We start from the raw sequence: 56,474 nt of genomic DNA, 5'->3' as shown, positions 1-56,474 counted from the left end.
CCCGGTCGACCTCCCGCTGAACGTCAGCGGCAACTCCGTCAACGTGGTCGGCATCGGGAACCCCGTCCACGGCAACACGTCCGTCAACGTGGAGAAGCCCACCCCCGGCAAGCCCGTCCAGCCGCCCGTCGTCGAGAAGCCGGTCACCCCGGTCACGCCGGTCACTCCCGTCGCGCCGGTCGTCCCGGTCACCGAGGCCAAGCCGCCGCGGCACACCGAGGCGCTCGCCCACACCGGGGCCGACGGCGCCGGGTACCTGCTGCCCGTGGGCGGAGCGGCGCTGCTCGGCGGTGTCCTCCTCTACCGCCGCTTCCGGCTCAACTAGCCTCCCTCCGTGCCGCGGTGCGCCACCCGTCCAGGATGGCGTCGATCCGCGGAGCCAGCCGGGCGCGGGCCGCGAAGCGGGGGACACCCGCCATCAGCAGGGCGTCGTACTCGGTGTCGGTGTGCCGCACCGCCGCCCGCACCGCCACCGAGACGGCCGCCTCGTCCAGGGCCCGCCCCGCCGCGGTGCGGCCCACCCGGCCGCTGCCGCGCACCGAGGCGTGGGTGGCGATCGCCACGGCCCGGTCGGCCGGACAGCCGGGGAACAGCCGGACGATCTCCGCGGCGAAGGCTGCCGTGAACCGGACGTCCTCCGCCGCACGCCGCAGCCGGTCGCGCTCCCGGCGCCGCGCCCGCGCCTCGGAGTCCGCGAGACAGGCGCGTTCCGCAGCGGCCAGGGCGGCGTCCTCGACGAGGAGCCCGAGGCGCTCGTACCGGCGCCGCCGCCTGTGGAAGCGCACCACGACGGCCGAGAGCGAACTGGCCTCGCGGGAGCGGCGGGTGAGCGCGGCGTCCCCGCGCGGAAGATAGACGAGATGCCCCAGATCCGCACAGTCCAGACACCGGGGCACGCCGGCCTCGCGGACCAGGTGCCGGAGGGGGCCCCGCCGGCACTCCGCACAGTGGATCTGCTTCGCAGACTCGAACACGAGCAGGCTCATACAGGTGTGATACCGCCCTGCGCCCCTCATATCACCTGGTGGAGAAGGGCGGTTGAGGTTTCACCGACCCTTCCGGGATCGGCCTGATCGCTCCTACGGTGGGCCCTGGACCGCTGACCACGGGGGTCGGTCCACCGAGGAGGCACACATGGGCGTACGGCGGACGACGACGGCACTGGCGCCGGTGACCGGCTTCGGCATGAGCACCGGAAAGGCATGCGTCACCACGATCCCGGCGGGCCACGAGATCACCATCCCGCCGGGCGGCTGCACCGGCTGGCACTACCACCGGATGCGGCTCGAAGCCGTCGTCCTGTCGGGCACCCTGACCCGGGTCCTGCACGACCTCACCGTCGAGGTGCACCGGCCCGGAACCGCCTTCGTGGAACCCGCCGGCATCGGCCACATACACCTGGGCCACAACCTCGGCACCGAGCCGGTCGTGCTCCACGTGACCCCCCGGCTGCCCGAGGGGACCGCCTTCTCCATACCCACGCCGGCGCCCTCCGGTGTCACACCGGAGGTCTGCCGGCAGCACCCCCACTGAGCCGCCGCCCGAGCGGGCCGGCCGCGCTCACACCAGGCGGCGTATCTCCCCGCGGACCCGGTAGAAGCCCCCGGACGCCGCGTGCAGGCCGTCGACCACGTACCGCGCGCCGACCTCCCTGATCCCCCGCGGGAACTGCACGTTCCAGGAGGACTCGAAGCCGCTCGACACCACCTGCACCCGCATCCGGCCGCCCTGCTGGACGCACTCCACCACCACACCGCCCGCCGGCTCCGAGGCCACCGCGGCCATCGAGACGGTCGCCACCGCCGACGCCGAGGCGGCCGGGGTGAACACCGGCAGCGCCGCCGCCGACTTCACATCCATCGGCGCGGGCACCGAACCCTGCTGGGCCGCCGCGATCGCCTGCTCGCTCGCGTCCACGCAGACCAGGGAGCCGTCCGTGGTGACGAGGTACAGCCGCCCGTCCAAATACTGCATCGACAGGGCCGAGCCGCCGCCCGTCCCCAGCTTCCACAGCCGGTTGCCGTCCGCGTCGAAGCAGTAGACCGAGGAGGAGGAGTCGCCCGCGAAGACGTGCCGGCCGTCCGGCGAGGTCGCGCACGAATACACCGCCGCGTCGCACCGGTAGGTGGCCTCCGTCGCCCCCGAGGCCTTCGACAGCCGCTGCACGGTGTTGCGGACCGTGCCCGCGTACACCGAGTGCTCCTCCTGCCAGCCGAACAGGACACCACCCGGCGTGGCGCTGTGCCACAACTGCCCCGTGCCGTCGGCCGCGTAGGCCGTCACACCGGCGCTGTGCCCGTGGTAGACCGCCCGCTCGTCGGCCCGGACCATCCACGCACCGGTGCCCGACGACTTCCGCGACCACTGGTGCTCGTCCTCGTGGTCGATGACGGTCAGGCCGCCGTTCGCGTCGGAGACGTTCAGCACGCCCTCGTGGATGTCCAGCCAGTAGATGTCCACGTCCGCCGCGATGCCGTAGGCACCGAAGGGGACCTTCGAGGACAGGTCGTACACCGTGCCGTCGTCACAGCCCGCGTATATCCAGAACTCGTCCGCCACCAGGCACTTCACCCCGTCGGGCAGCGAGTAGCGGGCCAGCACCTCACCGCCGTGGCTCAGCGTGTACACGTCGCCGGCCTGGTTGCCGACCCAGCAGCGGTCCTCGTCGACGTGGATCCCGAAGGCCGCGGAACCGGTACGGAAACGCCACAGCACCGGGGCGACGGCACGCGCCGTCGAAGGGGCCGACGTCACCTGGCGGCGCGTCACCGCCCGGGCGGCGCGCTGCCCCTGCACGGCCGGGGCGTACCCCTTGCGGACCTTCTCGCCGATCTTCTTCGCGGCGGCCGCCCGGGCCTTCTCGGCCGTCGGGAACGAGGAGTTCTGCAACTGGCCCGGCGCGCCGATGCGCCCGTAGCGCACGGACACGGCCGTGCCGTCCACGGTCACCTCGTAGAACTTGTGCGCGCCCCCGCCGTCCTGCGACAGCTCCAGGTACGTCGTCTCCCGAGCCATGACAGACCCCTCCCCGAACACCGGTCCACCGGCGTCGTTTCCGCGGTGATCCCTCGTGAAAAAGCTACGGGCGACCACTGACAATGGGCCGGTGCAGTGGGAAGCGATCACATGGCAGCGGATGGCCGAGCGGCTCGCCGGCCACCTCGACGACCCGGGCAACGCCCCCGGACTGGACGGCCGGCAGCGCGTGGGCATCGACGGAGCGCCCGCGGCGGACACCGCGGCCCTCGCCGGGCGGCTCGCGGAGGAGCTGCGGCTGCGCGGACGCCGCGTCCTGGTGGTGCCGACTAGCGGGTTCCTGCGGCCCGCCTCCCTGCGCTACGAGTTCGGCCGGCAGGACGTGGACGCGTACCTGGACGGCTGGTACGACACCGCCGCGCTCTGGCGGGAGGTGTTCGGGCCGACCGACCCCGGGGGGACGGGGCGGGTGCTGCCGGACCTGTGGGATCCGGTGACCGACCGGGCGACGCGCAGCCCCTACGTCGAACTCCCGGCCGGCGGTGTGCTGCTGGTGCACGGGCCGCTGCTGCTGGGGCGGTGGTTCCCCTTCGACCTGAGCGTCCACGTGCGGCTGTCGCCGGGGGCGCTGGCGCGGCGGACCGAGGAGTCCGAGCGGTGGACGGGGGCGGCGTTCGCCCGGTACGAGGCCGAGGTGGATCCGGCGTCCGCCGCCGATGCGGTGGTGCGGGCCGATGATCCCCGGCACCCCGCCTGGACGGGCATCCGGGAGCGGTGACCCCGCGGGGCGGCGGGGCGGGGTGGCGGGCTCCGCCCGGCCCGGCGCCCTGCGTGGGCGGGGCGCCGGCCCGGACCCCGCGCCTCAATCGCCGGCGGGGCTGGTTCGGGCTCTGCCCGGGCCGGGCCCCGGGTGGGTGGGGCTGTGCCGCGGGCCCGCGCCTCAAGCTTCCGGCTGCCGCTGGGCTGGGTTCGGGGGCTGCCCCGGCCAGGGCCCCGAGCGCCGGTGAGGTGCGGTTCGGGCTCTGCCCGGGCCGGCGCCCTGGGTGGGTGGGGCGCTGCCCCGGGCCCCGTGCCTCAAGCTCCCCGGGTGGGGCTGGTTCGGGCGCTGGTCGGGCCCGGGCCTCAGGGGCGGGGTGTCAGGGGCGGCCGCCCGGGCGGGTTATGGCTCGGGCTGCCGCGCGGCAGCCCGCGCGGGCCGCGTCCGGCGGGGCCGCGCCCTCCAGGCGGGCCGCCAGGAAGGCGCCCGTGAAGGCGTCGCCCGCCCCCGTGGAGTCCACCACCGCCTCGGCCGGGTCCGCGGCCGCCACCTCGGCCGTGATCCGGCCCCGTTCGGCCACGAGCGCTCCCGCCGGGCCCAAGGTCACCACCACCAGCGGCACCCGCCTGCTCAGCGCCGTCGCCGCACGGGCTACGCCGGCCCCCTCCGGCAGTCCGGCCAGCAGCCGGGCCTCGTCCTCGTTCGGCAGCAGCACCCCCGCCCCCGCCACGGCCTCCAGGAAACGCTGCGGGCCCAGCGCCGCCAGGAACCCCGCCGACGCGGGGTCCACGCTCACCGGCACCCCCCGGGTCCGCGCGGCCCGCAGCGCGACCATGGCCAGCTCCCGGCTGCTGTCGGCGAAGAACAGATAACCCGACAGGTGGAGGTGCCCCGCCCCGTCCAGCAGGGACGGGGCCCAGTCGGCCGGGCACAGCCGCAGCGAGGCACCGCTGTCGGTCAGGAAGGTCCGCTCCGCGTCCTTGCCGACCAGGGCCACCACCGTCCCGGTCGGCTCCTCCGGGTCGATCACCAGCCGCGGCCGCACCCCCGCGTCCACCAGGGCCCGCTCGTGCCACCGCGCGGATTCCGTGCCCACCCGCGCGAGGAGGCGTACCTCCGCGCTGCCCGTACGGGCGGCCCAGCACGCCGCGTTGGCCCCCGCGCCGCCCGGCAGGGTGCGGATGCGGGCGGCGGTGTCGGTCGCCGGGACCATCGGCTCGGGGTGCATCGCCACCACGTCCGTCACCACGTCCCCGACGACGAGCAGGGCTCCCGCAGCCGTCATGCGCGCGCCGCCCAGGCCCCGGCGATCCGGGCACCGAGCCGCACGTTGCCTCGTACCGCCGCCAGGTTCGCCTCCAGCGAGGCCCCGTCCGTCGCCCGTACCAGGAACCCCAGCAGGAACGGGGTCACCGCCTGGCCCGTGATCCCCTGCTCGCGGCAGACGGCGAGGGCCTCGGCCAGGACCCGGTCGTGCAGCTCCGGGTCCAGCTGCTCCGCGGCCGCCACCGGATTGGCCACCAGCAGCGCCGACTCGGTGCCACCCAGCGCGTCCTGAGCGGCCATCACCGCCGCGACCTCCTCGGGCCGGTGCACGGTCCAGTCCACCGGCTCGCCGGAATCGGCCAGGTAGAACCCGGGGAACCGCTCCGTGCCGTAGCCGAGCACCCCCACCCCCAGCGTCTCCAGCCGCTGCAGTGTCGCCGGTACGTCCAGGATCGACTTCACGCCCGCGCACACCACCGTGATCCGGGTCCGGGCCAGCAGGGACAGGTCCGCCGACTCGTCCTGCGTCTGCGCCCATTCGCGGTGCACGCCGCCCAGCCCGCCCGTCGCGAAGACCCGCAGGCCCGCCCTGGCCGCGAGGAAGGCCGTCGCGGACACCGTCGTCGCCCCGGTCGCGCCCGTCGCCAGCGCGGGCGCCAGGTCCCGGTGGCCGAGCTTGCGCACGCCGTCCCCGGCCGCGATCCGCTCCAGCTGGGTCTTGTCCAGGCCCGCGCGGGCCACGCCGTCCACGACCGCGACCGTCGCCGGAACCGCACCCTCCGAGCGGACCAGTTCCTCCAGTTCGAGGCCCACCTCCAGGTTGCGGGGGCGGGGCAGGCCGTGCGCGATGATCGTCGACTCCAGGGCCACCACCGGCCCGCCCCGCGCGAGCGCTTCGCGCACCTCTTCCGACAGGACCGGTACACCGGGCAGGGACGCAGTTGCTCTGTGCTGTGACATGTCCCCATCCATGGCACGGGATCGGCGCCTCCAAACGCACTCCCGCCCCACCCGTCACAAGCTGTCCGAGTAGCGTTCCTCCATGGACACGCGCGGTTTCTACGACGGACTCGCCGACCGCTACGACCTCATCTACGCGGACTGGGACGCGTCCGTCACCCGGCAGGGCCGGGCCCTCGACGCCCTCCTCACCGCCGCGCTGGGCCCGGCACCGCACACGGTCCTCGACAACGCCTGCGGCATCGGAACCCAGTCCCTGGGCCTGTCCGCACGGGGCCACCGGGTCACCGGGACCGATCTGAGCCCGCTCTCCGCGGCCCGCGCCGCGAGGGAGGCGGCCCGCCGCGGACTCCATCTGCCGGTCGCCGCCGCCGACATGCGGGCCCTGCCCTTCGCGGACGCCTCCTTCGACGCCGTCGTCTGCGCCGACAACGCGCTGCCCCACCTGCTGACCGCACAGGACGTGCGCGCCGCCCTGGCCGAAACCCGGCGGGTCCTGCGCCCCGGCGGACTGCTCCTGCTGTCCACCCGCCCCTACGCGGACCTGCTCCGGGCCCGCCCGCAGAGCGAGGCCCCGCACGTCCGCACGGGCCCCGACGGGCAGCGGACGATCACCTTCCAGCTGTGGCACTGGCACGCCGACGGCGAGCGCTACGACCTGGAGCTCTTCCAGCTTCTGCCGGCCGGCGACACCTGGACGCCCCGGACCTCGCGCGCCACCTACTGGGCGCTCCCGCAGGAGGTGACCGCGGAGTTCGCCCGCGAGGCGGGCCTGTGCGCCACCGCCTGGCACGCGCCGGCAGACACCGGCTTCCACCAGCCGGTCCTCTCCGCCAGGCGTCCCGGTCCGACTGGACAGGGTGACTCGTAGGCCGGTCCGTTCCTGGACGCTGTGGCCACCGCGCCGGGCGGACGGGCCGCACTAGGCTGGCGCGCCATGAGCACCAGTGATCACTCCGCCGCCCCCGCCCAAGCCTCTTTCGCCGTCACCGTCGCGGACGTGGAGCTGGAGCCCGACGACCTCGACCCCGCACAGATCGTCTCCGGCGATCCGGTCGTCACGGGCAAGGTCCTGTGGGAGTCGGCCGACGGCAAGCAGGTGCGCGGGATCTGGCAGATCACCCCGGGCGTGGTCACCGACGTCGAGGCGAACGAGCTGTTCGTCGTGGTCAGCGGGCGCGCCACGGTCGAGGTCGAGGGTGGAGACACCCTGGAACTCGGCCCCGGCTCGGCCTGCGTCCTGCGCGAGGGCGACAAGACGGTCTGGACCGTCCACGAGACGCTCCGCAAGGCCTACCACATCAGCTACTGACCCCCTTGGGGTCCGCGGGGTGGCGGCGCGCGGTGAACAGGGCGAGCGCCGCCATCGGCAGCAGCAGCGAGGCCCCCACGGCGTTGAGCCAGCCGTAGCCCGCCTGGGACATGATCACGCCGGAGACGGCCCCGCCCACGCCCGCGGCCGTGTTCATCGTCAGGTCGCTCAGGCCCTGTACGGCGGCCCGCGCGGGCTGCGGCACCGAGTCGGTCAGCAGGGCCGAACCGGACACCATCCCGGCGGACCAGCCGAGGCCGAGCAGGAAGAGGCCCAGGGCGCTCCGGCCGTGGCTGGGCCCGGCCGTCCCGGCGAGCAGGGCGGCGACCGACAGCAGCCCCGCGGCGAGGCCGATCACGGAGAGCCGTCCGAGCCGGTCCGCGAGCCAGCCCATGAGGGGGGAGAAGGCGAACATCCCCGCGATGTGACCGCTGATCACCAGCCCGACGAGTTCCAGCCCGGCGCCGTGGTGGCTCAGGTCCATCGGGGTCATGACCATGATCGAGACCATGGTGGTGTGGGAGACGGCGACGGTCAGGAGCGCCAGGCGGGCCCGGGGCGAGGCCTTCACGGCGGCGATTCCCGCACGGATCGAGTGGCCCCCGCGGGCCTGCTCCTCGGGCGCGGCGAGCGCACGCGCCGTCAGCAGGGGGTCCGGGCGCAGGAGTACGGCGATCAGCGCGCCGGTCAGCACGAAGACGACGGCGGCCCATACGAACGGGCCGGCCGTCTCGGGTATGGAGGTCCCCGCGAAGCTGCGGCTCGCCGGGGCGGACAGGTTGGGGCCGAGCACCGCACCGAGGGTGGACGCCCACACGACGACCGAGATGGCCCGGGCCCGGTGGTCCGGGGCGGCGAGGTCCGCGGCGGCGAACCGGGCCTGGAGGTTGGCGGAGGAGGCGGCGCCGAAGGCGGCCATGCCGAGCAGCAGCAGCGGGAAGCTCTTGATCGTGGCGGCGAGCACGACGAGGCCCGCCCCGACGGCGCCGATCGCGTACGCCAGGACCAGCCCGGGGCGCCGGCCGCGCGCGGTCATCAGGGCGGCGAGCGGCAGCGAGACCAGGGCGGTGCCGATCACCGAGGCGGTCGAGGCGAAGCCGGACAGCGCCTCGGTGCCGCTGACCTCGGTGGCCAGGACGGGGGCCAGGGCGATGCTGATCGGCACGCCGAGGCCGCCGAGCACCTGGCCGGCGATGAGCACCCGGGAGGTGCGCTTCTGGAGCCGTGCGAGGTCCGGGAGGGCGAGCGGCGGGGCGGGCCGGTCCGTGCCGGGCGAGGCGGTCACGCCGTACACCGCCCTCGCGGGCGCGGGGTGCGGGTCGCGAGGGACCCGGCGGACGCGGCGGGGCCGGGTGCGGCGGCAGCAGCAGTAGTCACCGCCGCAGTGTGCCACCCCTTACCGTCCGGCGGAACCGGGCCGGCACCGCGGGCCCGGCCCGCAGGTCACCGGGGTCGTGCCTGCGAGTCCGGCCCGCAGGTCACACCGGTCGCACCGGGCTCAGAACAGGGGCTGCGGGAGCACTCCCTCCAGGGCGAGGAGCTGCCGCTTGGTCTCCAGGCCGCCGCCGAACCCCCCGATGCCGCCGTCGTTCTCCACGACCCGGTGGCAGGGCACCACCAGCGGCAGCGGGTTCGACCCCATGGCGTTGCCCACGGCCTGGGCGGCGCCGGGCTGTCCGACGCGGGCCGCCAGCTCCCCGTAGCCGACGACCGCTCCGTAGGGCACGGAGCGGTCCAGCTCCTGGAGCACCTGCCGGTTGAAGCCCGAGCTGAGGCGCCAGTCCAGCGGCAGGTCGAAGCGCCGCAGCGAACCGGCGAAGTACGCCGCGAGCTGGCGCACCGGCTCGGCCAGCAGTTCCTCCGCGCCCGGTGCGGGCCGCCGGGCGTCGGCGCCGAGCCGGGAGACCAGCGGTCCTATCATCCGGTCGAGCCGGTCCGGCCCGGCATGGAACTCGACCCGGACCAGCCCCTCGGGGGTCGCGGCCAGGAGCAGGGGGCCGATGTCGCTGGCGACGACGGTCCATTCGAGGTGCGGCCCGCGGGGCCGCTCGGTGCTGTCCACGCCTCCACGGTACGGCGCACCGCCGACAGGCCCGGGCGCCCGAGCCCGTCGCCGCCCGCCCCGTCGCCGCCCGCCCCGTCGCCGCCCGCCCCGTCACCCCCCGACCCGTCGCCGCCCGGGCGCTCAGAAGCCGCCGACCGCCTCCCGGACCACGTCCGGGGCGTTCGTGATGATCCCGTCCACGCCCATCTCCTGCACCTTCCGGGCGGTCGCGGCGTCGTCCACGATCCAGGTGTCCACCTCCATCGCCCTGCCGTGGGCCCCGAGCAGGTCGTGCACGGCCGCGACCCAGTCGGCCGTGATGGTGGTGTGCCACGGGTTGATCCGGTCGGTGAACTCCGCGTACCGCGGCAGGTCCGCCACGGGCGGGGTGCCGAGGAAGGCCGTCACCAGGTCGGGGCGCAGCCCGTGCACGATGCGCACGGAGTCGGCGCTGAAGCTCTGCACCACCAGCCGCTGGGAGACGTGGCGCGCGTCGAGCCAGCCCGCCTCGCCCAGCACCCGCAGGGTCTGCTCCTCGATCCCCGGGTAGAGCTCCGGCTTCTTGATCTCCAGCAGCAGCCGCTGCCGGTTGCGCTGCACCCGGTCGAGGTACTGCCGCAGGGTCGGCACGGAGGCGCCCGCGTACTCCTCGCCGAACCAGCTGCCCGCGTCGAGCCGGGCGATCTCGGCCGCCGTGAAGTCCTTGACCTTCCAGGGCTTGCGGTCGGGGAAGAGCTGTTCGACGTCCGTCGTCCGGGCCAGGGTGTCGTCGTGGATCACCACCAGCTCGCCGTCCTTGGTGCGCTGCACGTCGTTCTCGACCCAGTCGAAGCCCATCCGCATCGCCAGGTCCACCGCGGCGAGGGTGTTCTCCGGCGCGTACGCCGAGGCGCCCCGGTGGGCGTACACGACGGGTCCCCCCAGGCCCAGCGGTCCGGGGCCGGATCCGGGGGCGGCGTACGACGCCGTCCCGCCCAGCAGGGTGAGGGTGAAGCCCAGGAATGCGGCGGCGGCCGCGGCGGCGGGTCGGACGTACATGTGCGTTCTCCTCGGGTCGTGAGCCCTGTTCCTGCGTCAGACGGGTGCGGAGCGGCAGACGTTGTGGCGATGCACTTCACCGCGATCATGGGGTTGAAGATCACCGAGCCGCCACCGAACTACGACAAACGGACCAGAACGGATGACGGCGGCCCGGACCGGCCGGGCCGCCCGGAGCACGCCGGGACCGGGCGGGGAGACGTGAGTGTCGGTGGGGGGTCGTACGGTGGAGTCATGCGGCCCGTATCGAAGATCGAACGCACGGTGGCGCCTTTCGAGGTCGTCAGCCCCTACCAGCCCAGCGGCGACCAGCCGGCGGCCATCGCCGAGCTGGAGAAGCGCATCCGTGCAGGTGAGAAGGATGTCGTCCTGCTGGGTGCGACCGGCACCGGCAAGTCGGCGACCACCGCCTGGATGATCGAGAAGCTCCAGCGCCCCACCCTGGTCATGGCGCCGAACAAGACGCTGGCCGCCCAGCTGGCGAACGAGTTCCGCGAGCTCCTGCCGAACAACGCCGTCGAGTACTTCGTCTCGTACTACGACTACTACCAGCCCGAGGCCTACGTTCCGCAGTCGGACACGTACATCGAGAAGGACTCCTCGATCAACGAGGAGGTGGAGCGGCTGCGCCACTCCGCCACCAATTCGCTGCTGACCCGGCGGGACGTGATCGTCGTCGCCTCCGTGTCCTGCATCTACGGCCTCGGCACCCCGCAGGAGTACGTCGACCGGATGGTCTCGCTCAAGGTGGGCGAGGAGCTCGACCGGGACCAGTTGCTGCGCCGCTTCGTCGACATCCAGTACACGCGCAACGACGTCGCCTTCACCCGCGGCACCTTCCGGGTGCGCGGCGACACCATCGAGATCTTCCCGGTCTACGAGGAACTGGCCGTCCGCATCGAGATGTTCGGCGACGAGATCGAGGCGCTCTCCACCCTGCACCCGCTGACCGGCGAGGTCATCAGCGAGGACCGCGAGCTCTACGTCTTCCCCGCCACCCACTACGTCGCCGGCCCCGAGCGCATGGAGAAGGCGATCGCCGGCATCGAGACCGAGCTGGCCGAGCGCCTCGCCGAGCTGGAGAAGCAGGGCAAGATGCTGGAGGCGCAGCGCCTGCGCATGCGCACCACCTACGACCTGGAGATGATGCGCCAGATCGGCTCCTGCTCCGGCATCGAGAACTACTCGCTGCACATGGACGACCGCGAGCGGGGCTCCGCGCCCAACACCCTCATCGACTACTTCCCGGAGGACTTCCTCCTGGTCATCGACGAGTCGCACGTCACCGTCCCGCAGATCGGCGCCATGTACGAGGGCGACGCCTCCCGCAAGCGGACCCTGGTCGACCACGGCTTCCGGCTGCCGTCCGCGCTGGACAACCGGCCGCTGAAGTGGGAGGAGTTCCAGGAGCGCATCGGCCAGACCGTCTACCTGTCGGCGACCCCCGGCAAGTACGAGCTCTCGCGCGGCGACGGCTTCGTCGAGCAGATCATCCGCCCCACCGGCCTCATCGACCCCGAGGTCGTGGTCAAGCCCACCGAGGGCCAGATCGACGACCTGGTGCACGAGATCCGCAAGCGGGTGGAGAAGGACGAGCGGGTCCTGGTCACCACCCTCACCAAGAAGATGGCCGAGGACCTCACGGACTACTTCCTGGAGCTCGGCATCCAGGTCCGCTACCTGCACAGCGACGTCGACACCCTGCGCCGCATCGAGCTGCTGCGCGAGCTGCGGGCCGGCGAGTACGACGTCCTGGTCGGCATCAACCTGCTGCGCGAGGGCCTCGACCTGCCCGAGGTGTCCCTGGTGGCGATCCTCGACGCCGACAAGGAGGGCTTCCTGCGCTCGGGCACCTCCCTGATCCAGACCATCGGCCGCGCCGCGCGCAACGTGTCCGGCCAGGTCCACATGTACGCGGACAAGATCACGCCGGGCATGGAGAAGGCGATCGAGGAGACCAACCGGCGCCGCGAGAAGCAGATCGCCTACAACACGGCGAACGGGATCGACCCGCAGCCGCTCCGCAAGAAGATCAACGACATCGTCGCCACCATCGCCCGCGAGGAGCTGGACACCGAGCAGCTCCTCGGCACCGGATACCGGCAGGGCAAGGAGGGCAAGGGCGCCAAGGCACCCGTGCCGGCGCTGGCGGCCCACGCCCGGGCGGGCGCCAAGGGCGGCAAGGGGACGAAACCGGCCAAGGGGGCCAAGGGCGCCGAGGTCCTCACCGACCGCCCGGCCGCCGAACTGGCCTCGCTCATCGAGCAGATGACCGAACGCATGCGCGCCGCCGCCGCGGAGCTCCAGTTCGAGGTCGCGGCCCGGATCCGGGACGAGGTCGGCGAGCTGAAGAAGGAGCTCCGGCAGATGAAGGAAGCGGGCCTCGCCTGAGCCGGGGGCTGTCAGTAGGGTTGGGTCACAGCCGCAGGAACACGCTGCGCACCAGTCAACTGGGGCGGGCTATGGAGAGGGGACGCGCGTGACGGTCAACATGACCAAGGGTCAGGCCATCAGTCTGCAGAAGGCGGACGGAGGCACGCTGACCGCGGTCCGGATGGGCCTGGGCTGGCAGGCGGCGAAGCGCCGCGGACTGTTCGGCTCGCGGACGCGGGAGATCGACCTCGACGCGTCGGCGGTGCTCTTCGCCGACAAGCAGCCGGTCGACGTGGTCTTCTTCCGCCACCTGCAGAGCGACGACGGCTCGGTGCGCCACACCGGCGACAACCTCGTCGGCGGCGTCGGCCAGGGCGGGGACGACGAGGCGATCCTCGTCGACCTCCAGCGCGTGCCGGTCCACATCGACCAGATCGTCTTCACGGTGAACTCCTTCACCGGCCAGACGTTCCAGGAGGTGCAGAACGCCTTCTGCCGCATCGTCGACGAGACCAACGGCCAGGAGCTGGCCCGCTACACCCTCGACGGCGGCGGCGCGTACACCGCGCAGATCATGGCGAAGGTGTCCCGCGTGGGCTCCGGCTGGCAGATGACGGCCCTGGGCAACCCGGCCAACGGCCGCACCTTCCAGGACCTGATGCCGGCGATCCTGCCGCACCTGTAGCACGACCGGCAGTACCGGAAGAAGAGAAAAGGCACGGGGGAGGGGCTGCACGATGACGGCCGAACTGGTCCGGGGGCAGAACCACCCCGTGTCCCAGAGCGCGGTGGAGATCAGGGTTTCGGCGGGCACGCCCGTGCTCGCCCTGGCCTCGCTCGCCGACGAACAGGGCCGGCTCACCGGCACCGAGGTCCTGGCCCACCCGGGCGCCAGGTCCCTCCCCGGCGTGCATGCGCCGGCGGACCTCGCCGACCGGCACACCTTCGCCGTGGACCTCGACGCCGTCGCGGCGGACGTCCACCGCGTCGGCGTGCTGCTCGTCCTGCCGCCCGGCGGCCCGGTCCGCTTCGGCGCGGTCCCGGCCTCCCACGTGGCCGTGGCCGCCCCCGACGGCGGCACCGAGATCGCGGGCTACACCCTCACCGGGCTGGACGCCGAGACCGCCGTGATCGCCCTGGAGCTGTACCGGCGCCAGGAGGCCTGGAAGGTCCGCGCCGTCGGCCAGGGCTACGCCGACGGCCTGGGCGCCCTCCTCGCCGACGGCGGGATGCCCGCACCGGCCGCCCGGGAGCTGGCCGCCGCCGCGCTGGGCGCCGCCGCCCCGGTGAAGGACGCCGACGTGACGCTCGCGACGATGCCCACCCTCGTCGGCGACCTGCACGCCCCGCGGACCCCGGACCGGGCCCCCGCGCCCGCCCCGGAGCCCCCGGACCCGCTCCCGGTCTCCGGCGTCCCGTACGCGGGCACGCCCGGTCCCGCGACCGCCGGCGACGGCTCCCCGCCCACGATCAGCTACACCCACCCGCGCCGCCGCCGCACCAGCAGCGAGCCGCCCGAGCCGGCCCCGCGGGCCGCCGCGGCCGCGGAGCCCGGGCAGCCCCCGCGGCCGGTCGCCGGCGACGCCAGCGGCTGGTCCATGGACGAACGGCTCTACAACCAGGTCTGGGGCATGTTCGAGGACCTGGCGCGCACCGTCGCCGCCTACCGCAGCGCCGTGGAGTTCGCCGACAACCGCATGGACCGCGAGCTCGACGACGCCCTCTCGGACCCGCGCCACCGCATCGGCGGCTCCGGGAACGCCGCCCGCGACACCGCCCGGGCCCGCCGCGAGGAACTGGTCGCCCAGGCCCAGGCCGTCCTCGACCGCGACCTCGCCCAGCTGATCGCCGAGTCCGAGGTCGTCGAGCCCGCGCTGCCGGCCTCGTACGCCCGCTGGGACAACCCCGTCTGGCACGGCCACCGCATGCCGGAGGAGGGCCCCCTCGCCCTGCGCCTGGGCGACCTGCACCTGCCCGAGCGGCCCGACCTGCGCATCCCCATGCTGGTCCGGGTCCCGCTGGAGCGCGGGCTGTGGATCGACAACGGCCGCACCGGTTCCGAGGCCGCGATGGCCATGGACACCGACCGGCTGCGCCGCACCGCCATGGACATGGCCGTCGCCCACGCGGTGCGGCTGCTCGCCGTCCACCCCGCCGACCGGTTCTCCGTCCACGTCATCGACGCGGCCGGGGCGGGTGCCGCCTCCCTGGAGCCCCTGGTGCGGGCCGGGGTGCTGGCCGCGCCGCCCGCCGCCGGGGCCACGGGGGTGTCCGGGACGCTGGCCGGGCTGACCCGCCGGGTGGACCTCGTACAGATGGCGCTGAAGGCCGGAGCCCCCGAGGACCTGCCGCCCGACGTGGACACGGCCGACCAGCTGCTCATCGTGCACGACTTCCCGCACGGCTTCGACGACCGGGCCGTCAACCAGCTGCGCTACCTCGCGGACGAGGGCGCGGCGGTCGGCGTGCACCTGCTGATGGTCGCCGACCGCGACGAGGCCTCCGCCTACGGGCCGCTGCTGGACCCGCTGTGGCGCTCGCTGATGCGGCTCTCGCCGGTGCCGGACAACCACCTCGCGGACCCCTGGGTGCACCACGCCTGGACCTTCGAACCGGACCTTCCGCCGCAGACCAGCAGGGTCCTCGACCAGGCCCTCGACCGGGTGGCGGAGGCCCGGCGCACTACCCGTACGTGACCATCCTTTGGCATTCCCTTTACCTTTACCGCCTTCGGCGGGTAAGCTCGTCCCCGCGGAGGGGAGTATTCCTGCTTTCCTGCTACGGCGTGCCCGTCAATACGGACGCTTGCGTTTGAATGAGCGCAAGTCGTCCCGGGGCGTCGGCCCACGGCCTCCAGGCCGCCCGGGTGGAAGAGACCTCCGGCAGCGATGACGCTGACGAAGTGCTGAGCCATCCGCCGGAGGCGTATTCACCATGGAAGTTTCCTGGGCCCTGTGGGTCGCGACCATCCTCGGTCTCTCCCTGCTCATCGGCGCCGATTTCTTCATCGGCCGCAAGCCCCATGACGTATCGATCAAGGAAGCCGGTACCTGGACGGTCGTCTGGATCGTCCTCGCCGTGCTCTTCGGTCTCGGCCTGTGGTTCTTCGGCACCCCCCAGGCGTCGCAGGAGTTCTTCGCGGGCTTCATCACCGAGAAGTCCCTGAGCGTCGACAACCTCTTCGTCTTCGTCCTGATCATGGCGAAGTTCGCGGTGCCCTCCCACCTCCAGCAGCGCGTGCTGCTCATCGGCGTGCTGATCGCACTCGTCCTGCGCGCGGTCTTCATCGCCGCCGGCGCCGCGATCATCGCCAGCTTCAGCTGGGTCTTCTACATCTTCGGCGCGTTCCTGATCTACACCGCCTGGAAGCTGATCCAGGAGGCGCGCAAGGACGAGGACGAGGAGGAGTTCGAGGAGAACCGCCTGCTGAAGTCCGTCGAGAAGAAGTTCGGCGTCGCCGACCAGTACCACGGCACCAAGCTCTTCATCGTCAACAACGGCAAGCGCATCATGACGCCGCTGATGATCGTCATGCTCGCCATCGGCACCACCGACGTGCTGTTCGCGCTGGACTCGATCCCCGCCATCTTCGGCCTCACCCAGGACCCGTACATCGTCTTCACGGCCAACGCCTTCGCGCTGATGGGCCTGCGCCAGCTGTACTTCCTCATCGGCGGCCTGCTCAAGAAGCTGGTCCACCTCAGCTACGGCCTGTCGATCATCCTCGGGTTCATCGGCGTCAAGCTGGTGCTGCACGCCCTGCACGAGTCCGGGGTCCACGTCCCGGTCATCTCGATCCCGGTCTCCCTCGGCGTCATCTGCGGTGTCCTGGTCATCACCACGATCACCAGCCTGATCGCCTCGAAGAAGCAGGCGGCGGCCGAGGCCGCCGCCCCGACGGAGCGCATCGACGCCTGACCCGGTTCCCGGTTCTAGACGGGGGCGGCCGTTTCGGCCGCCCCCGTTTCCGTCTTCCTCGCCCCGGTCTCCGTTCCCGACGGCTTCCCCGTCACCAGGGGGTTGGTCTCCGGCAGCAGCGCGAAGCACCCGAGGCTGACCAGGGCGATCGCGGTGAGGTACGCCGCGACCGCCCACGGCGGACCGGAGCCGTCCGCCAGCGCCGTCGCCACGATCGGGGTCAGCGCCCCGCCCAGCACACCGCCCAGGTTGTAGCCGACGGCCGCCCCCGTGCAGCGGATCCGCGGGGCGTACAGCTCCGGCAGGTATGCGCCCACCACCGAGAACATCGTCACCATGCCCAGCAGCGCCACCGCGAAGCCCAGCGTCATCAGGAGCGGGTCGGCCGTCCGCAACAGCGCCACCAGCGGGAACATCCACACGGCGCTGGCCGCACAGCCGGCCAGGCACAGCGGCCGGCGCCCGTAGCGGTCGCCGAGCATCGCCAGCAGCGGGGTCATCAGGCCCTTGAACGCCACGGCCGCCATGATGCAGGCCAGCATCGTCGTGCGGCCCACGGAGAGGTGTTCGGTGGCGTAGGCGAGGGACCAGGTGGTGACCGCGTAGAAGACGGCGTAGCCCACGGCGAGGGCCCCGCCGGTCAGCAGGAGCAGCCGCCAGTGGCCCCGGAAGACCTCGGTGAGCGGTGCGTCGGCCCGCCGCCCGGTCGCCGCGAGCGCACGGAACTGCGGGGTCTCCTCCACCGAGCGGCGCAGCCACAACCCGGCGAGGGCCAGCAGCCCGGCCGCCCAGAACGGCACGCGCCACCCCCAGGAGGTGAACTGGGCGTCGGTCAGCGAGGCGGACAGCCCCAGCATCAGGCCGTTGGCCAGCAGGAACCCCACGGCCGGGCCGATCTGCGGGAAGCTCGCCCACAGTCCCCGCCGGTGCTCCGGCGCGTGCTCGGCGGTCAGCAGCACCGCCCCGCCCCACTCCCCGCCGAGCCCCAGGCCCTGGAGGAAGCGGAGCAGGAGCAGCAGCACGGGCGCGGCGATGCCGATCGTCCCGTACGTCGGCACGCAGCCGACCGCGACCGTGGCGAGGCCGGTGAGCAGCAGGGACGCCAGCAGGACCGGGCGGCGGCCGTAGCGGTCGCCGATGTGGCCGAAGACGGCGGACCCCAGCGGGCGGGCGAGGAAGCCCACGCCGAAGGTGCCGAAGGCGGCGAGGGTCCCGGCGAGCGGCGAGAAGGAGGGGAAGAAGAGCGGGCCGAGCACGAGGGCGGCGGCCGTGCCGTACACGAAGAAGTCGTAGAACTCGATGGCGGTCCCGGCGAGCGCCGCGGAGGCGAGCCGCAGCATGCCGGGCCGGGCGGGGCCGCCGTCTTCGGCGGCCGGCGCGGCCGGGGCGGGAGAGGCGGCCGGGGCGGGGGGCGGGGAGGGGTCCTGATGCATGCCGCACCAAATACCGCCTCCCCGCCCGCCGGGACATGAGTTCGGCCGTCAACGACCGGAAGGAGTGCTCCGCGTACCGAAGTTGACGCGTTGCGATCCCCGGACGGCTCCTACCAGCCGCGCTCGCGCCACTCCGCCAGGTGCGGACGCTCCGCGCCGAGGGTGGTGTCGTTGCCGTGGCCCGGGTAGACCCAGGTCTCGTCGGGCAGCTGCTCGAAGAGCTTGTGCTGCACGTCGTCGAGGAGGCTCTTGAAGGCCTCCGGGTCGTCGTGGGTGTTGCCGACGCCGCCCGGGAAGAGGCAGTCGCCGGTGAACACGTGCGCGTGGCCGTGCGGGTCGTCGTAGACCAGCGCGATCGAGCCGGGGGTGTGGCCGACCAGGTGCCGCGCGGTCAGCTCGACCCGCCCCACGCGCACGGTGTCCCCGTCCGCGACCGCGACATCGGTCGCGACCGGGATGCCCTCGGCGTCGAGGGCGCCCGCGTAGGTCCGCGCGCCGGTGGCCGCCACGACCTCCGCGAGCGCGCCCCAGTGGTCGCCGTGGCGGTGGGTGGTGACGACGGAGGCGATGCCGTCGTCACCGATCAGGTTCAGCAGGGTCTGCGCCTCGGCCGCCGCGTCGATGAGCAGCTGCTCGTCGGTGGCCCGACAGCGCAGCAGGTACGCGTTGTTGTTCATCGAACCCACCGCGACCTTGGAAATCATCAGGTCCGCGAGTTCGTGCACGTCGGCCGGACCGCCGACCTTGACCTCTCCGGTGTACGTCATGTGTTGATCCTAGAGGTGTCTTCCTACAGCGGCGGGAGCACGGGCAGCGGGCCGCCGGTGGCGGTCAGGGAGGCGCCCTTGTCGCCCCGGCCGGCCAGCCAGGCGAGCAGGGCGGCGGGGGAGCCGGACACGGTCACGGCCGGGTCCCCGGCGGAGCCGGTGCGCCAGGTGCGCCCGTCGGCGGCGGCCAGGGCCGTCGCGGGCACCTCCGGGCGGCCCGACCAGCGGTCGGCGAGGAAGGCGATCTCGCGGTCGGTGAACTCCTCCGGGAGGTCGGAGAGCTCGTAGCCGATGTTGAGGTCCACGTGGTGGAGGTCCACCTCGACCCAGCGGCGGAAGGGCACGTTCGAGGCGAGGTCCGTGACGCCGTTGCGCAGCTCGACGGTGCGGGACCAGTCCTGGTCGTGCTCGGTGGTGGCGAGGAAGCGGGCCCCGGAATCACGGAGGTCCGTCAGGTGTTCTTCCAGGGGCCGGCCGGCGTCGCGTGCGATGTCCGCGTCGCGCGCCTCGCCGCTCTCGTACATCGGGCGGCCCTCGAAGACGTTCAGGAGGGCGTCGGCGTTGCGTGCGAGGTGGGCCAGGATGTGGCCCCGGGTCCAGCCCGGGAGGTGTGACTCCTCGGACAGGGCGGCGTTGTCCAGTTTCGCGACCGCGGTCAGCAGTCGGTCCGTGGCTTCACGTACAGATCGCAGGTCGTGCACATGATCAGTCATGGCTTCGAGCCTAGTGCGCGGAGCCCCTGGCCACACGATCGGGTGAAGAGGTCTGCGGAGTGCCGTAAATCGAATGTGCGTGCTATACGCTCGAAGTCCAGACTCCATCTCCACCGCAGAGGCGCCCCCCATACCCTGGGACGGGGGCCGTGCCCCCCGCTCTCTCAAGAAAGGTGCGGACCGGCGTGACCGACCGTCTCATCGTTCGTGGCGCTCGCGAGCACAACCTCAAGAACGTCTCGCTCGACCTGCCCCGCGACTCGCTCATCGTCTTCACCGGACTCTCCGGGTCGGGCAAGTCCTCCCTGGCCTTCGACACGATCTTCGCCGAGGGTCAGCGCCGCTACGTCGAGTCGCTCTCGTCGTACGCCCGTCAGTTCCTCGGGCAGATGGACAAGCCCGACGTCGACTTCATCGAGGGCCTCTCCCCGGCCGTCTCGATCGACCAGAAGTCCACCTCGCGCAACCCGCGCTCGACCGTCGGCACCATCACCGAGGTCTACGACTACCTGCGCCTCCTCTTCGCCCGCATCGGCAAGCCGCACTGCCCCGAATGCCGCCGGCCCATCTCGCGGCAGTCGCCGCAGGCGATCGTCGACAAGGTGCTCGCGCTCCCCGAGGGCAGCCGCTTCCAGGTGCTCTCGCCGCTGGTGCGCGAGCGCAAGGGCGAGTTCGTCGACCTCTTCGCCGACCTCCAGACCAAGGGCTACAGCCGGGCGCGGGTGGACGGGGAGACCATCCAGCTCTCCGAGCCGCCGACGCTGAAGAAGCAGGAGAAGCACACGATCGAGGTGGTCATCGACCGCCTCACCGTCAAGGACAGCGCCAAGCGCCGGCTCACCGACTCCGTGGAGACGGCCCTCGGCCTCTCCGGCGGCATGGTCATCCTGGACTTCGTCGACCTCGCCGAGGACGACCCCGAGCGTGAGCGGATGTACTCCGAGCACCTCTACTGCCCGTACGACGACCTGTCCTTCGAGGAGCTGGAGCCGCGCTCCTTCTCCTTCAACTCGCCCTTCGGCGCCTGCCCCGAGTGCACCGGCATCGGCACGCGCATGGAGGTGGACCCGGAGCTGATCGTCCCGGACGAGGACAAGTCCCTCGACGAGGGCGCCGTCTCCCCGTGGTCGCTCGGCCACACCAAGGACTACTTCCAGCGGCTGATCGGCGCGCTCGCCGGCGAGCTCGGATTCCGCACGGACATCCCGTGGGCCGGACTGCCGGTGCGCGCGAAGAAGGCCCTGCTGTACGGCCACCGGACGCAGATCGAGGTCCGCTACCGCAACCGCTACGGGCGCGAGCGGGCCTACACCACGGCCTTCGAGGGCGCCGTGCCGTTCGTGAAGCGGCGCCACGCGGAGTCGGAGAGCGACGCCAGCCGCGAGCGCTTCGAGGGCTACATGCGCGAGGTGCCCTGCCCCACCTGCGAGGGCACCCGCCTCAAGCCGATCGTGCTCGCGGTGACGGTGATGGAGAAGTCCATCGCCGAGGTCGCCGCCATGTCGATCAGCGAGTGCGCGGACTTCCTGGGGCGGATGCGCCTCGACGCCCGCGACAAGAAGATCGCCGAGCGGGTCCTGAAGGAGGTCAACGAGCGGCTGCGCTTCCTCGTGGACGTCGGCCTGGACTACCTCTCCCTCAACCGGGCCGCCGGCACCCTGTCGGGCGGCGAGGCCCAGCGCATCCGGCTCGCCACCCAGATCGGCTCCGGCCTGGTCGGCGTGCTCTACGTGCTGGACGAGCCGTCCATCGGCCTGCACCAGCGGGACAACCACCGCCTGATCGAGACGCTGGTGCGGCTGCGGGACATGGGCAACACCCTCATCGTCGTCGAGCACGACGAGGACACCATCAAGGTGGCCGACTGGGTCGTGGACATCGGTCCGGGCGCGGGCGAGCACGGCGGCAAGGTGGTCCACAGCGGTTCGCTCAAGGAACTGCTGAAGAACACCGAGTCGATGACCGGGCAGTACCTGTCGGGGAAGAAGTCCATCGAGATCCCGGACATCCGCCGGCCCGTGAACGGCGAGCGCAGGCTGACCGTCCACGGGGCCAAGGAGAACAACCTCCGGGACATCGACGTGTCCTTCCCGCTGGGCGTGCTGACGGCCGTGACCGGTGTGTCGGGCTCGGGCAAGTCGACGCTGGTCAACGACATCCTCTACACGCACCTGGCCCGCGAGCTGAACGGCGCCCGATCGGTGCCGGGCCGCCACACCCGTGTCGACGGCGACGACCTCGTCGACAAGGTGGTGCACGTCGACCAGTCGCCCATCGGCCGGACGCCCCGGTCCAACCCGGCGACCTACACCGGCGTCTTCGACCACGTGCGCAAGCTCTTCGCCGAGACGATGGAGGCGAAGGTGCGCGGCTACCTGCCGGGCCGCTTCTCCTTCAACGTCAAGGGCGGCCGGTGCGAGAACTGCTCCGGCGACGGCACGATCAAGATCGAGATGAACTTCCTGCCGGACGTCTACGTCCCGTGCGAGGTCTGCCACGGCGACCGGTACAACCGGGAGACGCTGGAGGTCCACTACAAGGGCAAGTCCATCGCGGAAGTCCTGAACATGCCGATCGAGGAGGCGCTGGGCTTCTTCGAGGCGGTGCCGACGATCGCGCGCCACCTCAAGACGCTGAACGAGGTCGGACTGGGCTACGTCCGCCTCGGCCAGTCCGCGCCGACCCTGTCGGGCGGTGAGGCGCAGCGCGTGAAGCTGGCCTCCGAGCTGCAGAAGCGCTCGACGGGCCGGACGGTGTACGTGCTGGACGAGCCGACGACGGGCCTGCACTTCGAGGACATCTCGAAGCTGATCAAGGTGCTGTCGGGGCTGGTCGACAAGGGCAACTCGGTGATCGTCATCGAGCACAACCTGGACGTCATCAAGACCGCGGACTGGGTCATCGACATGGGCCCCGAAGGCGGCTACGGCGGCGGCCTGGTGGTGGCCGAGGGCACGCCCGAGCAGGTGGCCTCGGTGGGCGCGAGCCACACGGGCAAGTTCCTGCGGGACATCCTGGGCGCCGACCGGGTCTCCGACGCGGCGGCGGCCCCGGTGCGGGCGGCGGCGAAGAAGGCCCCGGCCAAGAAGACGGCCGCGGCGAAGAAGGCGGCCCCCGCCAAGAAGACGGCGGCCAAGAAGACGACGGCGCGGGCCCGCAAGGCCTAGTCGCTGCGCTCGGCTCAGCGGAACAGGAGGGGCCCGGCAGCCGTGCCGGGCCCCTCCTGCCGTCCGGCGGCAGGCAGGTCGAGGGTGGCCCCGGCCGCGGTGCGGACTCGCGCTCCCCGCAGGCGATCGGGAGCCGGTGCCGGTGACCTGCGGTGCCGATCGGCAGGCCGCCGCGGCGCGCGTACCGGCCGGCGGCTGTGCGCCGAGTTCCGCCGCCGGCCGGGAGGCTAGGCGTCGAGTTCCGACGCGTACGGGGGTTCCGCTCCCGGGCGGGTGCAGGTCAGGGCCGCCGCGTGGGCGGCGTAGGCCAGGACGTCCGGCCAGTCCACCGGGGCTCCCGGATCCGCCGCCAGGCGGTGCAGCAGGGCGGCGTTGACGGTGTCACCCGCCCCGATCGTGTCCGCCACCGTGACCGGACGGGCCGCCGCCGAGTGCTCGGCGCCCTCCCGCGTCCAGACCGTCAGGCCCGCCGCGCCACGGGTCAGCACCACCGCCGAGGGGCCGGCCGCCAGCCAGTCCCCGACCCGCCCGCCCAGCCAGGCCGCGTCCTCCTCCGACAGCTTGAGGATGCCCGTGTGCGGCAGCAGCCGCTCCGTGAGGCGGGCGCGGTGGCCCGCCGGGTCCGCGATCAGCGCCGGCCGGATGTTGGGGTCCAGCAGGGTCAGCAGCCCGCGCCGCGACTCCCGGCGCAGCAGGGCCTCGTACGCGCTCGCGCCCGGCTCCAGGACGAGCGAGCAGGTGCCGAGCGCCAGGGCCCGTGCCCCCTCCGGGAGGGCGGGCGGCAGGGTGAACAGCCGGTCCGCGGTGCCCTCGACGTAGAAGCCGTACGAGGCCGAGCCGTCCGGGGCGAGGGAGGGCACGGCGAGGGTGGTCGGCTCCGGCCCGCGCTGGACGAGCGAGACGTCCACCCCGGCGGCCCGCAGCCCGGCCAGCAGGCTCTCGCCGAACCCGTCCGTCGAGACCCGGGAGCAGAAGGCGGCCTCCGCGCCGAGCCGGCCGAGGGCGCGCGCCGTGTTGTACGGCCCGCCGCCCGGCCGGGGCAGCAGCGCGCCCGGCGGTCCGGCCGCGGGCACCAGGTCGATGAGGGCTTCTCCGCCGACGACGATCACGCGGAGGAAGGTACTCCATGGGACGCCGGTATCGTCGGGTGGGCCGGTGCCCGGGTCCGGAACCGGCCCGTGCCCCCGTCCGTGCCCGCACCACCCGGCCCCACCGCGCCCGCACCCCTGGAGAACCGCATGTCCGCGCCGCAGTCCGCCGCCCGCCGTACCGTCCTCAAGGGCGCCGCCGCGCTCGCGGGGGCCGCCGGCGCCGGGGCGGCGCTCACGGCCTGCTCCACGGAGACCAACAGCGGCGGCACCACTCCGCCGACCCCCACCGCACCCGTCGACCTGGGCGCGGCGGCCGAGGTCCCGGTGGGCGGCGCGAAGCTCTACCGGGAGCGGAAGCTGATCGTCAGCTGCCCGGCGGAGGGCCAGTACAAGGCGTTCAGCGCCCAGTGCACGCACGCGGGCTGCGTACTCGACAAGATCGTCGAGGGGCAGGGGAACTGCCCCTGCCACGGCAGCCGGTTCGACGTCTCCACGGGCAAGGTCCTGCAGGGGCCGGCCGACCGGCCGCTGCCCGAGGTGCCCGTCCGTGCGGAGAACGGCAAGCTCGTCGCGGGCTGATCCGTACGGGCCGTCACCTGGTGGCACCGGGCCGCACGGAGCCGCCCCGATCAGTCCCAGTCCCAGGCGATCCCGAGGATCCCGCGCCGCACCGACTGCTCCACCAGGTGCACCGCCCGGTGCCGCCCGCTCGGCGTCAGGTCCGCCAGGCCGGTGCGCGGGGCGTCCGGTCCGGTACGGGCGAACCGCCGGCAGCGCACCGGGAGGGCCGCCGCGTCGAAGCGGACCTGGAGCATGTACTGGCCGCCCGCGTAGCTGAAGCCGCGCACGTACTCGCCGCTGCGCGGGCCCGTGCCGTCCTCGACGCCGTAGCCGAAGACGTAGGTGTCACCGCGCCTCAGCCGGGCGTCGAAGAGCAGCTCGGCGACCACCACCCCGGCCTCGGGGTGGCACCGTACCCGGCCGGTACGGCAGTTCTCGTACGGCGTCACGCGCACCCGGGAGACGTCGCAGCCCGGGTCGCCGTGGTGCACGGCGAGGTAGCGGTCGACCCCGTCCCGGTGCGCCCGGACGATCTGCTGGGACTCGCGGCCCCGCAGCTCGCCCGCCGCTCCGATGCGGACGCGCTCGTGGTGGCCGAGCGAGTGCAGTCCGCCGTCCGGCGGGAGCTCCATGCCGTCCAGCAGCCGCTCCACCGTCCCGCCCCCGCTGAACAGGGCCCGGTAGGAGCGTCCGGCCGGCCGGGCGGCGGGCCCCGTGACGGCCGCCGGGTCCGGGACGGCCAGCAGTCTGACCAGGGCGCCGTCGGGCAGCTCCAGGATCCGTTCCAGGGCGGTGACGGCCCGCAGGGACTCCGGCTGGCGCGGTCTGCGGGCGCCCTGCTGCCAGTAGCTGAGGCTGGTCACGCCGACCTTGATGCCCTGCGCGGCCAGCCGGTGCTGCACCCGCTGGAGGGGCAGCCCGCGGGCGGCGAGGGCGGCGCGCAGGGCGAGGTGGAAGGGGCCGCCGCGCAGCAGCCGGTTCAGTTCCGCCGTGTTCGCCGGATCCGTGGAAGGCCGCATGGCGACTCCTCTGTGAACGTTCACACGCGCCGAGGTGGGGGATCACGGCGGCAGCTCCGGGGGACCAGGTGAAACGACAGCAACCGTTCACACCGCAGTCCCACCGTTCACACTGCAACGTCATCGCGTATTGAAGCGCGTTGACCTGATCGCGACAACTCCCTGATGCTCCTCCACAGCGTCCGGACGCGCTCCTCCACCCCCACTCCCCACCTCGGGAGGAACGCGATGCGCAACCGAAACCGGCGGCTTTCCCCGGCCGCCCTCCTCACCGCCGTTCTCACCGCCCTGCTCCTCGCCCTGCCCGCCGGCACCGCCACCGCCGCCGATGCCGACACGGGTCCCGCCCTCGCCCTGGCGCAAAAGCGCCTGAACATCACCATGCAGGCCCAGCAGAAGACCAACTGGTGCTGGGCCGCGGGCGGCAACACCATCGCCACCTGGTTCGGCCGCAACTACAGCCAGAACCAGTTCTGCAACGCCGCCTTCAACCGCCAGCAGGGCACCGAGTGCCCGAACAACCAGGCCACCCTCGGCAACGTCCAGACCGGGCTGCGCTGGGCGGGCGTCAACCCCGGCTCGTACGTCAACGGCTGGCTGCAGTACTCCACCGTCCAGACCGAGATCAACGCGAACCGCCCGATCGAGACCCGCATCCAGTGGTCGAACGGCGGCGGCCACATGCACGTCGTCTACGGCTACGACACCGCGAACAACTGGGTCTACTGGGGCGACCCCTGGCCCTCCAGCGACCGCTACAACTGGGCCTCCCACGCCTGGTACGTCAACAACAACACCTTCTCCTGGACCCACTCCCTCTACCGGATCGGGGCGTGAGCACCATGACCCTGCGCGCTTCGGCCGCCGCGGCCGTCCTCGCCGCCACCGCCCTCCTCGGGCTCGCCCCGCAGGCCGCCGCAGCGGCCCCCGTCGCCGCGGCTCCCGTGCCGCAGCCCCCGGCGGCCACCGCCGAGAACAGGGCGGCCGCCGCGCAGGCGGCGACCGCCCCCGACACCCTGGCCACGCTCTCCCGGTTCTTCGCCCGGGAGGGCAAGGTCTCCCTCGCCGCCGCGCAGCCCCGCATCGAGGGCGAGGCCATACCGGTCCACCACCTCTCCCCGGACTTCGTCGCGGGCCGGGCGGGTGCGCCGGTGGCCCGCCTGGAGTTCCTCGCCAGCAGGGCGGTCTCCTCCGACGGGCAGCAGGCCGCCCTGTGGACCGCCCGGACGGAGGCCGGCTGGCAGGTGGTGAACATCGCCACCGGCGACGACGAGTTCCGCTACGCGCAACTGGGCGCTGCGAAACTGCCCGGCGGGACGGTGTTCCGGGAACCGCAGATCGACGCCTGGTACGTGGCCGGCGGAAACCGGGTGCTGCCGCTGGACGAGGACGCCGTGCGCGCCGTGGGCGCCGCGGGCACGACGCTCGGCGGCTACCGGGCGCGGGTCGCCACGGCCTACGGGGACAAGCTCCCCGGCTCCCCGTACGCCGAGCGCGGCGCGGCGGGAGGGTACGCCGAGGCCGGTGCGGATGCCGATGCCGTGCCGGTCGCTGCCGAGGGGGCCGAGGTGCCCTGGGCGGCGGGGGCCGGTGTGCTGGCGCTCGGGGCGCTGGGTGCGGCCGCCGTGCGGCGCTCCCGCCGGGCGGGCCCGCAGGCCTGAGCGGCCCCCCCCGCAGGGCCCGGCCCGCCCCCCACCCCGGGGCCGGGCCCTGCGGGCGGCTCTCCCCGCCCCGCCCTTCCACCGTGCCCCGGGGCTCCGCCCCGGCCCCGCGCCTCAAACGCCGGCGGGGCTGGTTCGGGTGCCCCGGGGCTTCGCCCCGGCCCCGTGCCGCAATCGCCGGCGGGGCTGGTTGGGGTGCCCTGGGGCTTCGCCCCGGCCCCGTGCCTCGATCGCCGGCGAGGCTGGTTCGGGTGCCCCGGGACCCGGTCTGCGGGGCGCGCGGATCCGCAGACCGGCCCGGAGGGCTACGGTTCGTTGTCGGCGCGCGCCAGTAGGGTGGTTGGCATGGCCGACCCTTCCAGCTACCGCCCCCAGCCGGGGCAGATCCCCGACTCCCCGGGGGTCTACAGATTCCGCGACGAGCACCGCCGGGTGATCTACGTCGGGAAGGCCAAGAGCCTGCGCCAGCGCCTGGCCAACTACTTCCAGGACGTCGCCGGCCTGCACCCCCGTACCGCCACCATGGTGACCACGGCCGCCTCCGTGGAATGGACCGTGGTCTCCACCGAGGTCGAGGCGCTCCAGCTGGAGTACTCCTGGATCAAGGAGTACGACCCCCGGTTCAACGTCAAGTACCGCGACGACAAGAGCTACCCCTCCCTCGCCGTCACCCTGAACGAGGAGTACCCCCGGGTCCAGGTCATGCGGGGGCCCAAGAAGAAGGGCGTGCGCTACTTCGGTCCGTACGCCCACGCCTGGGCCATCCGCGAGACCGTCGACCTGATGCTGCGGGTCTTCCCCGTGCGGACCTGCTCCGCCGGAGTGTTCAAGCGCTCCGCCCAGATCGGCCGCCCCTGCCTCCTCGGCTACATCGGCAAGTGCTCCGCGCCCTGCGTCGGCCGGGTCACCCCCGAGGAGCACCGCGAACTGGCCGAGGACTTCTGCGACTTCATGGCCGGCCGCACCGGTGCCTACCTCTCCCGGCTGGAGAAGGAGATGCACATCGCGGCCGAGGACATGGAGTACGAGAAGGCCGCCCGGCTGCGCGACGACATCGGGGCGCTGCGCCGGGCCATGGAGAAGAACGCCGTGGTGCTCGCCGACGCCACCGACGCCGACCTGATCGCCGTCGTCGAGGACGAGCTCGAAGCCGCCGTACAGATCTTCCACGTCCGTGGCGGACGCGTCCGCGGCCAGCGCGGCTGGGTCACCGACAAGGTCGAGGCCGTCGACACCGCCGGCCTGGTCGAGCACGCCCTCCAGCAGCTCTACGGCGAGGAGAAGGGCGAGTCCGTCCCCAAGGAGGTACTGGTCCCCGCGCTCCCCGAGGACACGCCCGCGCTGGCCCAGTGGCTCGCCGACCGCCGGGGGTCCCAGGTCAGCCTGCGGATACCGCAGCGCGGCGACAAGAAGGCGCTGATGGAGACCGTCCACCGCAACGCCCAGCAGTCCCTCGCCCTGCACAAGACCAAGCGCGCCAGCGACCTCACCACCCGCTCCCGCGCCCTGGAGGAGATCGCCGAGGCCCTGGAGCTCGACGGCGCACCGCTGCGCATCGAGTGCTTCGACATCTCCCACCTGCAGGGGGACGACGTCGTCGCGTCCATGGTCGTCTTCGAGGACGGCCTGGCCCGCAAGAGCGAGTACCGGCGCTTCCAGGTCAAGTCCTTCGAGGGGCAGGACGACGTCCGGTCCATGCACGAGGTGGTCTCCCGGCGCTTCCGCCGCTACCTCGCGGAGAAGTCCAAGACGGGGGAGTGGGACCCCCAGGACGGCGAGGACGGGCCGTCCGAGGACGACGGGAAGCCCAAGCGCTTCGCCTACCCGCCCCAGCTCGTCGTGGTCGACGGCGGGCAGCCGCAGGTGGCCGCCGCCCGGCGGGCCCTGGACGAGCTCGGCATCGACGACGTCGCCGTGTGCGGCCTCGCCAAGCGGCTGGAGGAGGTCTGGCTGCCCGGCGAGGACGACCCCGTCGTCCTGCCCCGCACCAGCGAGGGCCTCTACCTGCTCCAGCGGGTACGTGACGAAGCCCACCGCTTCGCCATCCAGTACCAGCGCAGCAAGCGCGGCAAGCGCCTGAAGTCGGGGCCGCTGGACGAGGTGCCCGGCCTCGGCGAGAGCCGCAAACAGGCCCTCGTGAAGCACTTCGGTTCGGTGAAGAAGCTGAGACAGGCGACAATCGACCAGATCTGCGAGGTCCCGGGCATAGGACGGAAGACGGCCGAAACCGTGGCCGCGGCCCTCGCCGGGGCGGTCCCCGCCGGTCCTGCCGTCAATACGGCCACAGGAGAGATCATTGAGGATGAGAACCCCGCGCCAGCGGGAGCATCGTCCGAACGGGGGACCGAGCAATGACCGAGCACGAGACCACGCACGACCGAGACGGAGCACAGGTGAGTACGGGCACGACAGTGGAGCCCGGCGAGACCGCCGAGGCGGGCATCCCCGAGCTGGTGATCATCTCCGGTATGTCCGGGGCCGGCCGCAGCACGGCGGCCAAGTGTCTGGAGGACCTCGGCTGGTTCGTCGTCGACAACCTCCCGCCGGCGCTGATCCCCACCATGGTGGAGCTCGGCGCCCGCTCCCAGGGCAACGTGGCCCGCATCGCGGTCGTCGTCGACGTCCGCGGCCGCCAGTTCTTCGACGCCCTGCGCGAGTCCCTCGCCGACCTCGACAGCAAGGGCGTCACCCGCCGCATCGTCTTCCTGGAGTCCTCCGACGACGCGCTGGTCCGCCGCTTCGAGTCGGTCCGCCGCCCGCACCCGCTCCAGGGCGACGGCCGCATCACCGACGGCATCGCCGCCGAGCGCGACCTCCTGCGCGAGCTGCGCGGCGACGCCGACCTGGTGATCGACACCTCCAGCCTGAACGTGCACGAGCTGCGCGCCAAGATGGACGCCCAGTTCGCCGGGGACGAGGAGCCCGAGCTGCGGGCCACCGTCATGTCCTTCGGCTACAAGTACGGCCTCCCCGTCGACGCCGACCTCGTCGTCGACTGCCGCTTCATCCCGAACCCGCACTGGGTCCCGGAGCTGCGTCCCTTCACCGGGCTCAACGAGGAGGTGTCGGGGTACGTCTTCAGCCAGCCCGGCGCCAAGGAGTTCCTCGACCGCTACACCGAGCTGCTCCAGCTCATCGCCACCGGCTACCGTCGCGAGGGCAAGCGGTACGTGACCATCGCGGTCGGGTGCACGGGCGGCAAGCACCGCAGCGTCGCCATGTCCGAGAAGCTCGCCGCCCGCCTCGCCTCCGAGGGAGTCGAGACCGTCGTCGTCCACCGGGACATGGGGCGCGAGTGACCGCACGGACCCCGCGGCTGAGCCGCCTGCGGCGCCTCACCCCGGGACGGGGAGAGGACGGCGCAGGCCGCTCCGGCCGCCGGAGGGGCGCCACGCCCAAGGTGGTCGCGCTCGGCGGCGGACAGGGCCTGTCGGCCTCCCTCGCCGCCCTGCGCCGGATCACCGGTGACCTCACCGCCGTGGTCACCGTCGCCGACGACGGCGGCTCCAGCGGCCGGCTCCGGGAGGAGCTCGGCGTGCTGCCGCCCGGCGACCTGCGCAAGGCCCTCGCCGCGCTGTGCGGGGACGACGACTGGGGCCAGACCTGGGCCCGGGTCATCCAGCACCGCTTCCAGTCCGAGGGCGACCTGCACGGGCACGCCGTCGGCAACCTGCTGATCGTCGCGCTGTGGGAACAGCTCGGCGACCCCGTCCAGGCCCTCGACCTGGTCGGCCGGCTGCTCGGCGCACAGGGCCGGGTACTGCCGATGTCGGCGGTCCCGCTGGAGCTCCAGGCCCTGGTCAGGGGCCACGACCCGGCCCGCCCCGAGGACGTCGACACCGTCCGCGGGCAGGCCACCGTGGCCCTCACCCCGGGCGAGGTGCTCTCCGTACAGGTCGTGCCGAGCGCCCCGCCGGCCGTGCCGGAGGCCGTCGCGGCGGTGCTGGACGCCGACTGGGTGGTGCTGGGCCCGGGCTCGTGGTTCTCCTCCGTGATCCCGCACCTGCTGGTGCCGGAACTGCTGGACGCTCTCGTCGAGACCAAGGCCCGGCGGGTCCTGTCGCTGAACCTCGCGCCGCAGCCCGGCGAAACAGAGGGCTTCTCTCCGCAGCGTCATTTGGAGGTTTTGGCCCGACACGCCCCTAAACTCGCCCTGGACGTGGTGCTGGCCGACGAGGCCGCCGTGCCCGACCGCGAGTCCCTTGCCGATGCCGCGAAACGGTTCGGTGCCGCGGTCGAGCTGGCGCCCGTGGCCAGGCAGGACGGCTCGCCGAAGCACGACCCGGAGCTGCTGGCCGCCGCGTACGACCGTATTTTTCGGATGCATGGAAGGATCGGCCCATGGCGATGACGCCTGCGGTGAAGGACGAGATCTCCCGCCTGCCCGTCACCCGGACCTGCTGCAGGAAGGCGGAGGTCTCGGCGATCCTTCGGTTCGCGGGCGGGCTGCACCTGGTGAGCGGCCGCATCGTCATCGAGGCGGAGCTGGACACCGGGATCGCCGCCAGACGGCTCCGCAAGGACATCCTGGAGATCTTCGGCCATTCCTCCGACCTCGTGGTGATGGCGCCCGGCGGACTGCGCCGCGGCAGCCGCTACGTGGTCCGCGTCGTGGCCGGCGGCGACCAGCTGGCGCGCCAGACGGGCCTCGTGGACGGCCGCGGACGCCCCATCCGGGGTCTTCCCCCGCAGGTGGTCTCCGGGGCCACCTGTGACGCCGAGGCGGCGTGGCGCGGCGCCTTCCTGGCCCACGGCTCGCTCACCGAACCGGGCCGGTCCTCCTCCCTGGAGGTCACCTGCCCCGGCCCGGAGGCCGCCCTGGCCCTGGTGGGCGCCGCCCGCAGGCTCTCCATCGCCGCGAAGGCGCGCGAGGTGCGCGGAGTGGACCGGGTCGTGGTCCGCGACGGCGACGCCATCGGCGCCCTGCTGACCCGCCTCGGCGCCCACGAGTCGGTGCTGGCGTGGGAGGAGCGGCGGATGCGGCGCGAGGTGCGCGCCACCGCCAACCGCCTCGCCAACTTCGACGATGCCAACCTGCGCCGCTCCGCCCGGGCCGCCGTGGCCGCCGGAGCCCGCGTGCAGCGCGCCCTGGAGATCCTCGGCGAGGAGGTCCCCGAGCACCTCGCCGCCGCCGGCCGGCTGCGCATGGAGCACAAGCAGGCCTCCCTGGAGGAGCTGGGAGCGCTCGCCGATCCGCCGCTGACCAAGGACGCGGTCGCCGGCCGGATCCGGCGCCTGTTGGCGATGGCCGACAAGCGGGCCCAGGACCTCGGCATTCCGGGCACCGAGTCCAACCTCGACCTCAGCGAGGAGATGGCCGACAACATGGCCGGCTAGCAGGAAGACCTACGGCAGAAGGGGCCCGCGCGATCACTCGTGCGGGCCCCTTCGCGGTATGCCCCATTGACATGAGCATGGGCCGGTCTTGAGTCTGGCGTCCGAACCTTTCGTGGCAGCCGACGCCCAGGGGGGCACATGAGTCACCGCGCGAGAGTCGTCCTCGCCGCAAGCGCACTCGTTCTCGGAACCACACTCGCCGCGCTGCCCGCGGCGGCCCAGGCCCGGCCCGGCACCGCCGGCGCGTCCGGCGCCGAGGAGGTGAGGGTCTACGACGCCGACATCACCAAGGAACAGGTGCCGCTCGTCCTCGCCGCGGGCCAGGACGCCCACGAGCTCACCGAGCGCGCCCCGGAGAGCGGGACCGCCCGGGTCGAGCTCTTCCTCACCGGATCCCAGGCCGGCGAACTCGCCGCCCAGGGCGTCCGGCTCGCCGAGCGCACGATCCCGGCCCAGGGCCTGGCCCGGGCCAAGGCCGCCGGCGACGGCGTGTTCCGCCCGTACAGCGGCAAGGGCGGCCTCCAGGAGGAGATCCTGCGCACGGCCCAGGAGAACCCGGCGCTCACCAAGGTCGTCTCCATCGGCAGGACCGTCCAGGGCAAGGACATCCTGGCGCTCAAGGTCAGCAAGAACGCGAAGAAGACCAGGGACGGCTCCAAGCCCTCCGTGCTGTACATGTCCAACCAGCACGCCCGCGAGTGGATCACCCCCGAGATGACCCGGCGGCTGATGCACCACACCCTCGACAACTACGGCAAGGACCAGCGGATCACGAAGCTGGTGGACTCCAGCGAGCTGTGGTTCCTGCTCAGCGCCAACCCCGACGGCTACGACTACACGCACGCCGCCGACAGCCAGCGGCTGTGGCGCAAGAACGTGCGCGACAACAACGGCGACGGGAAGATCACCACCGGCGACGGGGTCGACCTCAACCGCAACTTCGCCTACAAGTGGGGCTACGACAACGAGGGCTCCTCGCCCAACCAGGCCAGCGAGACCTACCGCGGCCCCAAGGCCTCCTCCGAGCCCGAGACCACCGCCCTCGACGCCTTCGAGAAGCGCATCGGCTTCGACTACGCCATCAACTACCACTCCGCCGCCGAGCTGATCCTCTACGGCGTGGGCTGGCAGGTGGCCACCCCCACCCCCGACGACATCGCCTACAAGGCCCTCGCAGGCACCCCCGAGAACCCGGCGGTCCCCGGCTACTACCCGCAGGTGTCCTCGGAGCTCTACACCACCAACGGCGAGGCCGACGGTCACGGCGCCAACGTCAACGGCATCATGATGTTCACGCCGGAGATGACCACCTGCCAGACCGCCTCCGCGAGCGACCCGAACGACCAGTGGAAGCCAGAGGACTGCGCCTCCGGCTTCAACTTCCCGGACGACGAGAAGCTCATCCAGGCGGAGTTCGCCAAGAACGTGCCCTTCGCCCTCGCGGTCGGCGAGAGCGCGGCGCACCCGGACCGCCCGGCGTCCTCCGTCGGCCTGAGCGCCGCCGACTTCACCCCGGACCCCTTCACCACCTCCTACGCGGCCCGCGGACAGGACCAGGAGGTCGCCGTCACGGCCCGCAAGGCGCTCAAGGACAAGGAGCTCAACTACCGGATCAACGGCGGCCGCACCCACGACGAGGACCTCAAGGCCTGGAAGGGCGGCGACGTCTACGGCGGCGAGGACAACAACTGGTTCGACGAGTACCGCGCCGAGGTCGAGGGCGCCCGGCCCGGCGACAGGGTCGAGGTCTGGTTCACCGGCCGCGACCGCTCCGGCAGGCAGGTCTCCAGCGAGCACTTCACGTACACGGTGGCCGAGCGGCCGCGCGCGGACGTCCTGGTGATCGCCGAGGAAGGAGCCACCGCCCAGCACGCCCAGACGTACGTCGACGCGCTGCGCGCCAACGGCCGCTCCGCCGCGGTCTGGGACGTCGCCGTCCAGGGCGTCCCGCACCACCTCGGGGTGCTCTCCCACTTCGGCACGGCCGTCCACTACACCGGAGCCAAGTCGCCCGGCGGGGACACGCAGTTGGCGGTGCGCGACTTCCTGAACGAGGGCGGCCGGCTGATCGAGGCCGGTGAGCTGGCCGGCGGCAACGCCCAGGTCGGGCGCGCCGTCACCAACGACTTCAGCCAGTACTGGCTCGGCGCCTACGGCCGCACCAGCACCCCCGGGGCCACCGGCTTCGCCGGCACCGGGGCCCTGCAGGACGCCAAGGGCGGCCTCGGGGACGCCGCGGGCAACCCGCTGAACGCCCCCGGCGCCTACACGGTCACCTCCGACACCCTGGCGCCGGCGCAGTTCCCGCAGTTCAAGAGCGCGCAGGCGGGGCAGTACACCGGGATCACGAACCCGTACGCCCCCTACGCCGGCACCGGGATGGCCTCGGCGCTGCACACCGACAGCGACTGGAAGCGGCTGGTGCGCACCGTCGACCTCACCGGCGTCACCGCGGCCGACAGGCCGCAGTTGAAGCTCGCCCTCAACTGGAACACCGAGGAGGGCTACGACCACGCCGCGCTGGAGGCCCGCAGCGCCGGCGGCGACGACTGGACCATGCTGCCGGAGGCCGGCGGCCTGAGCAGCGCGGCCGTACCGGAGGAGTGCGAGGCCGGGTTCTTCATCAACGGCCACCCGTTCCTGCGCCACTACCTCACCCTGGACGGCGGCGGCTGCACCGCGCAGGGCACCAGCGGCCAGTGGAACACCTTCACCGGGTCCTCCGGCGGCTGGAAGCAGGTCACCTTCGACCTGAGCGCCTACGCGGGCCGGTCCGTCGAGCTCTCGCTCTCCTACATCACCGACCCCGGCTCGGCCGGACGCGGCGTCTTCGCGGACGAGGCACGCCTGTCGACCGGCAGTGGGGAGCAGGCCGTCGAGGGGTTCGAGACCTCCCTCGGCGCCTGGGCCGCCCAGGGCGCACCGGCCGGAAGCCCCGACGTCGCGGGCGACTGGACCCGCACCGGAGAGCTCTTCCGGTCCTTCGCCTCGGTGACCACGCGTGACACCGTACTTCTGGGCTTCGGCCTGGAACACCTGCCCGCGGCGGCGGACCGCGCCCTACTAGTCGGTAAGGCGCTCCGCTCGCTCAACCGCTGATCAGCGCCATCCTCGACGCTCACCCTGAGTGACCGGGACCAAGGTCCCCGAGGCCCGCACCGGAGCGTCCGGAGCGGGCCTCGCAGGGGATACCCCGGCGAAGTGGGGGGAGTGTCAGCCCTCGACCGATGTCACCCAAAAGCTCACGGAGAGGTAGGGTCGTAAGCGGTCGGGGACATCCCATTTCAGCTCGCCGGCGCTCTCACCGGCGCACCAACGAGGAGATCGGTTCGTGACGATCCGCGTAGGCATCAACGGTTTTGGCCGCATTGGCCGCAACTACTTCCGGGCCCTCCTGGAGCAGGGAGCGGACATCGAGATCGTCGGTGTCAACGACCTGACTGACAACGCCACCCTGGTGCACCTTCTCAAGTACGACACCATTCTGGGCCGCCTCAAGGCCGAGGTGTCCCACACCGACGACACCATCACCGTCGGCGGCAACACCTTCAAGACCTTCGCCGAGCGCGACCCCGCCAACCTCCCCTGGGGAGAGCTGGGCGCCGACATCGTCATCGAGTCGACCGGCATCTTCACGAAGAAGGCCGACGCCGCCAAGCACCTTGCGGCCGGCGCGAAGAAGGTCCTCATCTCGGCCCCGGCCAAGGACGAGGACATCACCATCGTGATGGGCGTCAACCAGGACAAGTACGACGCCGCCAGCCACCACGTCATCTCCAACGCGTCCTGCACCACGAACTGCGTGGCGCCGATGGCGAAGGTCCTGGACGAGAACTTCGGCATCGTCAAGGGCATGATGACGACGGTCCACGCCTACACGAACGACCAGCGCATCCTGGACTTCCCGCACTCGGACCTGCGCCGCGCCCGCGCCGCCGCCGAGAACATCATCCCGACCTCCACCGGTGCCGCCAAGGCCACCGCGCTGGTCCTCCCGCAGCTCAAGGGCAAGCTGGACGGCATCGCCATGCGCGTCCCGGTCCCGACCGGCTCGGTCACCGACCTCGTGCTGGAGCTCGACCGCGAGGTCACCAAGGACGAGATCAACGCCGCCTTCCAGAAGGCCTCCGAGGGCCAGCTGAAGGGCATCCTCGACTACACCGAGGACGCGATCGTCTCCTCCGACATCGTGAACTGGCCGGCGTCCTGCACCTTCGACTCCTCCCTGACCATGGTCCAGGGCAAGCAGGTCAAGGTCGTCGGCTGGTACGACAACGAGTGGGGATACTCCAACCGCCTCGTGGACCTGACGGTCTTCGTCGGCGGCCAGCTCTGAGTTTCCAGGGCTGAAACCACGATGTGAAGCACAGGGTCCGGGCCGCGCGACGATGCGCAGTCCGGACCCTGTAGCTTGCCAGTCGTTCTTCGCCCCCGACACGGGCGCCCAAAGGAGTCAGAAACACATGAAGACGATCGACGAACTGCTCGCCGAAGGCGTCAAGGGCAAGCGGGTCTTCGTCCGCGCGGACCTCAACGTCCCGCTCGCCGAGGGCACCATCACCGACGACGGCCGCATCCGCGCCGTCCGGCCCACGATCGCGAAGCTCGCCGAGGCCGGCGCCCGCGTCATCGTGGCCTCGCACCTGGGCCGCCCCAAGGGCGCCCCGGACCCGGCCTTCTCGCTCGCCCCGGCCGCCGCGCGCCTCGGTGAACTGCTCGGCACGGACGTGGCGTTCGCCACCGACACCGTGGGGTCCTCCGCCAAGGAGACCGTCGCCGCCCTCACCGACGGCAAGGTCGCCGTCATCGAGAACCTGCGTTTCAACGCCGGCGAGACCTCGAAGGACGACGCCGAGCGCGGCGCCTTCGCCGACCAGCTGGCGGAGCTCGCCGACGTCTACGTCGGCGACGGCTTCGGCGCCGTCCACCGCAAGCACGCCTCGGTCTTCGACCTGCCCGCGCGCCTGCCGCACGCGGCCGGCTACCTGATCGCCACCGAGGTCGGCGTCCTGAAGAAGCTGACGGACGAGGTCAAGCGCCCCTACGTCGTCGTCCTCGGCGGCGCCAAGGTCTCCGACAAGCTCGCCGTCATCGACGAGCTGCTCGGCAAGGCCGACCGCCTCCTGATCGGCGGCGGCATGGCCTACACCTTCCTCTACGCCAAGGGCTACGAGGTCGGCATCTCCCTGCTCCAGAAGGACCAGGTCGAAAAGGTCAAGGAGTACATGGCCCGGGCCGAGTCCACCGGCGTCGAGCTGGTCCTGCCGGTCGACATCCTGGCTTCGACCGACTTCCCCGACCTCAAGGGCAAGACCCCGGCCGAGTACACCACCGTCGACGCGGACAAGATCCCCGCCGACAAGGAGGGTCTGGACATCGGTCCGAAGACCCGCGAGCTGTACGCCTCGAAGATCGCCGACGCGGCGACCGTCTTCTGGAACGGTCCCCTGGGCGTCTTCGAGCACCCCGACTACGCCGGAGGCACCCGCGCGATCGCGCAGGCCCTCGTCGACAGCGACGCCTTCACGGTCGTCGGCGGCGGCGACAGCGCCGCCGCGGTCCGTACGCTGGGCTTCGACGAGAACGCTTTCGGCCACATTTCCACCGGTGGCGGCGCCTCCCTCGAGTACCTCGAGGGCAAGACGCTCCCCGGCCTCGCCGCCCTGGAGGGCTGAACCCGCATGACCACCCGCACCCCGCTCATGGCGGGCAACTGGAAGATGAACCTCAACCACCTCGAGGCCATCGCCCACGTCCAGAAGCTCGCCTTCGCGCTCGCCGACAAGGACTACGACGCCGTCGAGGTCGCGGTCCTGCCGCCCTTCGTCGACCTGCGCTCCGTCCAGACCCTGGTCGACGGTGACAAGCTGAAGATCAAGTACGGCGCCCAGGACATCTCGGCGCACGACTCCGGCGCCTACACCGGCGAGATCTCCGGCCCGATGCTGTCGAAGCTGAAGTGCACGTACGTGGCCGTCGGCCACAGCGAGCGCCGCCAGTACCACGGCGAGACCGACGAGATCTGCAACGCCAAGGTCAAGGCCGCGTACAAGCACGGGATCACCCCGATCCTGTGCGTCGGCGAGGGCCTCGACGTCCGCAAGGCCGGACAGCAGGTCCCCCACACCCTCGCCCAGGTCGACGGCGGCCTGAAGGACGTCCCGGCCGAGCAGGTCGAGTCCGTCGTGATCGCCTACGAGCCCGTCTGGGCCATCGGCACCGGCGAGGTAGCCACCCCCGAGGACGCCCAGGAGGTCTGCGGGGCGATCCGCGGCCGTCTCGCGGAGCTGTACTCGCAGGAGCTGGCCGACAAGGTCCGCATCCAGTACGGCGGCTCCGTGAAGTCCGGGAACATCGCGGAGATCATGGCCCAGCCGGACGTCGACGGCGCCCTGATCGGCGGCGCGGCGCTCGACGCGGACGAGTTCGTCAAGATCGTCCGCTTCCGCGACCAGTGAGTATGCGGTAGGGCCGATCCGTCGTACCCTTGCGGGGGCCAGAGGCTGGAGTTCCGGCAGCTGGCCCCCGCGCACATCTCGCAAAGCCGGAAAGCCCGAAAAAGCCAGAAAGTAGGAATCAGCCGTGATTATGGGGTTCTCGATCGCCCTGATCGTCTTCAGCGCCCTGCTGATGCTGCTCGTGCTGATGCACAAGGGCAAGGGCGGCGGCCTCTCCGACATGTTCGGCGGCGGCATGCAGTCGTCGGTCGGCGGTTCCTCCGTCGCGGAGCGGAACCTGGACCGCATCACCGTCGTGGTGGGTCTGCTCTGGTTCGCGTGCATCGTCGCGCTCGGCCTGGTGATGAAGTCGAGCAGCTGACCGTTCTCGCCATTCCGGCAGTCCGGTCGGCATCGCCCGACCTATGATGAGGCAGGCGTCCACGGCGCGGAATCAGTAACTCCGCTCACTGGACGTGCGTTGGGCCTTACGTAGACTTGGGCGCTCCGCGGCGGATTCTCCACTCACACTCCGCGGCACCATCACGCAGGGAGTTACGACCGTGGCAAGTGGCAACGCGATCCGTGGTAGCCGGGTCGGAGCGGGGCCGATGGGTGAGGCAGAGCGCGGCGAGTCTGCGCCCCGCCTGCGCATCTCCTTCTGGTGCTCGAACGGGCACGAGACGCAGCCGAGCTTCGCCAGCGACGCGCAGGTGCCGGACACCTGGGACTGCCCGCGCTGCGGGTTCCCGGCCGGCCAGGACCGGGACAACCCGCCCGCGCCGCCGCGCACCGAGCCCTACAAGACGCACCTGGCGTACGTACGCGAACGGCGCTCGGACGCTGACGGCGAGGCGATCCTCGCCGAGGCGCTCGCCAAGCTCCGGGGCGAGATCTGACACCGCCCGGTGAATGTGACGTGAGGCCCGGCCCCGCAGGAATCTCTCCTGCGGGGCCGGGCCTCTTTGTGTGCGTTGCGCCGCTTGTGATCCCTTAAGTTGGTGATCGGCGGGGCACGACAGGACGGAAGAAGTGGGTTGATGTCCGAGATGAACGCAGGCAGCCGTATCAAGCTGAACCGGACGCCCGAGTGGCTGGCGCTCGGCAAGCACCGGGAGGATTTCGGCGGGACGCATCTGCGGCAGCTGTTCGAGGAGAATCCCGGCCGCGGCGCCGGCTACACCCTGCGGGTCGGGGACCTGTACATCGACTACTCCAAGCACCTCGTCACCGACGAGACGCTGGAACTGCTGCGCGAACTGGCCGCGGCGACGGGCGTGGCCGAACTGCGCGAGGCCATGTTCCGCGGCGAGAAGATCAACACGACCGAGGACCGGGCGGTCCTGCACACCGCGCTGCGCGCCCCGGCGGACGCCGTCGTCGAGGTCGACGGCGAGAACGTCGTCCCCGGCGTGCACGAGGTCCTCGACAAGATGGCCGCCTTCTCCGACCGGATCAGGTCGGGCGCCTGGACCGGCTTCACCGGCAAGCCCATCAGGAACGTCGTCAACATCGGCATCGGCGGCTCCGACCTGGGCCCCGCGATGGCCTACGAGGCCCTGCGGGCCTTCGCCGACCGCGGCCTGACCGTGCGCTTCGTGTCCAACGTCGACGGGGCGGACCTGCACGAGGCCCTGCGCGACCTGGACCCGGCCGAGACGCTGTTCATCATCGCCTCCAAGACCTTCACCACGATCGAGACCATCACCAACGCCACCTCCGCCCGCGGCTGGCTGCTCGCGGGGCTGGGCGGCGACCAGGCCGCCGTGGCACGGCACTTCGTGGCGCTCTCGACCAACGCGGAGAAGGTCACCGAGTTCGGCATCGACCCGGCCAACATGTTCGGGTTCTGGGACTGGGTCGGCGGGCGCTACTCCTTCGACTCCGCGATCGGGCTCTCCCTGATGATCGCGATCGGCCCCGGCGCCTTCCGCGACCTGCTGGCCGGCTTCCGCCTGATGGACCAGCACTTCCGCACGGCGCCCGCCGAGGAGAACGCCCCGCTCCTGATGGGCCTGTTGGGGATCTGGTACGGAGCCTTCTTCGACGCCCAGTCGCACGCGGTGCTCCCGTACAGCCACTACCTCTCGCGCTTCACCGCGTACTTGCAGCAGCTGGACATGGAGTCCAACGGCAAGTCCGTGGACCGCGACGGCAATCCGGTGGAGTGGCAGACCGGCCCGGTGGTCTGGGGCACGCCCGGCACCAACGGCCAGCACGCCTACTACCAGCTGATCCACCAGGGCACGAAGGTGATCCCTGCGGACTTCATCGGCTTCGCCAAGCCGGTGGCCGAGCTGGAGGCGGCCCCCGCGGCCCAGCACGACCTGCTCATGGCCAACTTCTTCGCGCAGACCCAGGCCCTGGCCTTCGGCAAGACGGCCGACGAGGTCCGCGCGGAAGGGGCGCCGGAGTCGCTGGTCCCGCACAAGACCTTCCACGGCAACCACCCGACGACCACCATCCTGGCCACCGAACTCACCCCCGGGGTGCTCGGCCAGCTGATCGCGCTGTACGAGCACAAGGTGTTCGTCCAGGGCGCCGTGTGGAACATCGACTCCTTCGACCAGTGGGGCGTCGAACTCGGCAAGGTCCTCGCCAAGCGCGTCGAGCCCGCACTGACCGAGGGCGCGGACGTCCCCGGTCTGGACGCCTCCACGCAGGAGCTCGTCGCGACCTACCGGACGCTGCGCGGCCGCGGCTGACGCACACGGCTGACGTACACGGCTGACGCATGCGCGAAGGGCCCGCTCTCCCCGGGGAGAGCGGGCCCTTCGCGTCGGCTCCCGTCAGGAGGAGGCCGGAGGATACATCCCGGACGGCAGCTTGGCCGCCGCCGCCCGGTCCAGGAGCCACAGGGTCCGCGAGCGGCCGTACGCCTCCGCGGCCGGTGCCTGCACGCCGCCGGCCCCGCCGAGGGCGATGGAGACCGCTCCGGCCTTGTCCTCGCCGGCCGCCAGCAGCCAGACCTCGCGGGCCGCCCGGATGGCCGGGAGGGTCAGCGAGATCCGGGTGGGCGGCGGCTTGGGCGCGCCGTGCACGCCGACCACCGTGCGGTCGGTCTCCCGGGCCGCGGGGTGCTCGGGGAAGAGCGAGGCCACGTGCGTGTCCGGGCCGACGCCCAGCATCAGCACGTCGAAGGTGGGGACCGGACCGTGGTCCTCCGGACCGGCCGCCCGTGCCAGCTCGGCCGCGTACGCGGCGGCGGCCGCGTCCACGTCGGCGCCGTACGGGCCGTCCGAGGCCGGCATGGCGTGCACGCGGGCGGGGTCGACCGGGACGGAGTCCAGGAGGGCCTCGCGGGCCTGGGTGTGGTTGCGCTCGGGGTCGTCGGCGGGCACGTACCGCTCGTCGCCCCACCACAGGTCGAGCCGGTGCCAGTCGATCGCGTCGCGGGCCGGGGCGGTGGCCAGTGCGGCGAGGAGGCCGTTGCCGTTGCGTCCGCCGGTGAGCACCACGGACGCGGTGCCGCGGGCCGCCTGGGCGTCGACGATCTTCGTGATGAGCCGGGCCGCGGTGGCCTCGGCCATCAGTTCCTTGTCCCGGTGGACGACGACCTGAGGAGTCGTCATACCCATGTGCTGCCGCCTTCTTGGTAGTTCCGGGGGTGCGGTGCCGCGGGCGCCGCTGCCCGGACCCGGTCCTCAAACGCCGGACGGGCTGGAAGAACCAGCCTCGCCGGCGTTTGAGGCGCGGGGTCTGGGGCGGAGCCCCAGCAGTGGGCCTACCGGCCCGCCTACTTGGCCGCGGGCTTCTTCGCCGGCTTGGCGGCCGGCTTGGCCGCCGGCTTCGCGGCCGGAGCCGCTTCCGCCGGTTCCTCGGCAGCCGCCTCCGGCTTCGAGGAGGCCGCCGCCAGCTGGGACACGCCGTACTTCAGCGAAGCCTCGTACGTGTTGTCCGGGTCCAGCCGGCGCAGCTCCTCCGCCAGGAGCTCGGCCGTGTCGCGGCGCTTGAGCGCCACGTTCCGGTCGGGCTGCCCCGGCATGCACAGCGTGGCCAGCCCGCCGTCCGCCCGGTTCAGGACGATGTCGCCGTCCTTGGTCGACAGACGTACGGCCGTCAGGCCCGGACCCGCCGACAGCGTGCGGCGGACCGGGACCTGGAGCCGGTCCGCCAGCCACATGGCCAGCAGCTCACAGCTCGGGTTGTCGGCCTCGCCCTCGACGGTCGCCGAGACGACCGACAGGGCCTGCTGGTCCAGCGCCGCGGCCAGCATGGAACGCCACGGGGTGATCCGGGTCCACGACAGGTCCGTGTCCCCGGGCGCGTACGCACCCGCCCGGGAGCCGAGCGTGCCGACCGGGTCCTCGCAGGAGTACGTGTCCGTGATGCGGCGCTGCCCGAGCGTGCCCAGCGGGTCGCCCGCCAGGTCGGCGGGAGCACCGTCCGGCCACCAGACGACCACGGGCGCATCCGGGAGGAGCAGCGGGAGAACCACCGACTGGGCGTGGTCGACCAGTTCGCCGTGAAGGCGCAGCACGACCGTCTCACCGCTGCCGGAGTCCGCCCCGACGCGGATCTCCGCGTCGAGCCGGGCGTCCCGGCGGCTGCGCGGCGAGCGGCTGGCCCGCTTGATGACGACGACGATCCGCGAGGGGTGTTCGTGGGACGCGTCGTTCGCCGACTTGAGCGCGTCGTACGCGTTCTCCTCGTCGGTCACGATCACCAGCGTGAGGACCATGCCGATGGCCGGCGTGCCGATGTCCCGGCGTGCCTGCACCATCGCGGCGTTGATCTTGCTGGAGTTGGTCTCCGTGAGGTCGATCTTCATGGCCGGCGCCAGCTCCGTCCGTCTCGTGCGAGCATCTCGTCCGCCTCGACCGGCCCCCAGGTGCCCGCCGGGTACTGCGCGGGCTTGCCGTGCTTGTCCCAGTACTCCTCGATCGGGTCGAGGATGTTCCAGGACAGCTCGACCTCCTGGTGGCGGGGGAAGAGGTTCGCGTCGCCGAGGAGCACGTCGAGGATGAGCCGCTCGTACGCCTCGGGGCTCGACTCCGTGAAGGACTCGCCGTAGGCGAAGTCCATCGTGACGTCCCGGACCTCCATGGAGGTGCCCGGAACCTTGGACCCGAAGCGGACCGTCACGCCCTCGTCCGGCTGGACCCGGATGACCAGGGCGTTCTGCCCCAGCTCCTCGGTCGCGCCCGACTCGAACGGCAGGTACGGGGCCCGCTTGAAGACCACCGCGATCTCGGTCACCCGGCGGCCCAGGCGCTTGCCCGTCCGCAGGTAGAAGGGGACGCCCGCCCAGCGGCGGTTGTTGATCTCCAGACGGATGGCCGCGTAGGTGTCGGTCTTCGACTTGGGGTCGATGCCGTCCTCTTCGAGGTACCCGACGACCTTCTCGCCACCCTGCCAGGCCGCCGCGTACTGGCCGCGCACGGTGTGCTTGCCCAGGTCCTCCGGCAGCTGCACCGCCGTCAGGACCTTGAGCTTCTCCGCCACCAGCGCCTTGGGGTGGAAGGAGCCGGGCTCCTCCATCGCGGTCAGCGCGAGCAGCTGGAGCAGGTGGTTCTGGATGACGTCGCGGGCCGCGCCGATGCCGTCGTAGTAGCCCGCCCGGCCGCCGATGCCGATGTCCTCGGCCATGGTGATCTGCACGTGGTCGACGTACGACCGGTTCCAGATCGGCTCGAACATCGTGTTGGCGAAGCGGAGCGCCAGGATGTTCTGGACGGTCTCCTTGCCGAGGTAGTGGTCGATCCGGAAGACCTCGTCACGCGGGAAGACCTCGTGGACGACCTTGTTGAGCTCCTCGGCGCTCTTCAGGTCGTGGCCGAAGGGCTTCTCGATGACGGCACGCCGCCAGGAGCCCTCCTTCTGCGCCAGACCGTGGTCCTTGAGCTGCTGGACCACCTTGGGGAAGAACTTCGGCGGGACGGACAGGTAGAAGGCGAAGTTGCCCCCCGTGCCCTGCGCCTTGTCGAGCTCGTCGATCGTCGCCTTCAGCGTCTCGAAGGCGGCGTCGTCGTCGAAGTCGCCCTGGACGAAGCGGCAGCCCTGCACCAGCTGCTGCCAGACCTCCTCACGGAAGGGGGTGCGCGAGTGCTCCTTGACCGCCTCGTACACCTCCTGGGCGAAGTCCTCGTGCTCCCACTCCCTGCGGGCGAACCCGATGAGGGAGAAGCCCGGCGGGAGCAGGCCGCGGTTGGCCAGGTCGTAGACGGCAGGCATCAGCTTCTTGCGCGACAGGTCACCCGTAACGCCGAAAATGACCAGGCCGGACGGCCCCGCGATGCGCGGGAGCCGCCGGTCCTGTGCGTCACGAAGCGGGTTCGCTCCGTTTACAGACAAAGTGGTCAGGCCTCCGTGGGGGCGAGGCGCTGCAGCTCCGCCTCGGTCGACTTCAGCAGGTCGTTCCAGGACGCCTCGAACTTCTCGACGCCCTCGTCTTCCAGCAGCTGAACGACATCGTCGTACGAGATGCCCAGCTTCGCGACCGCATCGAGCTCGGCGCGGGCCTGCTCGTAGGTGCCGCGCACGGTGTCACCCGTGATCTGCCCGTGGTCCGCCGTGGCCTCCAGGGTGGCCTCCGGCATGGTGTTCACCGTGTTCGGGGCGACCAGGTCGTCCACGTACAGGGTGTCCTTGTACGACGGGTCCTTGACACCCGTCGAGGCCCACAGCGCACGCTGCTTGTTGGCGCCGGCGCGCTCCAGGGCGTTCCAGCGGTCCGAGGAGAAGACCTCCTCGTAGGCCTCGTAGGCCAGACGGGCGTTGGCGAGCGCCGCCTTGCCCTTCAGGGCCTTCGCCTCGTCCGTGCCGACGGCGTCCAGGCGCTTGTCGATCTCGGTGTCCACGCGGGACACGAAGAAGGACGCGACCGAGTGGATCAGGGAGAGGTCCAGGCCGGCGGCCTTGGCCTTCTCCAGGCCCGCCAGGTAGGCGTCCATGACCTCGCGGTAGCGCTCCAGCGAGAAGATCAGCGTGACGTTGACGCTGATGCCCTTGCCGATGACCTCGGTGATCGCCGGCAGGCCGGCCTTCGTCGCCGGGATCTTGATGAGCGTGTTCGGCCGGTCCACCAGCCACGCGAGCTGCTTGGCCTCGGCGATCGTCGCCGCGGTGTTGTGGGCCAGACGGGGGTCGACCTCGATCGAGACGCGGCCGTCCTGGCCGTCGGTGCGGTCGTAGACGGGGCGCAGGATGTCGGCGGCGTCCCTGACGTCCGCCGTCGTGATCATGCGCAGCGCCTCGTCCACGGTGACCTTGCGGGTCGCGAGGTCGGTGAGCTGCTGCTCGTAGCCCTCGCCGCCGCTGATCGCCTTCTGGAAGATCGCCGGGTTGGTGGTGACACCGACCACGTGCGACTGGTCGATGAGCTCGGCCAGGTTGCCGGACGTGATGCGCTTGCGGGACAGGTCGTCCAGCCAGATCGCCACGCCTTCGTCGGAGAGGCGCTTGAGTGCGTCTGTCATGGGAATTGCATCTCCTACTGGTGTAGTACGGGCGTCAGCGCGCGGCGGCGGCGAGGGAGTCGCGGGCGGCGGCGGCGACGGCCTCCGGCGTGAACCCGAACTCGCGGAACAGCACCTTCGCGTCGGCCGAGGCACCGAAGTGCTCCAGCGACACGATCCGGCCCGCGTCACCGACGTAGCGGTGCCAGGTCAGGCCGATGCCCGCCTCGACCGCGACGCGGGCCTTGACGGAGGGCGGCAGGACGCTGTCCTTGTACGCCTGGTCCTGCTCCTCGAACCACTCGACGGACGGCATCGAGACCACGCGGGTCGGGATGCCGGCGGCCTGGAGCTGCTCGCGCGCCTCGACGGCCACGTGCACCTCGGAGCCGGTGCCGATGAGGACGACCTGGGCGTCGCCGCCTTCCGCCTCGAAGCGCACGTAGCCGCCCTTGACGGTGTTCTCGTCGGCCTCGTACGTCGGCACGCCCTGACGGGTGAGGGCCAGACCGTGCGGGGTGCCCTTGCCGAACACCTTGGTGTGACGCTTGAGGATCTCGCGCCAGGCGATCGCGGTCTCGTTCGCGTCGGCCGGGCGGACGATCGTCAGGCCCGGGATGGCGCGCAGCGAGGCCAGGTGCTCGACCGGCTGGTGGGTCGGGCCGTCCTCGCCGAGGCCGATGGAGTCGTGCGTCCACACGTAGGTCACCGGCAGGTGCATCAGGGCGGACAGGCGCACGGCGTTGCGCATGTAGTCGGAGAACACCAGGAAGGTGCCGCCGTAGATACGGGTGTGGCCGTGCAGGGCGATGCCGTTCATGGCCGCGGCCATGGCGTGCTCGCGGATGCCGAAGTGGATGGTGCGGCCGTACGGGTCGGCCTCCGGCAGCGGGTTGCCCACCGGCAGGAACGAGGAGTCCTTGTCGATGGTGGTGTTGTTGGAGCCGGCGAGGTCGGCCGAGCCGCCCCACAGCTCCGGGATGACCGCGCCGAGCGCCTGGAGGACCTTGCCGGAGGCGGCGCGGGTCGCGACGGCCTTGCCGGCCTCGAAGGACGGGAGCTCGTCCTCCCAGCCCGCGGGCAGCTCGTTGGCGTTGATGCGGTCGAAGGAGGCGGCGCGCTCCGGGTTGGCGGTGCGCCAGGCGGAGAAGTCCTTCTCCCAGGCGGCCTTGGCCTCGCGGCCCCGGTCCAGCGCCTTGCGGGTGTGGGCGATGACCTCGTCGGCGACCTCGAAGGTCTGCTCCGGGTCGAAGCCGAGCACGCGCTTGGTGGCCGCGACCTCGTCGTCGCCGAGCGCCGAGCCGTGGGCGGCCTCGGTGTTCTGGGCGTGCGGGGCGGGCCAGGCGATGATCGAGCGGGCCGCGATGAAGGACGGGCGGTCCGTGACGGCCTTGGCGGCCTGCAGCGCCGCGAACAGCGCCTTCGGGTCGAGGTCGCCGTTCTCCTGCTGCTCGACGCGCTGGACGTGCCAGCCGTACGCCTCGTAGCGCTTCATGGTGTCCTCGGAGACGGCCGTCTCCGTGTCACCCTCGATGGAGATGTGGTTGTCGTCCCACAGCAGGACGAGGTTGCCGAGCTTCTGGTGGCCGGCGAGGGCGGACGCCTCGTGGGAGATGCCCTCCTGGAGGCAGCCGTCGCCCGCGATCGCGTAGACCATGTGGTCGAACGGGGAGGTGCCCGGGGCGGCCTGCGGGTCGAAGAGACCGCGCTCGTAGCGGGCGGCCATGGCCATGCCCACCGCGTTGGCGACACCCTGGCCGAGGGGGCCGGTGGTGGTCTCGACGCCCGCCGTGTGGCCGTACTCCGGGTGGCCGGGGGTCTTGGAGCCCCAGGTGCGGAACGACTTCAGGTCGTCCAGTTCGAGCCCGAACCCGCCCAGGTACAGCTGGGTGTAGAGGGTCAGGGACGAGTGCCCCGCGGAGAGCACGAAACGGTCGCGGCCCACCCACTCGGGGTCCGCCGGGTCGTGCCGCATCACCTTCTGGAAGAGGGTGTACGCGGCGGGGGCCAGGCTCATCGCCGTACCGGGGTGGCCGTTTCCGACTTTCTGGACCGCGTCGGCGGCCAGGACGCGGGCGGTGTCGACGGCCCGCTGGTCAAGTTCGGTCCACTCGAGCTCTGTGGTGGTCGGCTTGGTGCTCACCGTGGGTCAGGGCTCCTCTCCACATGTTTGTATCCCGGTGACGAACGGTGCACCGGCGATTCCGAGCCTACCCCCGCAACGGCGTGCAGCTATTCGAGTGCAGGCGGTCCGTCATCGCGCCGCCGACCCGTGTTCACCCGGCCACGGGTGCGCGGCGGGCGCCGTCCCCCGTATGTATGCACGGTCCGATCGGCCCAACACGAGGCGACCCCGGCGCGGGGCGACGTAAGCGCAACGTCTACAGTGGCGTGGTACGCGCAAGCCTTAACCGGGCCTTCACGTTGTGAACGGCCCGAGTCGGAGCTTGCTGGATTCTCTCTCAGGGGTGTGCGTGACGGCCGTCGAATCCCGTCCAGCGGGGGTGCTCGGGACGAGCCCCGGTCACCGGCCGTTCGGGACCCGCGTCATGGCTTTCGTGGCATTGACCAAGCCGCGGATCATCGAACTTCTGCTGATCACCACAGTGCCGGTCATGTTCCTCGCGGAACAGGGCGTGCCGTCGCTGTGGCTGGTCCTGGTGACCTGCGTCGGCGGTTACCTGTCCGCGGGCGGCGCCAACGCGCTGAACATGTACATCGACCGCGACATCGACGCGCTGATGGACCGGACCTCCCAGCGCCCGCTGGTGACCGGCATGGTCAGCCCGCGGGAGTGCCTGGTCTTCGGCATCACGCTGGGCGTGGTCTCCACCCTGTTCTTCGGCCTGCTCGTCAACTGGCTGTCGGCGGCGCTCTCGCTCGGTGCGCTCCTCTTCTACGTGGTCATCTACACGATGCTGCTGAAGCGGCGCACGACCCAGAACATCGTCTGGGGCGGCATCGCGGGCTGCATGCCGGTGCTCATCGGCTGGTCCGCGGTCCGCAACGAGGTCTCCTGGGCCGCCGTCATCCTCTTCCTCGTCATCTTCTTCTGGACGCCGCCGCACTACTGGCCGCTGTCGATGAAGGTGGCCGACGACTACGCCCGCGTCGGTGTGCCGATGCTCCCGGTCGTGGCCGGCAACAAGGTCGTGGCGCGCCAGATCGTCCTCTACAGCTGGGTCATGGTCGGCGTCTCGCTGCTGCTGACCCCGCTGGGGTACACCGGCTGGTTCTACACGGCGGTCGCGCTGGTGGCCGGCGGCTGGTGGCTGTGGGAGGCGCACGCGCTGCACGCGCGGGCCAAGGCGGGCGTGACGGGTGCGAAGCTCAAGGAGATGCGCCTGTTCCACTGGTCGATCACCTACGTGTCGCTGCTGTTCGTGGCGGTGGCCGTGGATCCCTTCCTCCGCTGATTACTCGCCGGTAGCATGGCTTCCATGGGAGACACCGCAGACACCGCGGCCGCCGCAGGCGCCGCGGACAAGAAGCAGGACCGTACGGCCGCGAAGCTGGCCAAGCAGATCGGCGCCTTCGCCAAGCAGCACGGCGGCGCCGAGGGCCAGCTCGCCCACATCGGCCAGGCCGGCACCCGCATCGTGCTCGTGGGCACGGACGGCGGCTGGGGCGACCTGGTGGCCCCGACCTTCGCGGTGGCTCAGCTGGCCGCGGAGAAGGCCGGGCTGACCCTCCACGAGGAGTTCGACGGGGAGTTCGCCGCGCGCGTGCGGACCGGCCCGTACGAGTGGTCGCGGATGGCCGGTATCCAGCTCGGCGGGTCCGAGAACCCGGCGGCCTGACCGCCCCCGGGGCCCCTCCGGGGGCCGCCGTCCGGGCTCGGTCAACAGCCCGAGCAACACCTCACACCCCGCTCACCCGTTAGGACGTGTGGAAGCGCCTTCCCCACGTCCGCAACGGGATGCCCGGATGATCGAAACGCCGCCCCTGGTGGACCAGTACTGCCACGGAGTCCTCCGTACGGAGCTGGGACTGGGCACCTTCGAGGCCCAGCTGATCCACTCGGCCGGCCCGCCCGCCGCCGGCACCACCTTCTTCGACACCCAGACCGGTTTCGCGGTCCGCCGCTGGTGTCCGCCGCTGCTGGGGCTGGAGCCGCACGCCGCCCCGGCCCGCTATCTGGCCCGGCGCCGCGAGCTGGGCCCGGACGAGTCCGCGCGGCGCCTGCTGCGCGGTTCCGGAGTCGGCGCCTATCTGGTCGACACCGGTGCGGCCGGGGACCTGACCACCCCCAAGGAACTGGCGCTCGCCGCCGACGCCGAGGCCTTCGAGACCGTCCGGCTGGAGTTACTGGCCGAGCAGGCGGCCGACACCTCCGGGACGGTGGCCGCCTTCCTGGCCAATCTCGCCGAGGCCGTCCACCACGCCGCCGCCGGCGCGGCCGCCTTCGCCTGCGCGACGGTCCCGGGCCGCGCGGACGGCACGGCCTTCGATCCCGATCCGCCCGGCCCGGGCGAGGTGCGCGGTGCGGCCGGACGCTGGCTGGACGGGCGGCCGCGCGGGGGAGCCGTACGGGACCCCGTTCTGCTGCGGCACCTGCTCTGGAGCGCGGTGACGTCCGGGCTGCCGCTCCAGCTCCACACCGGTACGCAGGACCCCGCCGCCCTGACCGGGTTCGTACGGGCCACCGCGGGGCGCGGGACACGGCTGGTGCTGCTCGGCGGATACCCGTACCACCGGCACGCGGCGCGGCTCGCGGAGGCCTTCCCGCACGTCTACGCAGATGCCGGCGCGGGCCTCGCGCGCACCGGGGCGCGGGCCGCGGCGGTCCTGGCCGAACTGCTGGAGCTCGCGCCGTTCGGGAAGCTGGTGTTCTCCAGCGGGGGAGGGCGGCTGCCCGAACTGCACGCGGTGGGCGCCCTGGTGTTCCGGGAGGCGCTGGGCCGGGTGCTGGGCGGCTGGGCCGCCGAGGGGTCCTGGTCCTGGCGGGACGCGGAGCGGGTGGCGGCCATGGTCGCGGCGGGCAATGCCCGCCGCGTCTACCGGCTGGACCGGCCGTGAGGGCCGGTCCGGAACGGCGGGCCCGGACTCAGACGGAGGAGAGCTGTGCGTCGCCCGGCGCGGGGGTCCCCGCCTCGTCGGCCGGCCGCTCGCGCAGGCTCAGCGCGAGCCGGAGCACGGCGATCCACACCAGGCAGGAGCCCAGCATGTGCACGGCTACCAGGACCTCGGGGACATCGGTGAAGTACTGCACGTAGCCGATGCCGCCCTGGGCGAGCAGGACGAGCAGCAGGTCGCGGGCGCGGGCCCGGGTGTCGACGGGGGCGTCGACCACCCGCAGCACCAGCCACATGGCGACGGCCAGCGCGCAGACCACCCAGGCGGCGATCGCGTGCACGTGCGCGGTGGTGTCCCAGTCGAACGGCATGCGCTTGATCTCGCTGCTGTCACCGGCGTGCGGGCCGGACCCGGTGACCACCGTGCCCGCCGCGATCAGGACGAGCGTGGTGGAGATCAGCGCCCACGACAGCTTGCGGACCGGGCCGGGGACGCGCGGGCGGGGGGCCGTGTCGCCCTCGCCGACGCGGTGCCAGGTGATGGTCGTCACGGCGATCAGTGCGGTGGCGAGCAGGAAGTGCCCGGCCACGCTGTACGGGTTGAGGCCCGTCATGACGGTGATGCCGCCGAGCACGGCGTTGCACATGACGATCGCGAACTGGACCCAGCCGAGCTTCGTGAGCGAGTGGCGCCAGGGCTCGGCCGAGCGGGCCGCGACGATCACCCAGCCGACGGCGGCGCTGAGCACGTACGTCAGCATCCGGTTGCCGAACTCGATGGCGCCGTGGAGCCCCTGCTCCTGCGTCACGATCAGGCTGTCGTCGGTGCACTTGGGCCAGGTGTCGCAGCCGAGACCGGATCCGGTCAGCCGCACCGCGCCGCCGGTGACGACGATGGCCACGCTCATGACGAGCGCGGCGAGCGCGGCCCGCCGGACGATCCGGGGTGACGGAGTCCAGCGGCTGGCGATGTAAGCGAGGGGGTTCAACACGCCCCATATCGTAGGCGACCCCTTGTGCAAACTTTCACGAGGGGGTGGGGGGTGGTGCGTCGGGCCCGGCGAGCAGCCGGAACCTGGCACCGGCGGGGTCGCCCTCCTCGTGCCACCACAGCAGGACGCGCCAGTGCGCGGCGTCGCCCGGGTGGTCCGGCGAGCCCGTGAAGCCGCGTACTAATTCAGCCCCTACGTCCTCAGCTGTCCGGTTCCTCACTTCTGTGGCGCTGTGCCAGGGATGGGGGAGTGCGTTCCACAGTCCGTCGGAGCCGCGGACGTCGAAGCGCCACACCGCGAGCCAGGGGGTGACCTCCAGCATCGTGCGCACCTGTTCGGCGCCGAGGTGCAGCCGGGCCGCGATCTCGGGCTCGTCCACCGAGCGGATGCGGGCGGCCACCACGGCCCGGGGCAGCAGCCGTTCGGGCAGCAGCCCCCGCGTGCGCAGGCCGACCAGTTCGTCGAAGGCCAGGTAGCGCAGGCGCAGTTCCAGCTGGCGGCCGATGTGGTCGAGGGCCTCCTCGGCGGCCTCGGCCTCCTCCGCCGCGGGATCGGCCAGGAGCAGCCGGCGGAAATCGGACTCCGCGTCCACGGCCCAGGCCACCGCGTCCTCGGTGGAACCCAGCTCGGCGAGGCGGTCGCCGAGGAACACCTTGGCCTGGGCGAGACCCCGCCGGTTGACCGCATCGCGCTGGTCCAGTCCCGCCCACACCTCCACCGCGGTACGGGTCAGGTCGCGGGCCCGCTCACCGGCGGCCCGCTCCATGGCGCTGGGGCCCTCGCCCGCGGCCGCGCCCAGCGGGTGCCTGGGCAGCCGGTCCGCGTCGCTCAGCGGCCAGGCCAGCCACACCCCGTGGTTGATCAGCCCGCGCGCGTACCAGCGGGCGTACTCCGGGGTGTGCCGGGCGGCGCGTTCGGAGCTGCGCAGGCCCTCCTCGATCGTGGCGAGGGCGCCCGCGCGGTCCCCCGCGGCGAACCGCAGGGCGGCCCGGTCGGCGAGGCGCAGCCCGAGCAGGGCGGAGCACTCGGGGTCGTCGTCAAGCGCGCGCAGGGCGCCGATCAGCTCGTCGAGGAGCCGTTCCCGCTCCGCCGGCTCCACCTGCGCGGCCCCCGCCCGCACCCGCGCCCACCGGTCGTCCAGCCGAAGTACGGCCTCCCGCTGCACCATGTCCGCCCCCCGGCTTCATGTGTGGAGGCGCCCATCCTCGCGGCTCGGCCGTCGCGAGGGAAAGGGTTTCATTCCCAGCGGAAGAGCCGCGCGGCGGCGCCCAGACCGAGTACGGACCAGGCCGCGAGGACGGCCGCGTCGCCCCACGGGAGCACCGCTCCCTGCTGGAGCACCTCGCGCAGCCCGTCGGACAGGGCCGAGATGGGCAGCAGCCCCAGCACGGACTGCACACCGGCCGGGAACTTCTCCATCGGCACGATCACCCCGCCGCCGACCAGCAGCAGCAGGAAGACCAGGTTGGCGGCGGCCAGGGTCGCCTCGGCCTTGAGCGTGCCCGCCATCAGCAGCCCGAGCCCCGAGAAGGCGGCGGTGCCCAGCAGGACGAGCGCGGCGACCGACAGCGGGTTCCCCTGCGGGGACCAGCCCAGCGCCAGGGCGATCGCCGTCAGCAGGGCGATCTGCAGCACCTCGGTGACCAGCACCGAGAGGGTCTTGGCGGCCATCAGCGCCCAGCGCGGCAGGGGCGAGGCCCCGAGCCGCTTGAGGACCCCGTAGCGGCGGTCGAAGCCGGTGGCGATGGCCTGGCCGGTGAAGGCGGTGGACATCACGGCGAGGGCGAGGATGCCCGGGGCCAGGAAGTCCACCGACTTACCGGCGCCGGTGTCGACGATGTCGACGGCGGAGAACAGCACCAGCAGCAGCGCCGGGATGATCACGGTCAGCAGCAGCTGCTCGCCGTTGCGCAGCAGCATCCGGGTCTCCAGCGCCGTCTGCGCGAGGATCATGCGGGACACGGGCGCGGCCCCCGGGCGGGGGGTGAACGTACCGGCGCTCATGCGCGCAGCTCCTTACCGGTCAGTTCGAGGAAGACGTCTTCGAGGGTGTGCCGCTCCACCGAGAGGCTGTCCGGCAGCACGCTGTTCTGCGCGCACCAGGAGGCGACGGTGGCCAGCAGCTGCGGGTCGACCTCGCCGGTCACCCGGTAGACGCCGGCGGTGGTCTCGGCCGCCTCGGTGCCGTCGGGCAGCGCCTTCAGCAGCGAGGCCAGGTCCAGGGCGGGCCGGCCGGTGAAGCGCAGGGTGTTCTCGGCGCCGCCCCGGCACAGCTGCTCGGGGCTGCCGTGGGCGATGACCCGGCCCGCGTCCACGATGGCGACCTCGTCCGCGAGCTGCTCGGCCTCGTCCATGTGGTGGGTGGTGAGGACGACGGTGACCCCGTCGGCGCGCAGTTCCCGTACGAGGTCCCAGGTGGCGCGGCGGGCCTGCGGGTCCAGGCCGGCGGTGGGTTCGTCGAGGAAGACCAGCTCGGGGCGGCCCACGACGGCCATGGCCAGGGCGAGGCGCTGCTGCTGGCCGCCGGAGAGCCGGCGGTAGGGGGTCCGGCCGCAGCTGCCCAGGCCGAGGCGTTCCACCAGGACGTCGGGGTCGAGCGGGTCGGCGTACAGCTTGGCCATGTGGCGCAGCATCTCGACGGCACGGGCCCCGGAGTAGACGCCTCCGGACTGGAGCATCACGCCGATCCGCGGACGCAGCTCCTCGGCCCGGGCGACCGGGTCGAGGCCGAGGACGCGGACGGTGCCGGCATCGGGGCGGTGGTAGCCCTCGCAGGTCTCGACGGTCGTCGTCTTGCCCGCGCCGTTGGGACCGAGGACCGCGGTGACGGAGCCGCCGCGGACGGTGAGGTCCAGCCCGTCCACCGCCGTCGTGGCGCCGTACCGCTTCACCAGTCCGCGGATCTCCACGGCGGGGTCGTTGCTCATGGTGGGTGAGTCTACGGAGCCGCGGGAAGGGCCCCGGGCGCCGGGTGGCCGGGAGCCGGGCCCCCGAATTCGGGTGCGGCGGGGCTCCGGGCGCCTGGGATTCGAACGCCGGGCAGTGAAAATGGCTTTTTTCAGTCCGGCCGGCCCGGACGGCCCATCCGCTTTCGGTGATCTTTTCGGGAAGTCGGCGCGGTGGGGGCACGGAGCCGCGGCGGATGCATGAGTGCTGGTGGGAGCCGCGCGGAGGGCTCCGGAACGTATTCGGGGAGATAGCGGAATGAACCCCTCCGATTAACTCTCCGTAGATAAATAAGGTAACCCTTAGTGATGGAGGCCACCAGGCGTGGCGTCCGTCACGGCTTGTCCGGGCTCGGTTAATTACGCAACAATGGCGTTGTGAAATACGGCGAACGGCAGAACGAGACCCCCCAGGGGGAGCTCACCACCGGGGAGCGGTCAACCCGCAACCGGGTGGCGCGCTCGATCCTGGACCACGGTCCGTCCACCGTCGCCGACCTCGCCCAGCGCCTCGGCCTCACCCAGGCCGCCGTCCGCCGCCACCTCGACACGCTCGTCGCCGACGACGTGGTCGAAGCCCGTGAGCAGCGCGTGTACGGAGCGCGGACCCGGGGTCGGCCCGCCAAGGTCTTCGCGCTCACCGACTGCGGTCGCGACGCCTTCGACCAGTCCTACGACACGCTCGCCGCGGACGCCCTGCGCTGGATCGCGCAGTCCGTCGGCGGCGGCGAACAGGGCGAGGCGGCCGTCGCCGCCTTCGCCAGGGCGCGGATGGAGACGCAGGCGCAGACCTACCGGGAGGCCGTCGAGGCGGCCGCCCCCGAGGGCCGCACGGAGGCCCTTGCGAAGGCGTTGACGCAGGACGGGTACGCTGCTACGGCGAAGAGCGCTCCCGGTCCGCACAGCGGTGAACAGCTCTGCCAGCACCACTGCCCGGTCGCCCACGTGGCCGAGCAGTTCCCGCAGCTCTGCGAGGCGGAGACCGAGGTCTTCTCCCGCCTGCTCGGGACGCACGTGCAGCGCCTCGCCACGATCGCCCACGGCGACGGAGTGTGCACGACGTTCATTCCGCGAAGCGCGGGCACCACACAGACCGACACATCAGTATCTGCAAGTACGGCCGGGAGGAACCCCGCATGACCACGGAGACTGCTCACCCTGAGCTCGATGGCCTGGGCACCTATGAATACGGTTGGGCCGACTCCGACGCGGCCGGTGCCGCTGCCAAGCGGGGTCTGTCCGAGGCTGTCGTCCGCGACATCTCGGCGAAGAAGTCCGAGCCGGAGTGGATGCTG

50 protein-coding genes (2 of these 50 running past the window's edge) are annotated in these 56,474 nt (G+C 72.2%); 29 read left to right on the top strand and 21 right to left on the bottom strand.

Annotated features, from left to right (window positions below; all coding sequences use genetic code 11):
* A protein-coding gene (locus AB0O53_RS11210; protein WP_365194663.1) for a chaplin crosses the window boundary here: on the top strand, positions 1-325 show its 3' portion. The gene continues 338 nt to the left of window position 1, outside the view; only the last 325 of its 663 coding nucleotides appear in the window; its start codon lies off the left edge, out of view; it ends in the stop codon at positions 323-325.
* Here the strand turns inward: AB0O53_RS11210 and AB0O53_RS11205 are convergent.
* Entirely contained in the window at positions 318-986 is a 669-nt protein-coding gene (locus tag AB0O53_RS11205) for a DUF2293 domain-containing protein (protein WP_365194660.1), read from the bottom strand. The two genes, AB0O53_RS11210 and AB0O53_RS11205, sit on opposite strands and share 8 nt — an antisense overlap.
* Positions 987-1,134: 148 nt before the next feature.
* Here AB0O53_RS11205 and AB0O53_RS11200 point away from each other — a divergent pair, with 148 nt between their 5' ends.
* Complete coding sequence (locus AB0O53_RS11200; RefSeq protein WP_350994910.1) at positions 1,135-1,533, top strand: cupin domain-containing protein; 399 nt, start codon at positions 1,135-1,137, stop codon at positions 1,531-1,533.
* Positions 1,534-1,560: 27 nt separating this feature from the next.
* Here AB0O53_RS11200 and AB0O53_RS11195 read toward each other — a convergent pair whose 3' ends face one another.
* Positions 1,561-3,015: a WGR domain-containing protein gene (locus AB0O53_RS11195; protein ID WP_365194658.1), complete on the bottom strand. Its 1,455-nt coding sequence runs from the start codon at positions 3,013-3,015 to the stop codon at positions 1,561-1,563.
* Positions 3,016-3,106: 91 nt separating this feature from the next.
* Here AB0O53_RS11195 and AB0O53_RS11190 point away from each other — a divergent pair, with 91 nt between their 5' ends.
* Positions 3,107-3,754 (top strand): nucleoside/nucleotide kinase family protein, encoded by a 648-nt coding sequence (locus tag AB0O53_RS11190; RefSeq protein ID WP_350994906.1) that lies wholly within the window; start codon positions 3,107-3,109, stop codon positions 3,752-3,754.
* 358 nt (positions 3,755-4,112) lie between these two features.
* Here the strand turns inward: AB0O53_RS11190 and AB0O53_RS11185 are convergent, their stop codons facing one another.
* Both AB0O53_RS11185 and AB0O53_RS11180 read right to left on the bottom strand, forming a co-directional pair.
* Entirely contained in the window at positions 4,113-5,018 is a 906-nt protein-coding gene (locus tag AB0O53_RS11185) for a carbohydrate kinase family protein (protein WP_350994904.1), read from the bottom strand.
* A complete protein-coding gene (locus tag AB0O53_RS11180; RefSeq protein ID WP_350994902.1) occupies positions 5,015-5,959 on the bottom strand; it encodes a pseudouridine-5'-phosphate glycosidase in 945 nt (314 codons plus the stop codon). The genes AB0O53_RS11185 and AB0O53_RS11180 overlap by 4 nt, the downstream gene beginning before the upstream one ends.
* An 82-nt stretch (positions 5,960-6,041) precedes the next feature.
* On the opposite strand from AB0O53_RS11180, the gene AB0O53_RS11175 reads away from it, so the two are divergent.
* Positions 6,042-6,830, top strand: a complete 789-nt coding sequence (locus AB0O53_RS11175) for a class I SAM-dependent methyltransferase (protein WP_365194654.1) — start codon at positions 6,042-6,044, stop codon at positions 6,828-6,830.
* A 66-nt stretch (positions 6,831-6,896) separates the two neighbouring features.
* Complete coding sequence (locus AB0O53_RS11170; RefSeq protein ID WP_365194651.1) at positions 6,897-7,271, top strand: cupin domain-containing protein; 375 nt, start codon at positions 6,897-6,899, stop codon at positions 7,269-7,271.
* Here the strand turns inward: AB0O53_RS11170 and AB0O53_RS11165 are convergent.
* The 3 genes from AB0O53_RS11165 to AB0O53_RS11155 all read right to left on the bottom strand — a co-directional run bounded on the left by AB0O53_RS11165 (position 7,261) and on the right by AB0O53_RS11155 (position 10,353).
* Complete coding sequence (locus tag AB0O53_RS11165; RefSeq protein ID WP_403139865.1) at positions 7,261-8,565, bottom strand: MFS transporter; 1,305 nt, start codon at positions 8,563-8,565, stop codon at positions 7,261-7,263. The two genes, AB0O53_RS11170 and AB0O53_RS11165, sit on opposite strands and share 11 nt — an antisense overlap.
* A 204-nt stretch (positions 8,566-8,769) precedes the next feature.
* On the bottom strand, positions 8,770-9,333 hold the full coding sequence (locus AB0O53_RS11160; RefSeq protein ID WP_350994894.1) for a methylated-DNA--[protein]-cysteine S-methyltransferase: 564 nt from the start codon (positions 9,331-9,333) through the stop codon (positions 8,770-8,772).
* A 123-nt stretch (positions 9,334-9,456) separates the two neighbouring features.
* Positions 9,457-10,353: a glycerophosphodiester phosphodiesterase gene (locus tag AB0O53_RS11155; protein WP_365194648.1), complete on the bottom strand. Its 897-nt coding sequence runs from the start codon at positions 10,351-10,353 to the stop codon at positions 9,457-9,459.
* A gap of 234 nt (positions 10,354-10,587) precedes the next feature.
* Here AB0O53_RS11155 and uvrB point away from each other — a divergent pair, with 234 nt between their 5' ends.
* From uvrB to AB0O53_RS11135, 4 genes are all read left to right on the top strand, one after another.
* A complete protein-coding gene (gene uvrB / locus AB0O53_RS11150) occupies positions 10,588-12,744 on the top strand; it encodes an excinuclease ABC subunit UvrB (protein ID WP_350994890.1) in 2,157 nt (718 codons plus the stop codon).
* An 88-nt stretch (positions 12,745-12,832) separates the two neighbouring features.
* Positions 12,833-13,411: a TerD family protein gene (locus tag AB0O53_RS11145; protein WP_046775365.1), complete on the top strand. Its 579-nt coding sequence runs from the start codon at positions 12,833-12,835 to the stop codon at positions 13,409-13,411.
* Positions 13,412-13,463: 52 nt separating this feature from the next.
* Positions 13,464-15,422: a TerD family protein gene (locus tag AB0O53_RS11140; RefSeq protein WP_365194645.1), complete on the top strand. Its 1,959-nt coding sequence runs from the start codon at positions 13,464-13,466 to the stop codon at positions 15,420-15,422.
* A gap of 238 nt (positions 15,423-15,660) precedes the next feature.
* Positions 15,661-16,644, top strand: a complete 984-nt coding sequence (locus AB0O53_RS11135) for a TerC family protein (RefSeq protein WP_350994885.1) — start codon at positions 15,661-15,663, stop codon at positions 16,642-16,644.
* 14 nt (positions 16,645-16,658) lie between these two features.
* Here AB0O53_RS11135 and AB0O53_RS11130 read toward each other — a convergent pair whose 3' ends face one another.
* From AB0O53_RS11130 to AB0O53_RS11120, 3 genes are all read right to left on the bottom strand, one after another.
* On the bottom strand, positions 16,659-17,984 hold the full coding sequence (locus AB0O53_RS11130; protein WP_365194837.1) for an MFS transporter: 1,326 nt from the start codon (positions 17,982-17,984) through the stop codon (positions 16,659-16,661).
* A 203-nt stretch (positions 17,985-18,187) separates the two neighbouring features.
* Complete coding sequence (locus tag AB0O53_RS11125; protein ID WP_365194642.1) at positions 18,188-18,844, bottom strand: MBL fold metallo-hydrolase; 657 nt, start codon at positions 18,842-18,844, stop codon at positions 18,188-18,190.
* A 23-nt stretch (positions 18,845-18,867) separates the two neighbouring features.
* Positions 18,868-19,557 carry a maleylpyruvate isomerase family mycothiol-dependent enzyme gene (locus tag AB0O53_RS11120; protein WP_365194639.1) on the bottom strand — a complete coding sequence of 230 codons (690 nt, stop codon included), beginning with the start codon at positions 19,555-19,557 and terminating at the stop codon, positions 18,868-18,870.
* 185 nt (positions 19,558-19,742) lie between these two features.
* Between AB0O53_RS11120 and uvrA the strand changes: the two genes are divergently transcribed.
* Positions 19,743-22,724, top strand: a complete 2,982-nt coding sequence (uvrA, locus tag AB0O53_RS11115; RefSeq protein WP_350994879.1) for an excinuclease ABC subunit UvrA — start codon at positions 19,743-19,745, stop codon at positions 22,722-22,724.
* A gap of 227 nt (positions 22,725-22,951) precedes the next feature.
* On the opposite strand, the gene AB0O53_RS11110 is transcribed toward uvrA, so the two are convergent.
* Positions 22,952-23,833 (bottom strand): carbohydrate kinase family protein, encoded by an 882-nt coding sequence (locus AB0O53_RS11110; protein ID WP_350994877.1) that lies wholly within the window; start codon positions 23,831-23,833, stop codon positions 22,952-22,954.
* Positions 23,834-23,962: 129 nt separating this feature from the next.
* On the opposite strand from AB0O53_RS11110, the gene AB0O53_RS11105 reads away from it, so the two are divergent.
* Positions 23,963-24,394, top strand: coding sequence for a Rieske (2Fe-2S) protein (locus tag AB0O53_RS11105; protein WP_350994875.1), 432 nt, complete (start codon positions 23,963-23,965; stop codon positions 24,392-24,394).
* Between the two features lie 50 nt (positions 24,395-24,444).
* Here AB0O53_RS11105 and AB0O53_RS11100 read toward each other — a convergent pair whose 3' ends face one another.
* Positions 24,445-25,395 (bottom strand): hypothetical protein, encoded by a 951-nt coding sequence (locus AB0O53_RS11100; protein ID WP_350994873.1) that lies wholly within the window; start codon positions 25,393-25,395, stop codon positions 24,445-24,447.
* 228 nt (positions 25,396-25,623) lie between these two features.
* Here AB0O53_RS11100 and AB0O53_RS11095 point away from each other — a divergent pair, with 228 nt between their 5' ends.
* From AB0O53_RS11095 to pgi, 13 genes are all read left to right on the top strand, one after another.
* Complete coding sequence (locus tag AB0O53_RS11095) at positions 25,624-26,232, top strand: papain-like cysteine protease family protein (RefSeq protein ID WP_350994871.1); 609 nt, start codon at positions 25,624-25,626, stop codon at positions 26,230-26,232.
* Positions 26,233-26,237: 5 nt separating this feature from the next.
* Positions 26,238-27,056 (top strand): hypothetical protein, encoded by an 819-nt coding sequence (locus AB0O53_RS11090; protein ID WP_350995084.1) that lies wholly within the window; start codon positions 26,238-26,240, stop codon positions 27,054-27,056.
* Positions 27,057-27,401: 345 nt separating this feature from the next.
* Positions 27,402-29,411 carry an excinuclease ABC subunit UvrC gene (gene uvrC / locus AB0O53_RS11085; protein WP_365194634.1) on the top strand — a complete coding sequence of 670 codons (2,010 nt, stop codon included), beginning with the start codon at positions 27,402-27,404 and terminating at the stop codon, positions 29,409-29,411.
* Positions 29,408-30,355 (top strand): RNase adapter RapZ, encoded by a 948-nt coding sequence (gene rapZ, locus AB0O53_RS11080; RefSeq protein ID WP_350994867.1) that lies wholly within the window; start codon positions 29,408-29,410, stop codon positions 30,353-30,355. Before uvrC ends, rapZ begins: the two co-directional genes overlap by 4 nt.
* Positions 30,352-31,407: a gluconeogenesis factor YvcK family protein gene (locus AB0O53_RS11075; protein WP_350994865.1), complete on the top strand. Its 1,056-nt coding sequence runs from the start codon at positions 30,352-30,354 to the stop codon at positions 31,405-31,407. The genes rapZ and AB0O53_RS11075 overlap by 4 nt, the downstream gene beginning before the upstream one ends.
* Positions 31,398-32,393: a DNA-binding protein WhiA gene (gene whiA, locus AB0O53_RS11070; RefSeq protein ID WP_030009075.1), complete on the top strand. Its 996-nt coding sequence runs from the start codon at positions 31,398-31,400 to the stop codon at positions 32,391-32,393. Before AB0O53_RS11075 ends, whiA begins: the two co-directional genes overlap by 10 nt.
* A gap of 138 nt (positions 32,394-32,531) precedes the next feature.
* Positions 32,532-35,492, top strand: coding sequence for a M14 family metallopeptidase (locus AB0O53_RS11065; RefSeq protein ID WP_365194630.1), 2,961 nt, complete (start codon positions 32,532-32,534; stop codon positions 35,490-35,492).
* A 232-nt stretch (positions 35,493-35,724) separates the two neighbouring features.
* Complete coding sequence (gene gap, locus AB0O53_RS11060; protein ID WP_350994860.1) at positions 35,725-36,729, top strand: type I glyceraldehyde-3-phosphate dehydrogenase; 1,005 nt, start codon at positions 35,725-35,727, stop codon at positions 36,727-36,729.
* A 127-nt stretch (positions 36,730-36,856) separates the two neighbouring features.
* Positions 36,857-38,068: a phosphoglycerate kinase gene (locus AB0O53_RS11055; protein WP_350994858.1), complete on the top strand. Its 1,212-nt coding sequence runs from the start codon at positions 36,857-36,859 to the stop codon at positions 38,066-38,068.
* Between the two features lie 6 nt (positions 38,069-38,074).
* Positions 38,075-38,851, top strand: coding sequence for a triose-phosphate isomerase (gene tpiA, locus AB0O53_RS11050; protein ID WP_365194628.1), 777 nt, complete (start codon positions 38,075-38,077; stop codon positions 38,849-38,851).
* A 130-nt stretch (positions 38,852-38,981) separates the two neighbouring features.
* On the top strand, positions 38,982-39,212 hold the full coding sequence (gene secG, locus AB0O53_RS11045) for a preprotein translocase subunit SecG (RefSeq protein WP_030659973.1): 231 nt from the start codon (positions 38,982-38,984) through the stop codon (positions 39,210-39,212).
* Positions 39,213-39,393: 181 nt separating this feature from the next.
* A complete protein-coding gene (locus tag AB0O53_RS11040) occupies positions 39,394-39,729 on the top strand; it encodes an RNA polymerase-binding protein RbpA (RefSeq protein WP_010352468.1) in 336 nt (111 codons plus the stop codon).
* Between the two features lie 150 nt (positions 39,730-39,879).
* Positions 39,880-41,535, top strand: coding sequence for a glucose-6-phosphate isomerase (pgi, locus tag AB0O53_RS11035; RefSeq protein ID WP_365194832.1), 1,656 nt, complete (start codon positions 39,880-39,882; stop codon positions 41,533-41,535).
* Positions 41,536-41,619: 84 nt separating this feature from the next.
* Here the strand turns inward: pgi and pgl are convergent, their stop codons facing one another.
* The 5 genes from pgl to tkt form a co-directional block, all read right to left on the bottom strand.
* Entirely contained in the window at positions 41,620-42,402 is a 783-nt protein-coding gene (pgl, locus tag AB0O53_RS11030; RefSeq protein WP_350994854.1) for a 6-phosphogluconolactonase, read from the bottom strand.
* A gap of 164 nt (positions 42,403-42,566) precedes the next feature.
* Positions 42,567-43,601: a glucose-6-phosphate dehydrogenase assembly protein OpcA gene (gene opcA / locus AB0O53_RS11025; protein ID WP_350994852.1), complete on the bottom strand. Its 1,035-nt coding sequence runs from the start codon at positions 43,599-43,601 to the stop codon at positions 42,567-42,569.
* Positions 43,598-45,124 (bottom strand): glucose-6-phosphate dehydrogenase, encoded by a 1,527-nt coding sequence (gene zwf, locus AB0O53_RS11020; protein WP_030766695.1) that lies wholly within the window; start codon positions 45,122-45,124, stop codon positions 43,598-43,600. Before zwf ends, opcA begins: the two co-directional genes overlap by 4 nt.
* A 5-nt stretch (positions 45,125-45,129) precedes the next feature.
* Complete coding sequence (gene tal, locus AB0O53_RS11015; protein WP_350994849.1) at positions 45,130-46,248, bottom strand: transaldolase; 1,119 nt, start codon at positions 46,246-46,248, stop codon at positions 45,130-45,132.
* 34 nt (positions 46,249-46,282) lie between these two features.
* Positions 46,283-48,370, bottom strand: a complete 2,088-nt coding sequence (tkt, locus tag AB0O53_RS11010; RefSeq protein ID WP_350994847.1) for a transketolase — start codon at positions 48,368-48,370, stop codon at positions 46,283-46,285.
* A 325-nt stretch (positions 48,371-48,695) separates the two neighbouring features.
* On the opposite strand from tkt, the gene AB0O53_RS11005 reads away from it, so the two are divergent.
* The 3 genes from AB0O53_RS11005 to AB0O53_RS10995 all read left to right on the top strand — a co-directional run bounded on the left by AB0O53_RS11005 (position 48,696) and on the right by AB0O53_RS10995 (position 51,246).
* Positions 48,696-49,643, top strand: a complete 948-nt coding sequence (locus tag AB0O53_RS11005) for a heme o synthase (protein ID WP_350995080.1) — start codon at positions 48,696-48,698, stop codon at positions 49,641-49,643.
* Positions 49,644-49,667: 24 nt separating this feature from the next.
* On the top strand, positions 49,668-50,027 hold the full coding sequence (locus AB0O53_RS11000; protein ID WP_234432396.1) for a hypothetical protein: 360 nt from the start codon (positions 49,668-49,670) through the stop codon (positions 50,025-50,027).
* A gap of 127 nt (positions 50,028-50,154) precedes the next feature.
* Positions 50,155-51,246, top strand: a complete 1,092-nt coding sequence (locus tag AB0O53_RS10995) for an amidohydrolase family protein (RefSeq protein WP_365194623.1) — start codon at positions 50,155-50,157, stop codon at positions 51,244-51,246.
* A gap of 28 nt (positions 51,247-51,274) precedes the next feature.
* On the opposite strand, the gene AB0O53_RS10990 is transcribed toward AB0O53_RS10995, so the two are convergent.
* The 4 genes from AB0O53_RS10990 to AB0O53_RS10975 all read right to left on the bottom strand — a co-directional run bounded on the left by AB0O53_RS10990 (position 51,275) and on the right by AB0O53_RS10975 (position 55,161).
* Entirely contained in the window at positions 51,275-52,234 is a 960-nt protein-coding gene (locus AB0O53_RS10990; protein ID WP_403139881.1) for a COX15/CtaA family protein, read from the bottom strand.
* 34 nt (positions 52,235-52,268) lie between these two features.
* Complete coding sequence (locus tag AB0O53_RS10985) at positions 52,269-53,402, bottom strand: hypothetical protein (RefSeq protein ID WP_365194620.1); 1,134 nt, start codon at positions 53,400-53,402, stop codon at positions 52,269-52,271.
* A gap of 68 nt (positions 53,403-53,470) precedes the next feature.
* Positions 53,471-54,238 (bottom strand): ABC transporter permease, encoded by a 768-nt coding sequence (locus AB0O53_RS10980; protein WP_365194618.1) that lies wholly within the window; start codon positions 54,236-54,238, stop codon positions 53,471-53,473.
* Positions 54,235-55,161, bottom strand: coding sequence for an ABC transporter ATP-binding protein (locus AB0O53_RS10975; RefSeq protein WP_365194615.1), 927 nt, complete (start codon positions 55,159-55,161; stop codon positions 54,235-54,237). Before AB0O53_RS10975 ends, AB0O53_RS10980 begins: the two co-directional genes overlap by 4 nt.
* Before the next feature lie 396 nt (positions 55,162-55,557).
* Between AB0O53_RS10975 and AB0O53_RS10970 the strand changes: the two genes are divergently transcribed.
* Positions 55,558-56,319 (top strand): helix-turn-helix transcriptional regulator, encoded by a 762-nt coding sequence (locus AB0O53_RS10970; RefSeq protein ID WP_350994835.1) that lies wholly within the window; start codon positions 55,558-55,560, stop codon positions 56,317-56,319.
* A protein-coding gene (sufB, locus tag AB0O53_RS10965) for a Fe-S cluster assembly protein SufB (RefSeq protein WP_350994833.1) crosses the window boundary here: on the top strand, positions 56,316-56,474 show its beginning. 1,257 nt of this gene lie beyond the right edge of the window; only the first 159 of its 1,416 coding nucleotides appear in the window; it begins with the start codon at positions 56,316-56,318; its stop codon lies off the right edge, out of view. The genes AB0O53_RS10970 and sufB overlap by 4 nt, the downstream gene beginning before the upstream one ends.

This window comes from Streptomyces erythrochromogenes (assembly GCF_040684695.1).
Lineage (GTDB): Bacteria > Actinomycetota > Actinomycetes > Streptomycetales > Streptomycetaceae > Streptomyces > Streptomyces erythrochromogenes_C.
This window is presented reverse-complemented; position numbering and strand designations above follow the sequence as displayed.

What these genes read in the sequence shown, in the direction of transcription:
- AB0O53_RS11205 (WP_365194660.1), bottom strand. Translation starts at nt 986, where the DNA reads ATGAGCCTGCTCGTGTTCGAGTCTGCGAAGCAGATCCACTGTGCGGAG.
- AB0O53_RS11200 (WP_350994910.1), top strand. Translation starts at nt 1,135, where the DNA reads ATGGGCGTACGGCGGACGACGACGGCACTGGCGCCGGTGACCGGCTTC.
- AB0O53_RS11195 (WP_365194658.1), bottom strand. Translation starts at nt 3,015, where the DNA reads ATGGCTCGGGAGACGACGTACCTGGAGCTGTCGCAGGACGGCGGGGGC.
- AB0O53_RS11185 (WP_350994904.1), bottom strand. Translation starts at nt 5,018, where the DNA reads ATGACGGCTGCGGGAGCCCTGCTCGTCGTCGGGGACGTGGTGACGGAC.
- AB0O53_RS11180 (WP_350994902.1), bottom strand. Translation starts at nt 5,959, where the DNA reads ATGTCACAGCACAGAGCAACTGCGTCCCTGCCCGGTGTACCGGTCCTG.
- AB0O53_RS11175 (WP_365194654.1), top strand. Translation starts at nt 6,042, where the DNA reads ATGGACACGCGCGGTTTCTACGACGGACTCGCCGACCGCTACGACCTC.
- AB0O53_RS11170 (WP_365194651.1), top strand. Translation starts at nt 6,897, where the DNA reads ATGAGCACCAGTGATCACTCCGCCGCCCCCGCCCAAGCCTCTTTCGCC.
- AB0O53_RS11155 (WP_365194648.1), bottom strand. Translation starts at nt 10,353, where the DNA reads ATGTACGTCCGACCCGCCGCCGCGGCCGCCGCCGCATTCCTGGGCTTC.
- uvrB (WP_350994890.1), top strand. Translation starts at nt 10,588, where the DNA reads ATGCGGCCCGTATCGAAGATCGAACGCACGGTGGCGCCTTTCGAGGTC.
- AB0O53_RS11140 (WP_365194645.1), top strand. Translation starts at nt 13,464, where the DNA reads ATGACGGCCGAACTGGTCCGGGGGCAGAACCACCCCGTGTCCCAGAGC.
- AB0O53_RS11135 (WP_350994885.1), top strand. Translation starts at nt 15,661, where the DNA reads ATGGAAGTTTCCTGGGCCCTGTGGGTCGCGACCATCCTCGGTCTCTCC.
- AB0O53_RS11130 (WP_365194837.1), bottom strand. Translation starts at nt 17,984, where the DNA reads ATGCTGCGGCTCGCCTCCGCGGCGCTCGCCGGGACCGCCATCGAGTTC.
- AB0O53_RS11125 (WP_365194642.1), bottom strand. Translation starts at nt 18,844, where the DNA reads ATGACGTACACCGGAGAGGTCAAGGTCGGCGGTCCGGCCGACGTGCAC.
- AB0O53_RS11120 (WP_365194639.1), bottom strand. Translation starts at nt 19,557, where the DNA reads ATGACTGATCATGTGCACGACCTGCGATCTGTACGTGAAGCCACGGAC.
- AB0O53_RS11105 (WP_350994875.1), top strand. Translation starts at nt 23,963, where the DNA reads ATGTCCGCGCCGCAGTCCGCCGCCCGCCGTACCGTCCTCAAGGGCGCC.
- AB0O53_RS11100 (WP_350994873.1), bottom strand. Translation starts at nt 25,395, where the DNA reads ATGCGGCCTTCCACGGATCCGGCGAACACGGCGGAACTGAACCGGCTG.
- AB0O53_RS11095 (WP_350994871.1), top strand. Translation starts at nt 25,624, where the DNA reads ATGCGCAACCGAAACCGGCGGCTTTCCCCGGCCGCCCTCCTCACCGCC.
- AB0O53_RS11090 (WP_350995084.1), top strand. Translation starts at nt 26,238, where the DNA reads ATGACCCTGCGCGCTTCGGCCGCCGCGGCCGTCCTCGCCGCCACCGCC.
- uvrC (WP_365194634.1), top strand. Translation starts at nt 27,402, where the DNA reads ATGGCCGACCCTTCCAGCTACCGCCCCCAGCCGGGGCAGATCCCCGAC.
- rapZ (WP_350994867.1), top strand. Translation starts at nt 29,408, where the DNA reads ATGACCGAGCACGAGACCACGCACGACCGAGACGGAGCACAGGTGAGT.
- whiA (WP_030009075.1), top strand. Translation starts at nt 31,398, where the DNA reads ATGGCGATGACGCCTGCGGTGAAGGACGAGATCTCCCGCCTGCCCGTC.
- AB0O53_RS11065 (WP_365194630.1), top strand. Translation starts at nt 32,532, where the DNA reads ATGAGTCACCGCGCGAGAGTCGTCCTCGCCGCAAGCGCACTCGTTCTC.
- AB0O53_RS11055 (WP_350994858.1), top strand. Translation starts at nt 36,857, where the DNA reads ATGAAGACGATCGACGAACTGCTCGCCGAAGGCGTCAAGGGCAAGCGG.
- tpiA (WP_365194628.1), top strand. Translation starts at nt 38,075, where the DNA reads ATGACCACCCGCACCCCGCTCATGGCGGGCAACTGGAAGATGAACCTC.
- secG (WP_030659973.1), top strand. Translation starts at nt 38,982, where the DNA reads ATGGGGTTCTCGATCGCCCTGATCGTCTTCAGCGCCCTGCTGATGCTG.
- pgi (WP_365194832.1), top strand. Translation starts at nt 39,880, where the DNA reads ATGAACGCAGGCAGCCGTATCAAGCTGAACCGGACGCCCGAGTGGCTG.
- pgl (WP_350994854.1), bottom strand. Translation starts at nt 42,402, where the DNA reads ATGACGACTCCTCAGGTCGTCGTCCACCGGGACAAGGAACTGATGGCC.
- opcA (WP_350994852.1), bottom strand. Translation starts at nt 43,601, where the DNA reads ATGAAGATCGACCTCACGGAGACCAACTCCAGCAAGATCAACGCCGCG.
- tal (WP_350994849.1), bottom strand. Translation starts at nt 46,248, where the DNA reads ATGACAGACGCACTCAAGCGCCTCTCCGACGAAGGCGTGGCGATCTGG.
- AB0O53_RS11000 (WP_234432396.1), top strand. Translation starts at nt 49,668, where the DNA reads ATGGGAGACACCGCAGACACCGCGGCCGCCGCAGGCGCCGCGGACAAG.
- AB0O53_RS10995 (WP_365194623.1), top strand. Translation starts at nt 50,155, where the DNA reads ATGATCGAAACGCCGCCCCTGGTGGACCAGTACTGCCACGGAGTCCTC.
- AB0O53_RS10985 (WP_365194620.1), bottom strand. Translation starts at nt 53,402, where the DNA reads ATGGTGCAGCGGGAGGCCGTACTTCGGCTGGACGACCGGTGGGCGCGG.
- AB0O53_RS10980 (WP_365194618.1), bottom strand. Translation starts at nt 54,238, where the DNA reads ATGAGCGCCGGTACGTTCACCCCCCGCCCGGGGGCCGCGCCCGTGTCC.
- AB0O53_RS10975 (WP_365194615.1), bottom strand. Translation starts at nt 55,161, where the DNA reads ATGAGCAACGACCCCGCCGTGGAGATCCGCGGACTGGTGAAGCGGTAC.